This is a genomic window from Kitasatospora sp. NE20-6 (assembly GCF_045862635.1).
Map to the genome: position 1 here is coordinate 1 of NZ_BPRL01000015.1, position 57,671 is coordinate 57,671.

The 57,671-nt window shown below is 70.5% G+C and carries 47 protein-coding genes (1 of these 47 running past the window's edge); 40 read left to right on the top strand and 7 right to left on the bottom strand.

Annotated elements, in window-relative coordinates; translation table 11 throughout:
* Positions 1 to 184: 184 nt before the first annotated feature.
* From SNE206_RS14785 to SNE206_RS14840, 12 genes are all read left to right on the top strand, one after another.
* Positions 185 to 2,143 carry a hypothetical protein gene (locus tag SNE206_RS14785; protein ID WP_407913792.1) on the top strand — a complete coding sequence of 653 codons (1,959 nt, stop codon included), beginning with the start codon at positions 185 to 187 and terminating at the stop codon, positions 2,141 to 2,143.
* Positions 2,144 to 2,646: 503 nt separating this feature from the next.
* A complete protein-coding gene (locus tag SNE206_RS14790) occupies positions 2,647 to 3,018 on the top strand; it encodes a hypothetical protein (protein ID WP_407913793.1) in 372 nt (123 codons plus the stop codon).
* Positions 3,019 to 3,175: 157 nt separating this feature from the next.
* Positions 3,176 to 4,831, top strand: coding sequence for an IS1182 family transposase (locus SNE206_RS14795; RefSeq protein ID WP_407913794.1), 1,656 nt, complete (start codon positions 3,176 to 3,178; stop codon positions 4,829 to 4,831).
* A gap of 838 nt (positions 4,832 to 5,669) precedes the next feature.
* The gene (locus tag SNE206_RS14800; RefSeq protein WP_407913795.1) at positions 5,670 to 6,569 is read left to right on the top strand and encodes a hypothetical protein; all 900 of its coding nucleotides are present in this window, start codon (positions 5,670 to 5,672) and stop codon (positions 6,567 to 6,569) included.
* Positions 6,570 to 6,639: 70 nt separating this feature from the next.
* Entirely contained in the window at positions 6,640 to 6,915 is a 276-nt protein-coding gene (locus tag SNE206_RS14805; RefSeq protein WP_407913796.1) for a hypothetical protein, read from the top strand.
* Positions 6,912 to 8,051 carry a conjugal transfer protein gene (locus SNE206_RS14810; RefSeq protein WP_407913797.1) on the top strand — a complete coding sequence of 380 codons (1,140 nt, stop codon included), beginning with the start codon at positions 6,912 to 6,914 and terminating at the stop codon, positions 8,049 to 8,051. The genes SNE206_RS14805 and SNE206_RS14810 overlap by 4 nt, the downstream gene beginning before the upstream one ends.
* 14 nt (positions 8,052 to 8,065) lie before the next feature.
* Positions 8,066 to 8,398 (top strand): hypothetical protein, encoded by a 333-nt coding sequence (locus tag SNE206_RS14815; RefSeq protein ID WP_407913798.1) that lies wholly within the window; start codon positions 8,066 to 8,068, stop codon positions 8,396 to 8,398.
* A complete protein-coding gene (locus SNE206_RS14820; RefSeq protein ID WP_407913799.1) occupies positions 8,395 to 9,063 on the top strand; it encodes a hypothetical protein in 669 nt (222 codons plus the stop codon). The genes SNE206_RS14815 and SNE206_RS14820 overlap by 4 nt, the downstream gene beginning before the upstream one ends.
* A gap of 35 nt (positions 9,064 to 9,098) precedes the next feature.
* The gene (locus SNE206_RS14825; RefSeq protein WP_407913800.1) at positions 9,099 to 11,666 is read left to right on the top strand and encodes an ATP-binding protein; all 2,568 of its coding nucleotides are present in this window, start codon (positions 9,099 to 9,101) and stop codon (positions 11,664 to 11,666) included.
* Complete coding sequence (locus SNE206_RS14830) at positions 11,663 to 14,185, top strand: hypothetical protein (RefSeq protein ID WP_407913801.1); 2,523 nt, start codon at positions 11,663 to 11,665, stop codon at positions 14,183 to 14,185. The genes SNE206_RS14825 and SNE206_RS14830 overlap by 4 nt, the downstream gene beginning before the upstream one ends.
* Positions 14,182 to 15,357 (top strand): NlpC/P60 family protein, encoded by a 1,176-nt coding sequence (locus tag SNE206_RS14835; protein ID WP_407913802.1) that lies wholly within the window; start codon positions 14,182 to 14,184, stop codon positions 15,355 to 15,357. The genes SNE206_RS14830 and SNE206_RS14835 overlap by 4 nt, the downstream gene beginning before the upstream one ends.
* Positions 15,358 to 15,404: 47 nt before the next feature.
* A complete protein-coding gene (locus tag SNE206_RS14840; protein WP_407913803.1) occupies positions 15,405 to 16,040 on the top strand; it encodes a hypothetical protein in 636 nt (211 codons plus the stop codon).
* 180 nt (positions 16,041 to 16,220) lie between these two features.
* On the opposite strand, the gene SNE206_RS14845 is transcribed toward SNE206_RS14840, so the two are convergent.
* Positions 16,221 to 16,952, bottom strand: coding sequence for a hypothetical protein (locus SNE206_RS14845; RefSeq protein ID WP_407913804.1), 732 nt, complete (start codon positions 16,950 to 16,952; stop codon positions 16,221 to 16,223).
* Positions 16,949 to 17,089 (bottom strand): hypothetical protein, encoded by a 141-nt coding sequence (locus SNE206_RS14850; RefSeq protein WP_407913805.1) that lies wholly within the window; start codon positions 17,087 to 17,089, stop codon positions 16,949 to 16,951. Before SNE206_RS14850 ends, SNE206_RS14845 begins: the two co-directional genes overlap by 4 nt.
* A gap of 229 nt (positions 17,090 to 17,318) precedes the next feature.
* Here SNE206_RS14850 and SNE206_RS14855 point away from each other — a divergent pair, with 229 nt between their 5' ends.
* From SNE206_RS14855 to SNE206_RS14910, 12 genes are all read left to right on the top strand, one after another.
* Positions 17,319 to 17,834 (top strand): hypothetical protein, encoded by a 516-nt coding sequence (locus tag SNE206_RS14855; RefSeq protein ID WP_407913806.1) that lies wholly within the window; start codon positions 17,319 to 17,321, stop codon positions 17,832 to 17,834.
* Positions 17,834 to 20,299 (top strand): ATP/GTP-binding protein, encoded by a 2,466-nt coding sequence (locus SNE206_RS14860; RefSeq protein WP_407913807.1) that lies wholly within the window; start codon positions 17,834 to 17,836, stop codon positions 20,297 to 20,299. Before SNE206_RS14855 ends, SNE206_RS14860 begins: the two co-directional genes overlap by 1 nt.
* Positions 20,296 to 21,237 carry a replication-relaxation family protein gene (locus SNE206_RS14865; protein ID WP_407913808.1) on the top strand — a complete coding sequence of 314 codons (942 nt, stop codon included), beginning with the start codon at positions 20,296 to 20,298 and terminating at the stop codon, positions 21,235 to 21,237. The genes SNE206_RS14860 and SNE206_RS14865 overlap by 4 nt, the downstream gene beginning before the upstream one ends.
* Positions 21,238 to 21,271: 34 nt before the next feature.
* Positions 21,272 to 22,615, top strand: coding sequence for a ParB/RepB/Spo0J family partition protein (locus SNE206_RS14870; RefSeq protein ID WP_407913809.1), 1,344 nt, complete (start codon positions 21,272 to 21,274; stop codon positions 22,613 to 22,615).
* Positions 22,615 to 23,721, top strand: coding sequence for a hypothetical protein (locus SNE206_RS14875; protein WP_407913810.1), 1,107 nt, complete (start codon positions 22,615 to 22,617; stop codon positions 23,719 to 23,721). The genes SNE206_RS14870 and SNE206_RS14875 overlap by 1 nt, the downstream gene beginning before the upstream one ends.
* 79 nt (positions 23,722 to 23,800) lie before the next feature.
* Positions 23,801 to 24,202, top strand: coding sequence for a hypothetical protein (locus SNE206_RS14880; RefSeq protein WP_407913811.1), 402 nt, complete (start codon positions 23,801 to 23,803; stop codon positions 24,200 to 24,202).
* A complete protein-coding gene (locus SNE206_RS14885; RefSeq protein WP_407913812.1) occupies positions 24,202 to 26,814 on the top strand; it encodes a hypothetical protein in 2,613 nt (870 codons plus the stop codon). Before SNE206_RS14880 ends, SNE206_RS14885 begins: the two co-directional genes overlap by 1 nt.
* Before the next feature lie 5 nt (positions 26,815 to 26,819).
* Positions 26,820 to 29,063: a hypothetical protein gene (locus SNE206_RS14890; protein ID WP_407913813.1), complete on the top strand. Its 2,244-nt coding sequence runs from the start codon at positions 26,820 to 26,822 to the stop codon at positions 29,061 to 29,063.
* Positions 29,064 to 29,086: 23 nt separating this feature from the next.
* A complete protein-coding gene (locus SNE206_RS14895) occupies positions 29,087 to 29,569 on the top strand; it encodes a hypothetical protein (RefSeq protein WP_407913814.1) in 483 nt (160 codons plus the stop codon).
* Positions 29,570 to 29,636: 67 nt separating this feature from the next.
* The gene (locus tag SNE206_RS14900) at positions 29,637 to 30,179 is read left to right on the top strand and encodes a helix-turn-helix domain-containing protein (protein WP_407913815.1); all 543 of its coding nucleotides are present in this window, start codon (positions 29,637 to 29,639) and stop codon (positions 30,177 to 30,179) included.
* Positions 30,180 to 30,181: 2 nt separating this feature from the next.
* Positions 30,182 to 30,610, top strand: a complete 429-nt coding sequence (locus SNE206_RS14905) for a hypothetical protein (protein ID WP_407913816.1) — start codon at positions 30,182 to 30,184, stop codon at positions 30,608 to 30,610.
* Between the two features lie 55 nt (positions 30,611 to 30,665).
* On the top strand, positions 30,666 to 31,022 hold the full coding sequence (locus SNE206_RS14910; RefSeq protein ID WP_407913817.1) for a hypothetical protein: 357 nt from the start codon (positions 30,666 to 30,668) through the stop codon (positions 31,020 to 31,022).
* Positions 31,023 to 31,110: 88 nt separating this feature from the next.
* On the opposite strand, the gene SNE206_RS14915 is transcribed toward SNE206_RS14910, so the two are convergent.
* The 3 genes from SNE206_RS14915 to SNE206_RS14925 form a co-directional block, all read right to left on the bottom strand.
* Positions 31,111 to 35,157, bottom strand: a complete 4,047-nt coding sequence (locus tag SNE206_RS14915) for an AAA family ATPase (protein WP_407913818.1) — start codon at positions 35,155 to 35,157, stop codon at positions 31,111 to 31,113.
* Between the two features lie 7 nt (positions 35,158 to 35,164).
* Positions 35,165 to 36,679, bottom strand: coding sequence for a lipase/acyltransferase domain-containing protein (locus tag SNE206_RS14920; protein ID WP_407913819.1), 1,515 nt, complete (start codon positions 36,677 to 36,679; stop codon positions 35,165 to 35,167).
* A 177-nt stretch (positions 36,680 to 36,856) separates the two neighbouring features.
* A complete protein-coding gene (locus tag SNE206_RS14925; RefSeq protein ID WP_407913820.1) occupies positions 36,857 to 37,864 on the bottom strand; it encodes an ADP-ribosylglycohydrolase family protein in 1,008 nt (335 codons plus the stop codon).
* A 57-nt stretch (positions 37,865 to 37,921) separates the two neighbouring features.
* Here SNE206_RS14925 and SNE206_RS14930 point away from each other — a divergent pair, with 57 nt between their 5' ends.
* Together SNE206_RS14930 and SNE206_RS14935 are read left to right on the top strand one after the other, a co-directional pair.
* Positions 37,922 to 39,913 (top strand): hypothetical protein, encoded by a 1,992-nt coding sequence (locus tag SNE206_RS14930; RefSeq protein WP_407913821.1) that lies wholly within the window; start codon positions 37,922 to 37,924, stop codon positions 39,911 to 39,913.
* Positions 39,910 to 40,338 carry a hypothetical protein gene (locus SNE206_RS14935; RefSeq protein ID WP_407913822.1) on the top strand — a complete coding sequence of 143 codons (429 nt, stop codon included), beginning with the start codon at positions 39,910 to 39,912 and terminating at the stop codon, positions 40,336 to 40,338. Before SNE206_RS14930 ends, SNE206_RS14935 begins: the two co-directional genes overlap by 4 nt.
* Before the next feature lie 21 nt (positions 40,339 to 40,359).
* Here SNE206_RS14935 and SNE206_RS14940 read toward each other — a convergent pair whose 3' ends face one another.
* Positions 40,360 to 41,751 (bottom strand): sporulation protein, encoded by a 1,392-nt coding sequence (locus SNE206_RS14940; RefSeq protein WP_407913823.1) that lies wholly within the window; start codon positions 41,749 to 41,751, stop codon positions 40,360 to 40,362.
* A gap of 272 nt (positions 41,752 to 42,023) precedes the next feature.
* Between SNE206_RS14940 and SNE206_RS14945 the strand changes: the two genes are divergently transcribed.
* The 6 genes from SNE206_RS14945 (at position 42,024) to SNE206_RS14970 (ending at position 50,196) form a co-directional block, all read left to right on the top strand.
* Complete coding sequence (locus tag SNE206_RS14945; protein WP_407913824.1) at positions 42,024 to 43,790, top strand: asparagine synthetase B family protein; 1,767 nt, start codon at positions 42,024 to 42,026, stop codon at positions 43,788 to 43,790.
* Between the two features lie 28 nt (positions 43,791 to 43,818).
* Positions 43,819 to 44,259: an NUDIX domain-containing protein gene (locus SNE206_RS14950; protein ID WP_407913825.1), complete on the top strand. Its 441-nt coding sequence runs from the start codon at positions 43,819 to 43,821 to the stop codon at positions 44,257 to 44,259.
* Between the two features lie 70 nt (positions 44,260 to 44,329).
* Entirely contained in the window at positions 44,330 to 45,649 is a 1,320-nt protein-coding gene (locus tag SNE206_RS14955) for a UDP-glucose dehydrogenase family protein (RefSeq protein WP_407913826.1), read from the top strand.
* Between the two features lie 201 nt (positions 45,650 to 45,850).
* Positions 45,851 to 47,062, top strand: a complete 1,212-nt coding sequence (locus SNE206_RS14960; RefSeq protein WP_407913827.1) for a PIN domain-containing protein — start codon at positions 45,851 to 45,853, stop codon at positions 47,060 to 47,062.
* A 157-nt stretch (positions 47,063 to 47,219) separates the two neighbouring features.
* Entirely contained in the window at positions 47,220 to 48,890 is a 1,671-nt protein-coding gene (locus SNE206_RS14965; RefSeq protein ID WP_407913828.1) for a hypothetical protein, read from the top strand.
* Between the two features lie 412 nt (positions 48,891 to 49,302).
* The gene (locus tag SNE206_RS14970; protein ID WP_407913829.1) at positions 49,303 to 50,196 is read left to right on the top strand and encodes a DNA-processing protein DprA; all 894 of its coding nucleotides are present in this window, start codon (positions 49,303 to 49,305) and stop codon (positions 50,194 to 50,196) included.
* Between the two features lie 108 nt (positions 50,197 to 50,304).
* On the opposite strand, the gene SNE206_RS14975 is transcribed toward SNE206_RS14970, so the two are convergent.
* Complete coding sequence (locus tag SNE206_RS14975; protein ID WP_407913830.1) at positions 50,305 to 51,939, bottom strand: hypothetical protein; 1,635 nt, start codon at positions 51,937 to 51,939, stop codon at positions 50,305 to 50,307.
* Positions 51,940 to 52,509: 570 nt separating this feature from the next.
* Here SNE206_RS14975 and SNE206_RS14980 point away from each other — a divergent pair.
* The 8 genes from SNE206_RS14980 to SNE206_RS15015 all read left to right on the top strand — a co-directional run.
* Positions 52,510 to 54,474: a hypothetical protein gene (locus tag SNE206_RS14980; RefSeq protein WP_407913831.1), complete on the top strand. Its 1,965-nt coding sequence runs from the start codon at positions 52,510 to 52,512 to the stop codon at positions 54,472 to 54,474.
* Entirely contained in the window at positions 54,474 to 54,887 is a 414-nt protein-coding gene (locus tag SNE206_RS14985) for a hypothetical protein (RefSeq protein WP_407913832.1), read from the top strand. Before SNE206_RS14980 ends, SNE206_RS14985 begins: the two co-directional genes overlap by 1 nt.
* 342 nt (positions 54,888 to 55,229) lie before the next feature.
* Positions 55,230 to 55,493, top strand: coding sequence for a hypothetical protein (locus tag SNE206_RS14990; RefSeq protein ID WP_407913833.1), 264 nt, complete (start codon positions 55,230 to 55,232; stop codon positions 55,491 to 55,493).
* A 107-nt stretch (positions 55,494 to 55,600) separates the two neighbouring features.
* Positions 55,601 to 55,906, top strand: coding sequence for a hypothetical protein (locus SNE206_RS14995; RefSeq protein WP_407913834.1), 306 nt, complete (start codon positions 55,601 to 55,603; stop codon positions 55,904 to 55,906).
* Between the two features lie 143 nt (positions 55,907 to 56,049).
* Positions 56,050 to 56,574, top strand: a complete 525-nt coding sequence (locus SNE206_RS15000; RefSeq protein WP_407913835.1) for a hypothetical protein — start codon at positions 56,050 to 56,052, stop codon at positions 56,572 to 56,574.
* A complete protein-coding gene (locus SNE206_RS15005; protein WP_407913836.1) occupies positions 56,574 to 57,119 on the top strand; it encodes a hypothetical protein in 546 nt (181 codons plus the stop codon). The genes SNE206_RS15000 and SNE206_RS15005 overlap by 1 nt, the downstream gene beginning before the upstream one ends.
* Positions 57,120 to 57,186: 67 nt before the next feature.
* Entirely contained in the window at positions 57,187 to 57,384 is a 198-nt protein-coding gene (locus SNE206_RS15010; RefSeq protein ID WP_407913837.1) for a type II toxin-antitoxin system HicA family toxin, read from the top strand.
* A 72-nt stretch (positions 57,385 to 57,456) separates the two neighbouring features.
* A protein-coding gene (locus tag SNE206_RS15015; RefSeq protein WP_407913838.1) for a hypothetical protein crosses the window boundary here: on the top strand, positions 57,457 to 57,671 show its 5' portion. It continues 85 nt past the right edge of the window; 215 of the gene's 300 nt are visible here — the first part of the coding sequence; its start codon is at positions 57,457 to 57,459; its stop codon lies beyond the right edge, outside the window.

The following is a 57,671-nucleotide window of genomic DNA, read 5'->3' on the forward strand; positions in this document are numbered from 1 at the left end:
CCCCGCCTACACCCCCCCCGGGGGGGGCGGGGCGGGGGGGGTGGGGGGGGGGGGGGGGGGGGGGCGGGGCCCCCCCCCCCGCTCTGCGACTTCGCACGCCCTGAGGCGGACCGGACTCGTCGCTCTGCCCGGCGGTGTCCCGCAGGGGGACACCCCGGCCGAGCCACTGCAGCTGGGGCGCGCCATGCGCCGCCGGCTGTCGGCGGCCGTGCAGGCCCTGGTCGAAGCCGGCGCCGGACTCTCGGACGCGGCGCAGCTGCTGCGGATCGTCGTCGCCGCCAAGGCCCATCACCGCGCTGGCTGTGCCGCGCGGGTCCGCGTGCCCGAACTGGCGCGGTGGATGGGGGTGGGGAACTCCACCGTCGACAAAGCGCTGGCCGAGCTGCGGCGTGTGAGCGCGCTGAACACCGTGGAGCGGCGCGCGGCTTCCGGCGCGGTGACCGGGCTGGACTGCACGGTGCCGGGTCTGCGCGCGGCCACCGCCGCAGGTACGGACGCCCTGGCCCTGACCCGCGCGGAGCTGGCCACGCTGCTGCGCCTGGTGGAGAGGCTGTTCGGCCCGGGCTGGGAGCACCAGGACGGTACGCGGACCGCACCGGGGCTGCTCGCCTCGCGGACCGGCCGCGGCGCTGCGACCGACCGGCTCGCGCTTCTTCTGCTCGTGTTGGAGTCGCGCGCGGACGGCCGGGTCCGGCTGTGCGGCGGGGCAGTGGACACGCGTGTCGGCCGTCCCGCGGCAACGGTCGCGCGCCTGATCGGCGGAGGTGTCCACGCGGGCGCGCGCGTCCTGGCGCGTCTTCAGCGCGCGGGGGTGCTGGAGCTGGTCCGCAAGCTCACCGCGTCCGGGCTGGCCGCGCGCGGGGAGATCCGGATCCCGGCGGTGGCTGCGGCGCACCGCGCGAGTGGTGGTTCGGGAGCGCGCCGGCCCGCGATTGCAGACCCCGCGCTTGCGGCAGTCAGGGACCAGGCTCCCGCTGCCGCGGAGGAGTCCCAGGTCATGGCGGCCCCCGAAGTTCGCGTCCTGGAAATGGCAGACCCGGACGGTGCGGCAGACCTGCACACCTGGCACGCCCCGGTGGTTACTGCAGGAGTAGAGGGTGAAGGTTCAGGGGTGGTCTCCGGCGAAGCCGCGTTGGGGCAGGCCGCCGTTGCCGGTGGTGCGCGCGAGCGCGCGAGGGCGGGCTCCGAAGTCGCGCGCCTGGCTCCCCGGAGCGAGGCCAGGGCAGGCGCGCTTCGCGCGGAGGGACAAACCCCTTCCAGCTCAGCCGACACCGAGGAGGAGCAGCGCGCCGCCAACGCGCGGCCGGGTGCCTGGCGGCAGGAGTCCGCGCGGAGCCGGGTACGCGCGGCGCTGGCACCGGTGGCGTTCGTGCTGGACGCGATGACGCCGGGCCAGCGCGCGGTCGCGGTGCGGGCCGCCGAGGTCGTGCTGCGCACCGTTGTGCCGGACTCTCTCGCGGCGCAGCTTGCCGCGCGGGTCGGCCCGATGAGCATGAGCGGGCCGCTGGAGGACCGCGGAGTGATCCGCGATCCCCTGGCCTGGCTGCTGTCGCAGCTCCCGTCGGTCACGCTGTGTGGCCGTTGCGGGATCCGCATGACCACGGGGGCCCCGTCGGCGCGCAGCGCCGTGTGCGACCAGTGCGCGCACGCGGCGTCCGTCCCGGACCGTGGGGCACGGATCTGCCCGGTCTGCGGACGCCTGGGGCATGGGTTCGATGACGGCGGGCAGTGCGGCCGGTGCGAGCATCGCCAGGTGCTGGAGCGGGCGGGCGACCTGGCGGCTGAGGCAGCCGAAGCTGTCCCGGTTCACCAGCCGGGTGCTGGCGCGGTAGCCCGCCGAGCCGTCCTGGATGCTGCCCGGGCGGCGGCCGCCGAGGCTGAGCGCCGGGGCGCTGACCCGCTGCTGCAGGAGCTCGCCGCTCGCCTGGCCGCGCAGAACATCGCCGCGGAGTGGGCCGCCGACTATGGCGATCGGGGCCACACGGGTCGGGACGCGTCGCGCGCGGAGGGCCCGAGAGGCTGGCACTGTGCCGACGCGCGGTGCGCGCGCCGCAGTACCGCGCGCCGTCCGGACTCGGGGCTGTGTTCATCCTGCGACCGCGCGCGCGAGCACCGTGAGGCCCGCGCCGCGCGAGCACCGTGAGGCCCGCGCCGCGCGCGCCGCGCGCGTGGCCGCCGTCGCCGGCTGAGCCTTCGGCGCCGCGCCTTCAAACCGGGAAGGCCGCGCCACGCGGGGCCGCGCAGGGAGGGATGGACAGCCCGCGCAGCCGCATGGTTTGCCCGGACGGAGGCGGCGCGGGATTGACGAGCTCGAGGGACGCAGGCACGCCCGACCGGGGTGTGCGCGGCCCTTGGTCCGGGCCCGGGTGCAGGGCGAGCGTCGACCGAACGAACCGGCCGCGGCCGGGTGTGGACAGGCCTTGCGGCCGGGCCTGCACCTATGGACAGCCCTGTCGCCTGGTCGCGTTTCCCCTGGACAAACGCGTTTGACGCTGTTGGCGAATCTATCGGGGAGGATCGCGCGGGCGTGAGCTTGTCGCCGTTTGCGTCCGGCCTCGATCAGTCGGGTCGATGGCCGGTCACCTGGATCTGCTGTTCCGTCGGCCAGCCCACGGCGGGGGTCGGCTCTTCCGGCATCATCAGTACATGGAACGAGTTATCGATCTTGATATGGCTGTCCTTGAGGTCGAACGGCGGAGGGGGCGTTGGGAGGATGCCGGGCTCACAGTGGAACCGGTTACGTGGCGAGATGAGGCACAGGAGTGGCCACAGCAGCTGGAGCTGGACCGGGCCGCAGTCGTGGATCCCGACTCCTTCGGAGTCGTACTGACCGGCCTGGGCGGCGAGCTGTCCGTGGTGCTGTTCCGAGGCGGCTGGGCCGATGTGGACTACTTCGCCGGGATCGACGATTCAGGCACCCTGCCCACGTCCGCCATCGGCTCGGCAGCGGCCTTCGGCGACCAGCTCGACTCCTACGTGGCCAGGGTCTTCGGATCTCTCGCTGATGTAGCTGGGTGAACATCTGATGGGCTGACAGGTGACGTTCAGTTCGGCGTCACAGTGACGGTGAAGCGAACGGCTGCCGGTCCTCGTCCCCGCGGTTCGTGGCAGGATCGTGGTTCTGGATCTTCGAGGGTTTCTCGGAGCGGGGTGGTGATGCCTGGGGAGGGTGTCGATGTCGCTGCGGACGCGCGCGTCGCAGGGGGTTCCGGAGGAGACCGCGCGGGTGGCGCGCGCGGCGTTCCCGAAGGGCAGCATGCCGATCCGGATCCGGGAAGCGCTGGGGCCGCTCTTCACCGACGAGAGCTTCGTGGCGCTGTTCCCCCGTCGGGGGCGGCCGGCCCTGTCGCCTGCTGTGCTGGCGCTGGCCTGCGTCTTCCAGTTCGCTGAGGGACTGTCGGACCGCGAGGCCGCCCAGGCGGTGCGCGCGCGGATCGACTGGAAGTTCGGGCTGGGTCTGGAGCTGACCGATCCTGGCTTCGACCACTCGGTCCTCAGCGAGTTTCGCGACCGGCTGATCGCCGGCGGCGCCGAGACCCAGATCCTGGACACCGTGCTCGAGGCCGCGGCCAAGGCCGGCCTGCTGCGTGCACGCGGCCGCCAGCGCACCGACTCCACGCACATCCTGTCGGCCGCGCGGGACCTGAAGCGGCTGGAGATGGTCGGCGAGACCCTGCGCGCGGCCCTGAACGCCCTGGCCGCGGCCGCGCCGGACTGGCTCGCGCAGCACGCGGACGAGGAGCTATTCGAGCGCTACCGGCGCCGTATCGAGGACTACTGGCTGCCCAAGGCGACCAAGGACCGCATCACCGTCGGGCACCAGACCGGCCAGGACGGCATGCGCCTGCTGGAAGCCGTGTTCGCCGCCGACGCCGAGCCGTGGCTGCGGCTGATACCCGCTGTCGAGGTGCTGCGCCGGGTCTGGGTCCAGGAGTTCCAGGTCGAAGAGGGCGAGGTGCGCTGGCGCGCGCCGGGCAACCTGCCCCCGGGCGCGAAGCGGCTGGCCACCCCGTACGACGTCGAGGCCCGCAGCGCGTCCAAGCGGGAGACGGAGTGGCAGGGCTGGAAGGTGCACCTGACCGAGACCTGCGATCCGGACCGGCCCAACCTGATCACCCACGTGCTGACCACGGACGCCACCGTCCCCGACGTCCACGCCACCGCGAAGGTCCACCAGGACCTGGCCGCCAAGGAATGCCTGCCCGGCGAGCACTTCGTCGACTCCGGCTACACCGGGGCCCAGAACCTGTTTGCCGCCAAGCGCGACCATGAGGTCGACCTGGTCGGGCCGGTGCAGAAGACCGCGGCCTGGCAGGGCAAGGACGGTGGCGGCTTCGCCCAGGAGGACTTCGCCATCGACTGGGACAACAAGCAGGTCGCCTGCCCGGTGGGGAAGACCAGCCGGAGCTGGAACGAGTCGTCTCCGACGCCCACCGGCGTCCCGACGGTTCGGGTCTGGTTCTCCATCACCGACTGCGAACCCTGCCCGTCCCGCTCGCAGTGCACCCGCGGCACCGGGCGGATCGGACGGCGCATGACCTTCCACCACCGCGGCGAGTTCGAGGCCCTGCGCAAGGCCCGAGCCGACCAGCAGACCGACGAATGGCGTCAGCGCTACCACGCGCGCGCCGGTGTCGAGGGGACCATCGCCCAGGCGGTCCACGGGCGGGACATGCGCCGCGCGCGCTACCACGGTCTCGCCAAGACGCACCTGCAGCACCAGCTGACCGCCGCCGCGATCAACCTCGCGCGCGTCGACGCCTGGCTGACCGAGATCCCGCGCGCGAAGACGCGCGCCTCGCACCTGCGGCGGCTCGAGCTCGCCGCCTGACGCGCGCGCCGCGCGCCTATGGACACGCGCGGCAGGACCCCCCGCGCCCATCGCGCGCGCCTATGGACAGGCCCAGCAGACCGTCCCGCGCGCGATGGACACCGCGCGCCGCGCGGCACTCGGTCCTGCGCGGAACCGGCCCGGCGTGGCCGTCCGGCACAGGGCTGATGGACAACATCCCCGGCCTCCGCCGGCACCCACGCAAACTCCCTGGACAGAGCCGCGTTTCCCCTGGACAGAAACCAGCGCGTGCGGTCGCGCCGGTGGATTGGCCAACAGCGTCAAACGCGTTTGTCCAGGGGAAACGCTGCGGTCTTCCCGATGGACAGGCGTAGCGGCGGCGCCGCCCGCGGATCGGGTTCTCCAGACCGCTGCCTCGTCGAAGTCCAGCGCCCGGTGACACCGGTTCGGGCGGCGATCCCGCAATCCGCCGCTCTGCTCCCGTAGTCCAGCCCCAGGCCCTGAGCCCGGCGCAGGGGCACCTGCTGGACGCCGGGCGCTGCTCCGCACAGCTGCCCGCGCTCAGCGCGGCGCGGCACCGCAGGGCTTTCGCGCGCGGGGTCCGCGCGGACGCCTCTTGCCTTTCGCATGGAGCGCGGCGCGCGCCGCTGCGGCTGTCCATGTCCGCGCGCCGCGCGCTGTCGATACCTCGTCGCGTGGCGCGCGGCGATGGACAAGGACGTGACCGCGCGGCGCGCGGGCGCGGCCGGGCGAGTGGATCTCGCGCGCGAATCCCCTGGACAAGGCCCCGCCCGCGCGGCTGTCCAGACGGCTGGCAAGGGGGGTCTCGGCACCTTGGCGTCATTACCCCGATCGACGCGAAGGGACGGACCCGGACGTGGCGCACCACCCGACCTCCGCCGGCACTGAGTCCGGCCCCTACGACTCCACCGACATGCGGATGCACCGCGCTTGGCTGCAGATGTGCGAGGACCCCCGGGCCGAGGCGGTCGTCGGCGGCTGGGCCGCCGAGGACGAGCTCTTCTCCGACTGCACCGGCACCGGCGACGTCCTGGCGCTGCTGAACGAGCTCTATCGGGTCGGCAACTGGGCGGGCCACGACGTGCTCCTCACCGCGCTGCTCGAGCGCGTGCCCTGCGGCGGCTACGACGGCGAGGTCGCCTGGCTCGTCACCGTCCGTGCTCTGCTGCCGAAGGCGGCGCGGATGGCCCGCAGCCAGACGCGGCCGGGAATCGACTTCGAGGAGGCGTTCTCCGTCGTCGTCGGCGCCCTCTTCGAGGTCGTGCGCATCTACCCGCTGGAGCGGTGCCCGAGGAACATCTACGCCGGCCTCGCCCTGCGCACCCTCACCCTGACCCGCCAGGCCCTCGGCCATCTCCTCGACGACGCGCCCCTTCCCCCGGACGAGGTCGCCGAGATCGTCGACCGCCGACCGGCCGGCCACGAGCTGGAGCCCGAGGAGCGCTTCGAGCGCCTCAGCCTGCTCATGGACGCCACCGAGCTACAGCTGCTTGGCGAGGACGACCACGAGCACATCCACAGCGGCACCGCGCGGGCCGAACTGCTGCACCTGGTCGTCTGGGCCGTGCGCACCGGCGTCCTGCGGCCCGACGAGGCGCAGATGCTCGCCGGCTACTACGTCGACACCGACAGCCGCGCCGGCCGGACCCCGCGCTCCATGGGCTCCGACGGCGACCGCGTCCGTAAGGCCCGCTCCCGCGCCGTGAGCCGGCTGCGCGCCGCGGACCACAACGCCTACTGGCAGCTGGCCGCATAACGCCCGCCGCACCCATCGTCCTTCGCCTGCCCAGACCCGCTCCGCGAACCCGTCCACCGAAAGGCACCACGTGATCCCCCATCAGACCGAACAGGCGCAGGCCGAGGCCGTCGACACGGACGCGCGTACCGTCGTCGAGGCCAAGCGTCTGGTTCGCCGGCTTGCCACCGCGATGGTCACCAGCCCTTTCGACGAGCGCGCACACGCCGAGCTCCTGGACTTCCTCACCAGCGGGGCCGCAGAAGCCCGAGCCGCGTGGGAACGCCTCAACGCGCTCTCCGACCAGGAGCTCACCGCCAAGGCCCGCGGCGCGGTCCTCGGCGCAGCCGCCCGAGGTCGGAAGTGAAGCGCGGCCGCAGCCGCGCGCGCCGCAAGGACATCAAGCGCGCCGCCCTGCGGGAGCTCGAGCTCCCCGACCAGGTCGACGAGGACGCGGACGGGGCGCAGCCGGACGACGAGCCGATCGGGTGGCAGACCAGCGCAGCCACGATGGCCGGCGCGGCCCGCCTGGCCCGGATCGGCGTGTGGGCGGCGCTGCTCGCCGGCCCGTTGCTCGGCGGGGCCGCGCTGCTCGGCGGCTCCGCCCCCGGCGCCGCCGCACGGCCCACCCCCAGTACCTCAAGCATGGCGGCGTCGGGCACCGGGCCGGCCGGTTTCGCGCAGCTGTACGTCCAGGCCTACCTCGCCGCGGGCAACGGCACCGAGAACAACGTGGCGCCCTACTACTCCGGCACCCTCTCGCTGAACAACCCGCCCGCGGCCCGCACCGCCGCCACCACGGTGGTCATGGCGAGCACCCAGGTCTCGCCCGGCTACTGGTCGGTGACGGTCGCCGCCGACGTCGTCGCCCACCCGCAGGGCGGATCCGCGACCGACACCGGACTGCACTACTTCCAGGTCGGCATCGAGGCGACCGGCCCGGAGGCGGCCGGCGGTGCGCAGCAAGGCACCGGCCCGGTCGGCTACACCGCAACCTCGCTGCCCGCGGAGATCTCCGCCCCTAGCTCCCTGCGGCCTGGCGTCCTGGTCTACGGGGCGTCCACTCTCAGCAGCACCGACCCGGCGCAGGCCACCGTCAGCGGCTTCCTGTCCGCCTACCTGACCGGCACCGGGCAGCTCGGCCCGTACACCACGCCGGGCGTGGTCATGAACCCGGTCAGCCCGGCGCCGTACTCCTCCATCACCATCGCCGGGATCAGCGACGACAACCCGGCCGGTGCCGGCGGCAGCACCACGGTGCCCGCCGACGGCACGCTGCGCCGCGTTCTGGCCCAGGTCAACGCCACCTCCGACGCCGGGACCTTCTCGCTGAACTACGCACTCACCCTGCGCGCCCGCGCCGGCCGCTGGGAGGTCCACGCCCTCGATCTGGCCCCGCACCTGGCCCCCGGCAGCGCCGGCTCGATGCCGAGCCCGGCTGCCGGCACCACCCAGCCCCCCGTCGCCGTGCCCGCGGCCACGGCCTCCACCGCAACCCCGTAGAGGAGTTCTGCACTATGCCCGCACCCACGCACCCGGCGACCGGCCAGGTCTACCTGGCCGGCGACATCATCACCTGGGCCAACACCAAGGTCACCCAGCTGAACACGCTCGCGCTGGCCGCCGCCGTCCTGATGGCGATCATCGCCGTGCTCATGGCCTGGTGGAAGACCCGTTCCTTCGTCGCCACCCTGGTCGCCCTCGTGCTGGCCGGCCTGGTCATCTGGGCCGTCAACAACATGACCACCATCCAGAACAAGGTCGGCACCGAGGTCAACGCCTCCCGCGCCCCCGCGGCAGTGGCGCCAGTGATGCCCGGTCCTGAGCACCACGGGCGGGCCGCGGCGTGAGCAGCATCGGCGACGACGTCCTGATCGGCCGCTCCTACACCCGGGCGCGGCGCAGCCCGCTCGTGATCGGGAAGCTGCCCGGCGCGGGCCGGCTGCCGGGCGGACCGTACACGATCACACAGATCGTGACGATGGTCCTGGTCTTCGTGGTGCTGATCATCACGAAAGCCGTCTGGGCGCACTTCGGTCCCGGCAACGTCCTGATCATGATCGCCGTTCCGTGGAGCCTGGCGTTCGCGCTGCGGTACGCGCGCATGGACGGCCGGGATCCGGCGCGGGCGCTGCTGGGGGTCTTCACCTACGCCTCGACCCCGCGGGCCGGGCGGCTGGCCGGCCGCCCGGTGCGGCGCCGGCGCCCGCAGCTGCTGGGCGTCCGGATCACGGTCGGCCTGCAGGTTCCGGCGGCGGCTCCCGAGCCGCCGCTGGCCTGTCGGCCGGCGGTGCGCCCCGCCGCGCAGTCCGCGCCCGCACCCCGCGCTCTTCAGAGCGCCCGGCCACGCCGGACCTCCCCGGCCGGCCGCCGGCCTGCCCCCACGGCGCCCGGACCTGCGGTCCCGGCGACTGCGCCGCTCCCCACGAGCGTCACCGTTCCGCGCTCCGGCGCCCGCACCCCTGCGGCGCGCACCGCGCTGCAGAGCCTCCTCGCCGAACTGGGCGAGGACTGACCTTCCATCACTCGGATCGATCCTCGGGGGACGACATGCGCCTGCCCATCCGCCACATCAGCGGCAATCTCATCTGGACCACGAGCGCGACGGTGTGGGGCGTGTGGCGCGTCGAGTCCGACAACTACGCCCACGCCTCCCGCCAGACCAAGCGCGAACGGCTCGACCAGCTGGAGGCACTCTTCAAGGCGTTGCGTGGCGAGGTCATGCTGCTCAGCCTGTGCCCGCAGGTCGACGCCGCGTCCGTGGTGGAGCGGATGACCTCGGGCGTGGACCTGGACAAGTCCCCCGAGCTGGTCGAGCTGTCCTGGAAGGTGCTCCGCCAGCTGGAGGAGCTCAAGCTGACCGGCCGGGTCGACTTCCTCGCCCTGCCGTTGTCCCATGCCGACTTCAAGGAGAGCCTGCGCGCCGTCACCGCCTCGGCCGCCTCGGAGATGATGGGCTCGCTGGGGCTGCTTGCGCCGGCCGTCCCGGCGGGCGAGGTCGCCCACCGCATGACCCAGGCCCGGCGGCTGGCGGCGACCTGGCCCTCGGGGGTTCGGCTGCGTCCGGCCAGCGAGGCCGAGATCCTGTGGGTCTACGCCCACAGCGCCCGGCGCGGGCTGGAGGAGCCGCTGCTGCCGGAGGACGGCGCACCGCGCGGCATCCGCGGCCGCGGCCGGACGGTGGCCGCGCACACCCAGGTGCTCCTGGACGAGGGCGGCCGCGGGCAGCTGTCCTCGAAGGCGCCCACGAACCCGCTCAAGCACAAGTACCTGCGGGCCGAGACCGAGTACGGCAGCAGCTACCAGGCCTTCTGCGTGATGTCGGAGATGCCAGACTCCTTCGTCTTCCCCGGCAGCGAGTACCTGTCCGCGCTGGACGAGTTCTCCTTCCCCGTCGACTGGTGCGTGCGGCTGAACATCGAGTCCGGTTCCAGGGCGGAGCCGCGCTCCCGGCGCCGCGCCAACGAACTGGCCCACCAGTACACCGAGTACGACGGCGACGTCGCCGGCGTGCCTGCACACCTGGACAAGGACACCGCGTCCCTGGACGAGTACCGCTCCCGTCTCACGTCCTCCTCGACGGAGGTGGAGATCCGGGCGTCGGTGGCGATGTGCGTGTGGGGTGACTCCCCCGCCGACCTGAACGAGCAGATGGCAGCCCTGCGCAATCACTTCGGCGGCTCCGACTACACCCTGGAGCGGCCGGCCGGCGACCAGGTGAACCTGTTCCACGCGATGCTGCCGGGCGCCCGCGCGCCCCGCGTGATGAACGACTACGCGCAGATCCTGCTCGCCCGCGACTTCGCGATGGGCATGCCGTTCTCCGGGCAGGGCCTGGGCGACGATGCCGGCTCGCTGTTCGCCCTGCAGCTGTCCGGCGGCGGCGTGTGGCCCGTCCTGATCGACTTCAGCCACGGCCCCCGGGTCAACGTCGCCGCGAACACCGCGTTCATCGGCGAGCTCGGCTCGGGCAAGTCGGTGGGCCTGAAGTCCGCCCTGTACTCGATCCTGTCGACCGGTCACCGCCTCGCCCACGCCACCAGCCGCGGCCGCGGCCTGGTCATCGACCGCACCCCGCAACGCGAGTGGGTCCGCTTCGTCGAGGCCTGCCCCGGCACCACCCAGGTCATCGACGTCGACGAGACCGCCGGCCTGTCCCTGGACCCCCTGCGCGTCTTCACCGGCCCCCGCGCCGCCCGGTACGCCGAGAGTTTCCTGACTCCGCTGCTCGACATCGCCTCCATGTCGGTCGAAGGCGTCACCCTCGCCGAGGCCATCGAGGCGACCAACACCGGCAGCAACCGCAGCATGCAGGGCCTGATCGACACTCTCGTCGAGCGCGCCCGCATCGTGGACCCCGACGAGCCCAACGACGACGCCGTGCGCGCCGCCGCCAGCGAGCTGGTCCGCAAGCTGCGCTCCCTGGCGAAGAAGGACCTCGGGAGGGTCGTCTTCGATCCGGATCTGCCCGTGGTCCGGGTCTCCGACGCCGACTCGATCGTCTTCGCGGTCTCCAGCCTCAAGCTGCCCAGCAAGGAGGAGCTCGACGAGCACCGCCTGAGCCGGCTGGAGGTCGAGAAGAAGTTCGGCTGGCGGCTGATGTACCTGGTCGCCGCGCTGTGCCGGGAGATCGCGTTCCTGTCCGAGGAGGAGTTCACCGGCGTCTTCTTCGACGAGTGCTGGTGGCTCTCCTCCAGCCCCGAGGGCCTGGACCTGATGCTGGAGATCGTCCGCGACGGCCGCAAGCACAACGCCGGCCTGTTCGCCGCCTCGCACGACCCCTACGACATCGGCCCCGACAACGAGCAGGGCGAGAAGATCCGCGGCCTGATCACCCATGTCCTCGTCTTCCGCCAGCGGTCGCGCCAGCTCGCCGTCCGGGCGCTGGAGTTCCTCGGCCTGGACGGCACCGACGCCACCATGCTGAAGATCGTCACCGAGAACCTGTCCCCGGTGAACGTCTCCGACCACGAGCGGGCGATCCGCGCCGGCGAGTGCCTCTACCGGGACCTCAAGCGCCGCATCGGCGGCATGAAGGTCCTCATCCCGGCCGACGAGCAGGCCGCCGACGCGATCCACACCACCCCCGGTGAGACCACCGCAGGAATCCGCTCATGAACAGGCCCACAGCCGGCCGCATCGCCGCGCCACGCACCGCCGGGCGCAGCGGAGGCAGCGTGCGGCGGGTCCTGATGGTCGCCGCCCTCCTCGCTCTCCTCGCCGCCCTGGTCACCTCGGTCGCTTGGGCCGACACCCCGGCGCCCAGTCCGACGCCGGGTCCGGGCCCGTCTGCGCCCGGCTCCGGGCCGACCGCCACGCCCACACCCGGTCCTGAGCCCACTGCGACCGCCGCGGACCCCAGTGCCGTCCCTCCCATCAATCCGGCGCCTTCACCCGGGGCCACAGGGGCGGCCGACGACCCGGGCCCCGAGAAGAACCTGGCGGCGGCGCCGGCCGACGGCAGCGGGATCCTGGCTCCGTTCAACGTCAAGGACGAGTACGGCACCCCTCTGCAGATCTACGACGTCAGCGTCGACACCGGTTCCTGGGACGACTTCGACCTGAAGATCTGGGGATTCCTCACTTCGCTGTTCTTCACGATCTCGAAGTGGCTGATCGGCTTCGTGTGCTGGCTGGTGGGATGGGCCCTGAGCTTCGGCCTGGCAAAGATCATGGTGACGCCGGTGGCCGACATCTCCGGAACCATCCGCGACCAGGTCATCAACCGCCTCGGGCTGTCGGGTCTCTTCCTGACCTTCGCAGCCCTGTTCGCGGGCTGGCACATCCTGTTCCGGCAGCGAAGCCGCGGCTTCGCCGAGGCGGGCGTGTCCCTGGTCGTCGCCGCGATCGCCACGACGGTGCTGCTCTCCCCCGCTCAGGTCCTGCTGGGCACCGCCGGCGCTCCGGTCGCCCAGGGCTCCGACATGCTCCTCAGCAGCGATGGCGTCGTGGGCAAGTCGAAGGACCTGTCCCTGCAGGTGTCGAACCTCATCCTGTCCCAGGACCCGAACAACTCCTCCGCCGACCCGGACTCCGTCGTCTCTCCGATCACGGCCGGCCTGGTCAACGCGTTCGTGGTCATGCCCACCGAGCTGATGACCTACGGGAAGATCTTCACCGGAGAGTGCGCCAAGGCCTACGCGGTCAACAGCATCGTCCAGTACAACGCCGCCAACCTGCCCTCCGGCCAGGCACTGGAGACGCGCTACCAGAACCAGATCAGCGACGCGGCGAACAGGTTCAAGGACACCTGCAAGACCAAGGACTTCAGCCCCCGAGCGCAGAAGGCCTCGGCCGACAGCGCCTTCAGCGCCCTGTTCGTGGCCGTCGCGGCAAGCATCTGCGTCATCCTGATCACCCTCGTCACCGGCGGGTTCCTGGTCGCCCAGGGCTGGGTCGCCTTCGAAGCCATCCGTGCTCCCTGGGCCCTGACGGTCGGCATCCTGCCCGGCGGGGGCCGCGCCACCCTGTGGCGCTGGTTCGGCGCCATCATCAAGGCGGTCCTCGCCGTCGTCCTCAGCGTCCTGTTCCTGGCGATCTTCATCCTGATGATCCTCGCGCTGCTGAAGTCCAACACCGGCAGCGTCCTGGCCGTGAAGTTCCTGTCCATCGACCTGGTCGCGGTCGCAGGTCTGGCCGGCCACAAGAAGATCAAGGAGACCGCCCGGCAGGTTGCCGTCAACATCAACCGCCGGCTCGCCAACGCCAAGGTCGGCGGCGCACGGCGCTCCGCGTTCGCAACGCCCGGCCGCTACGCCGAGACCGCCCCGTCCCTGCGGCAGATCTGGGGCGAGGGCCGCGCGGAGGCCCGCAAGGTCACCCAGCCGCTCGCCAGAGTCGGCCGCACCGCCAAGGACCTGTGGGTCGGCCCGCAGGCCGGACGCGGCCGCACGGCGAAGCGCGGACGCCTGGCCAGGGCCGCGCGCGCCGCCACCACCGTGGCCGCCGCGGTGGGCACCGGCGGAACGAGCGCGGCAGCCAAGGCCGCCACCCAGCAGGCAGCGAAGACAGCACTCACCAAGCGCCTCGCCGCACGCATGTCGAACACCCGCGGCGGCCGCGCCACCCTCGCAGCCGGCAAGGCAGCTGCCGGCACCACGAAGTTCGCCGCCAAGTACGGCTTCCTCGCCTCCCCTGCGGGCTGGCCGGTCGGCATCCCGCGCAGCGCAGCAGCCACCAAGCGCGGAGCGAGCGCCGCCACCCAGAAGGCCAGCGCAGCGATGACGCGCGTCGAGGAGCGACTCGCCGGCGCCGCCAAGAAGCAGTGGAACGAGACCGCGACCTTCGGCAAGGAGTGGTGGGGCAACTCCAAGACCGCGGGGCGCGCGGTGCGCCGCGGTGCGACGTTCGTGGCGAACTCCGTGTGGGACACCACCGACAGCGCGGCCTCGACACCGACATCGCCCCGGCGCCCGGCACCCCGACCGACCCAGCCCACTTCCACCCCCACGACCACGGGCCCGCCGCCGCCAGCGGCCAGGCGGCCGACACCGGGACCGACCCGGCCCACCCCCACCGGCACCGCTTCCGCCACCGGCCCGGCCCCGTCCCCTCCCGGCACACCACCTGAGGCTGTGCCCCCGCCGCGGCGCCGGGCCACCCGGCCAGCCGGCCCGCCGACCGGGGGCAGGCCGTGACGGGCAACCAGAAGGCGCTCCTCGCCGGGGGCCTGCTCGCTCCGTTCATCGGATTCGTCCTGCTACTGGTGATGATCGCCGCGGTCCTGAACGGCAGCATGTCGGCCCAGGCCGGCCAGGCCGGACAGCCGGGCACCGTAGCCAGCGTGGCCGGGATCCCGCCGGTGATGCTGAACGCCTACAACAACGCGGTCGCCACCCTTCCGAAGGTCCGGCCGAACTGCACCGGCATGACCTGGTCACTGCTCGCGGCCATCGGGGAAGTCGAGTCCACCCAGGCCTCCGGCAGCTCGATCGCCGCGAACGGAGACATCACCCCGCCGATCTGGGGCCCGCTGCTCGACGGCTCCGGCATCGGCGGCAACACCACCCCGATGTACAACACGACCGACGAGGAAAGGCAGCTCGACGGCGGCAGCACCTACGCCCGGGCCATAGGCCCGATGCAGTTCATGCCCGCCACCTGGATCAGCAACGGGCAGGACGGCAACAGCGACGGCACGAGCAACCCGCAGAACGCCTTCGACGCGGCCCTGACCACCGCGACGTACCTGTGCGGCACCAAAGCCGCCGACCTGAGCCGACCGGACCAGCTCAGGTCGGCCATCCTGCGCTACAACCACAGCCAGGCCTACGTGGACGAGGTCCTGAAATGGAAGACCACCTACGACCAGATAGGCCAGAGCACCGGCGCTCTTCCGGCGACAGGCGGTAGCGCGCGCGGTCAGGCCGTCGTCGCGGCCGCCCGCAGGGAGATGGCGCTCAACATCCCCTACTCCTGGGGCGGCGGCGGGACGGGAGGCCCGAGCCTGGGCTTCTGCGACGGGAAGAACGGCCGCCTCAACGGAGTCTGCCTCGCATCCCACACCGTGGGATTCGACTGCTCCGGCCTTTCCCAGTACGCCTACGGCCAGGCCGGCGTCACCATCGCGCGCACCGCCCAGGCCCAGTACGACGGCGCTCCGACCAGGATCCCGCCGTCGGCCGGACTCGCCGGTCTGCAACCCGGCGACCTCGTCTTCTTCAGCCTCAACCCGGGCAGCGGCCGGGGCATCCACCACGTCGGCATCTACGTCGGCGGCGGTCAGATGATCAACGCCGCCCACACCGGGACGAACGTCCGCCAGGAGCCGGTCTGGATGAAGAGCTACGCCGGCGGCGGCCGCTACTGACGCCGCCCCGCACCCAGCCTCCCCCTGTTGACCGAGGAGCGAGAACCATGACCAACCGCCCGGCCCCCCGCAGCGCCCGCCTTCCGTTCATCGCCTCGGCCTCGCTGCTCGCCCTCGCAGCCACTCTGCTGCTCCTTCCCAACGGGCAGCCCCGGGGCCAGGCTGCGCTGCCCGTCGCACTGTCCGCGCAGCCCACCGCCAGCACGAGCGTCCAGACCGTCCCAGCTCCGGCTGCGCAGGCATCCCGCGCGACCTCGCCCACACCCGCGGCACGCAGCGCATCGCCGAACGCTCCCCGGACCACGCCTGCCGACCTGCTCGCCGGCGACATGCCCGACAGCTACCTGCAGCAAGTCCTCGAGCAGACCCAGCCGGCCGATCTCCCGGCCGCGCAGGAGAAGCAGCTCGTCGCCCTGGCCAACCAGGTCCTCCTCGCCGACCTCACCGGCCAGGGCCGCCCCGCTTTCCCCTCCTACTTCGGCGGCCAGGCCGCCACGACCGCCTGGTCGCACGTCCGCGTCCAGGCCGGCATCGCACGCCGTCACGCCAGCAGCAGCCAGGTCGACGCCCACCTGGTGTACGCCGGCACCGACCCGGGCGGCCGGGCACAGGAGCGCCAAACCATGACCATCGTGCTTGCCCAAGCCTCCGACGGCAGCTGGCAGCCGGTCAACGCGTCGTAGGAGCGGCTGGCCAGCATCGAGGACGGCCAAGCGGCCATCCAGCGTGAAGAACCTGGACGTCGTCACCGGCGGGTACTGAGCCCTTCCGTTGTAGGGCACTCAGTGTCCCTGCCACGGGGTCCGACCGCGGCGGGCGTCCACCACCCGCCGCGGTCGGCAGACGGCACGCGCCGGCCACCGTCAGTAGTAGTCCTCGTACGGGGCGTCGACGAACACCGGGTTCAGCGGCACGTCCAGGGCTATGCGCGCCTGCCTGACCTGCTCCTCCGGGTCCTGACTAACCAGCAGGTAGGCGTTACGGAGCAGCGGCACCGGGCAGTCGACGATCCGCATCATTCTGTCCTCGATCACACCGGCCGTGGCCGCCGCCCATTCCCTGAGACCGCGCAGCGCGGCGTCCGCTGCGGCGGCGGTCATGTTCGCGGTGCACACCTGCCATCCGCTGGCGGCGAGTTCCTCTCCGTCGGCGCATTCAGGGCTCTGCATGGACGGCCCGCGTGGCTCGTCCGTCCCGACGACTATGAAGCGGAAGTCGGCGTGGTCCTTGTGGGCGAGGAACAGCACGACGCGGGACAGGTCCGTCTGGTCCTGCAGATCGTCGACTGCCGCGACCACCAGCTGCCACAGGTCCGCCGCTGGTATTTCGTCGAGGTTCACGGTCTCGCTATGGCCGCCTTGCGGCATGCGGTCTGCGGGCATGCGTGCACCCAGACCATGGGCTCGCAGTGCCCGGAGGACGTCCCGTTCCACCTGCTCTGCGGCTTCCCGGGTAGGGAGCAGCACGGCGCGGTAGAGGTGCCAGCCCTCGTTCCGGTGCTGGTCGATCCGTCGGGAGTCCAGGGCGGCGATCCCGACCTTTCCGACGTAAGCGGCGCTGTGCGTCACGATGTAGACGTGGGTGGGCGCGGTCACGCGTCGATCCCCGTCCGGGCCGAGTCGCGCGGCACGGCGAGGTCTGTCTGGGCGTGCCCGGCACTGAGCTTGGTGGCCGCAGCGATCAGCCACGCGTGGCGCCTGTGCCTGAAATGTGTCTCTATCAGTGCACTCATCTGACCCGCCCCTCCTGCACAGTCCCCGGGCGACCCGGCCGGACCGTAGGTCCATGACTACCAGCCACCGCGGCCCGCAGTCCGGCACTCCGCTGATCCGGTATGACCACCTCCGGAACTTCTTCGCCTTCACGGTCACACCAGCCTCCCCGCCGCCATCTATGGAGAGGCGACAGGCCAGTTCCGCCCCGCGCACCGGCGCCGGGGCCTTCAGAAAAAGGACATCCGCATGACCGTCGTCGAAGTGATCGACTCCATTCTCGGTGCCGCCTCGCACGCCCCCCAGCTCGCGCAGACCGCCGGCACAGCGGTGGCGGCCAATCTCCCCGGCATCGTCCTGGTCGCCGTGCCGGTGCTGCTCCTGCTCGCTGCCGGGCAGATGCTGCTGGCCCGCCGCGCACTCGCCGACCGGGCCGGCGTGGAGTTCCTGCCCCGGCCCGGCTTCGACCCAGGAGAAGAGGACATACTGCGCTTCGTCCATCAGCTCGCCCGCGCGCAGGCGAGCGCCTCCCGCTGGCACCTGACACCCCGCAGGGCCACCGCGGTGCGGATCCGCCTGACCTCGAGCGGCGGCCCGCCCGCCTACAGGGTGGAAGCCCGAAGCCGCACCCTGGCCCTGATCAGCCGTCACGCCTACGTCGGCTGCGAGCTGCGCGACCCCGAGCGGGAGCTGGCCGCCGCCTCGGGCGTCACCATCACCTTCGAGGGCCCGGCGGACCTCGAGACCACCGGGGTGGCCGCCTGATGAGCAGCAGCCTGTCCAACGTCATCTCACTGGCCAAGCGCCGCAGCCCCGAGGACGAGTCCCCCACCGGGCTCGACGCGATACTCGCTGACGCGCCGGAGCAGGACGAAGACGGTCCTCACCGGGAGTTCGTCGCCCGCGCCGAGCTCACCCTGGCCATGCCCGACCACCTCGCGCTGCGACGGGTTCCCCTGCGACCCGATCCCCTGCAGGGCATCACCGCGGCGCTGAGCTCGGTGAACCAGGAGGACGGAGAGCAGGCGGATGTCGTGCTCGACCTGATCCCCGTCACCGCGGAGCAGCTCAACCGCCGTCGCAAGCAGCTGCTGCGTTCCGGGCGCCGTGGCCGCGGAGCCGAGCCGATCCTGCCCGGCATGCCGCACGGCGGCCGCGGGTCGATCGACATCGGCGGCGTGATGGCGCAGGTGGCACGGGAGGTGAAGCAGTCCGGCTCCTCCGGCGGCGGGCGCGGCGGCTCCGGCGTCTACAGCGAGGGCCTGTCGGTGCGTGCCGACATGACCGCGGTGTTGGGCAAGTACATGCCGCATGAGCCGAAGGAGCCGGTCTTCGCGTTCCAGCTGCTGGTGCGGGCCTCGTCCCGGGCCGAGGGCCGGGAGCTGATGCTGCTGGACGAGATCATCACGGCGCTGGAGGTCTGGAGCGGCGACAACCAGTGGAAAGAGGTCGGCCTCAACCTCCTCGTGCACCGGGTGGGGGCTGACTCGGTGCTGTACCGGCACCAGTTCGACCGGCGGTTCGCCACCGGGGAGTTCTCCCCCCGCGGCCGTCGGCGCTGGGTCAACGGCTCGGAGATCGCCGGGCTGCTCAAGCCGCCCACGGTCCACAACGCGCACGCCAAGCTGCCGGACGCGAGCGTGCCGCTGCCGCCAGGGGACCTGGTCGAGTACACCGGCCAGCGGGACCTGCTGCCGCTGGGCTTCACGACCGGGGCCGACGGCCGGGAGTTCCTGGTCGGCGTGCCGCTGCAGTGGGTGCTGTTCGGCCTGTTCCTGGGCAAGTCCGGCTACGGCAAGACGGAGATGTCCCTGATCCAGGCGATCGCGCTCGCGCACAGCGGCCAGGGGGTGATGTTCCTCGACCCGCACGGCGACGGCTGGGGCAAGGCGCAGCGGTTCCTGTCGCACGAGGGGCTGTACGAGCGGCTGTGGGAGATCGACCTGTCGATCACCGACCCGGACGCGATGGTCGCGTCCTGGAACCCGCTGTCGATGCAGGGCCGGCGGGCGAAGGACATCCCGAAGGTGGTCGGAGCGATCGTCGACTCCTTCTCCTCCGCCCTGAACTGGGGCGACAGCAGCGGCCGCGCAAAGACGATCCTGACCCGGTCGGTGCAGTCCCTGGCGTACCTGTCCTACAGGTTCGCCGAGGCCGGCCACCCGGAACTCGCGCCGACGGTTTTCCAGATCCAGACGATCCTGATGGACGAGGACTGGCGCAAGCTCGTCGTCTCCTATCTGCCGGCCCGCCTCCAGGCCTTCTGGCGCAACAGCTTCCCCAAATACCCCGGCGAGGCCGCGCCAGTGGTCACGAACATCATCGAGCGTCTGGACAGCAGCGATGCGCTGAAGGCGTTCCTCGGCTCTCCGGAGTCGACCTACGACATCCGACGGGCGATGGACGAGGGGAAGATCGTGTTCATCTGCCCGGAGGGCAGCAGCGACACCGACCGGATCATCTCGTGCTTGTTGATCTACGACCTGTTCCGGGCCGGCCTGTCGCGCCGCAACATCCACCCCTCGCAGCGCCGGGCGTTCTGGACGTTCATCGACGAGCTCACCGCGGTGGACGGCGCGTCGAAGGGCCACCTGGCCGCGATCACCGAGCAGTTGCGCAAGTACATGGTCAAGCTGCTGGCGATGACGCAGATGATGCAGCGTCTGACCCCGACCACCCGGGCCGGGCTGCTGCAGAATCTGTCGATCCTGTCGACCACCGCGGCCGACGTCGAGGAGGCCGCGCTGGTCACCAAGCGGTGGGGCGGGGCGGTCGACCCGAACACCGTGGTCAAGCTGCAGCCCTACCACTACGTGATGTCCGTCAACCGGGGCAGCGGCATGTCCGACCCGTTCCGGGTGCGGGGCGCCAGCGTCGAGGAGGCGTACGCCCTCTACGACAACCCCGACGGCGCCGAGCGTCTGCAGGAGGCGCTGAACAGCAACCTGAAGCGGCGCCCCGTCGGACAGATCCTCGCCGAGCTGGAGACCCTCGACGAGCGGATCTTCGACGGCGTCACCCAGTACCTGACCCCGGTCAGGGTCTCCGCGCGGGTGGCCGCAGCCGACGACATCGAGTCCGAACCCACCGACCGGCCGCGCCGGAAGCCTCCCGGCCGGACCGGGGGCGCGCCCGGCAGCGCGATCGCGACCGCGGCCGTCGACCCCGAGCAGGCGCAGTACGACCGCCCCGACGACGCCGACGAGGCATGGAGCACTGATCTGGGATGAACGCCGCCACCCTTCACCGCCCCGCAACGATGGCCCGCCTGGCCCAGCAGGCCATGACCGTGCTGTACCAGCACCGGCTGATGACCACCCAGCAGCTGCACCGGCTGCTCCAGCCCCAGGCGCAGCGGCCCGTCTATCTGCTGGGCCAGCTCAAGCGTCTGGAGGACGCCGGGCTGGTCGAGCGTGTCCGTGCGCTGCACCGCAACCCCCGCCACGCCCAGTTCCTGTGGTTCCTGACCGAGGACGGCTACCTGCACATGGACGGCTCGCAGGAGAGCGTCACCCGCCAGCACCGCACCACCACTGCCACCGCGACCGGGCCCCGCCAGGCGCACACCCTGGCGGTGAACGAGGTCGGCATCGCGATGGTGGAGCACGCGCGCAACGCCGGCCACGAGTGCGGGCCGCTGGACTGGATGCCGGAGGTCGCCCACCGCATGCGGGACGGCCAGCGGCGCTTCGAGGACGACCACGTCATCTCCGACGCCGTCCTGGACTACACGCACGTCGTCGGCGATGGCCGCCGCACGCTGCTTCGGGCCTTCGTCGAGCTGGACCGCTGCACCATGACCGTCGCCCGGCTCGCGGACAAGGTCGCCGCGTACGGGCGGTACTACGACTACATCCCGCAGGAGCACGACCGTGCCCGCCGCTCGACCAGGAGCCGGCCAGCCTGGCAGAGCACCTACTCCCGCTTCCCGCGGCTGCTGATCGTGCTGGACCATCCGTCCCAGCGCGTCCTGGGCTCCCGCACCAACGACCTCGGCGCACTGACCGGCGCCAACCCCAGCCTGTCGGCGCTGGCGGCGCAGCTGTCCGTCGGCGTCACCACACTGGCCAAGCTCCGCGAGCAGGGTCCGTTCGCCCCGATCTTCAAGCCGCTGCTGCGCAACCAGCCGCCCACCGACATGTTCCTGCGTCCGCAGGCCGAGAGCTGAGCACCAGCACCACCCGTACAAGGAGGGCAGCATTGTGACGACGACCAGCGACCTCGGCCCAGACCTCGCGCCCGGCTCCGCCGGTGTCAGCATGATCCACCTGGCGGAGATCCTCCAGCGCCACACCCGCCTGGCGCAGCGGCGGTTCGTGATGCTGCCGTTGCGCGGGCCGGGCAGCGCCTACACCGAGCCCCAGGGCCGGCAGCCCGGCGACGCGACCGCCCCGGTCGAGCTCGCCGACCTGATCTCCTCCATCAGCGAGGTCGGGCTCCTGGAGCCGGTGCTCGTCGAGGAGACGCCGAACCCCGGCGGCGGCGCGCCGGCCATGCGGCTGGTCTCCGGGGAGCGTCGGCTGCGCGCCATGCGCTGGGGCGCCCTGCACCTCGACGACAACCCGCACTTCGCGGCCATCCCCGCCATCGTGTGCCCCGGCCCGCTGTCGGACGAGGAGCGCTCGACCTGGCGGTTCGTGGAGAACTTCGCCCGGGAGGACCTCAAGCCCGCCGAGCAGGCTGTCGCGCTGATGTACCAGCGCTGCGCGGTCCTGGTCGGCAAATTGCTGCGCGCCGGGAAGCCCGTGCCGCGCGAGGTCTACGAGATCACCGACGCCGTCGAGCGATTCCAGGCCCTGGAGAAGATCCGCGGCGGGGACCGAAGCTGCGCCGCGCCGTGGAGCGAGGTCCTCACCCGACTCGGCCTGCAGCTGAGCGAGCGCAAGGCGATGGAGCTCGTGCGCGCCTTCAAGGAGCTGCCGCGTGACCTGAGCGAGGAGATGGACGAAGCAGGCGTCCGGCTCAACACGCGGATCCGCTACGCCCGGCTGCAGCGCGGCCGCGCCGACGCCGCAGCCGGGATCTGGGCCTCCCTCAAGAACACCGGTCGGCTCCACCTGCTGCCCAGCGCCGTCGATATCGGCCTGGCCCAGCTCGGCCTCGACAACGCCGGCGCCATCGTCGACGCCGCCAGCGAGCGGTTCGACAACGCCAACGCCGGCCGGCGGGCGAAACTCAGCCGTGTCCCCGCCGGCGAGGAAGCGAACGGGCAACACAGCGACAACCCGGAAGACCGCGAGCTGGCGGGCAGCGAAGCCCCGCAGTCCTTGTCGTACGTCGTCGAAGCGTCGGCCGCTAGGCCGGGGCCGGACGGCGAACTGCCAGAAGGCCAGACCCTGGACACGCCAACGGAGCAGCGCTCGCTGGTCGACCAGGCCGTCGTCCGCGCCACGCTCGACTCCCTGCGGGCGCTGCTCGCCGACCTGCGCACCGGTCACGATCTCGGCCGCTACGACCAGGGGTCGCTGCGCCTGGCGCTTCGCGAACTCGAACCGTTCCTGGCCGCCGACGCCACCGTACCCGCTTCCCAGGAGGTAGCAGCCTGATGACCAGCATCTCCCTGCCCATGCCCACCGTCGGAGTTCCGCTACCCGGCCGCGGCTGCGACTGCACCCGCTGCGCGTTCTGGATGGGCCTGGACGGCCGCGGCGGGCCGGCCACCGTCGAGCCGCTGTGCTCGGGCAGCAACGCCGACTGCAGCTACTGCGGCTGCGCGGCCACCGAGGCCGGCTCCCCTGCGGGTGCCTGTGGCAGCTGCCCGATCCGCTGCGGCTCCCGGACCGACATCGCCGCCTGGATGCACGATGTCGGCGGCACCCTCGCCTTCGACGACCTGAGCGTCGAGGGCGAGCTCCCGCAGCTGCCCTCGTTCATCCCCATGACCGACGGCAGCTCCGTCACCGCGCTGGACGCCAGCCTGCGCTGGCCCGCGTACGGCGTCGGCCTGCGCCGGGTCTTCAGCCCCGATACCCACACCATCTACCCGCGCTTCGTCGGCAAGGACGCGCGCCAGGTCCTCGGACTTGGCGAGCAGCAGAAGGCGGTGCTGGTCGGCTACGGAGAGGATCCGCTGGTGGAGGCGTTCTGGTCCTATCGGCGCCGTGACGGGCTGGTCGAGGAGCTCGCCTCGCAGAACTGGGACGTGATCCTGTCGCCGAACTACTCGATCTACGGCAACTGGCCGCGGGCCGAGCACCTGCTGAACATGCGCCGCTGCCTCATGATCGCGCAGGAGTTCCACGAGGCCGGGGCCGTGGCGGTGCCGAACGTGTACTGGTACCGGCTGGAGGACCTGGAGCGCTACCGCTCCTGGTTCGACGACGTCCCCGCACCGGGCATCGCCGTGAACCTGCAGACCGTTCGCGAGAACAACAACTGGGACTCCTGGGCGCTGCCGGGCCTGTACTGGCTGGCGGAGAACCTCCCCGAGGACCTGCCGGTCCTGCTCACGGGCCTGTCCCGAGCTGACCGGATCGCCCAGGCCGTCGCTCTGTTCGGCGACAGGCTGACGCTGATCAGCCAGAACCCCCACCAGTACGCGCTGCACGGCGCGGTGATGACGGCGAACGGCCGTGAGGACATCCATGCCCGGCCTGGCGACGCCTTCGCCGCCACCGTCCGCTACATGTCCTCGCTCCTGCCGCGGAGGTGATCCGGGAAACTTCCCGGCCGCGGTCACACCGCGTCCCTGGCCGCCATCTATGGAGGGGCGAAAGAGGAAAGGAGTCCCGATGTCACAGCCCCACCCTGCACCAGCGGCCACAGCCCCTGGCCCCGACGGGGCCACCGACCACTGGCGCCTGGCCGTTCTGTCGGTCTGGCTCCCGGCCCTCGGCGCGCCCCTGGACCCGGTGGCGGTCGTCGGCCTCGATCAGCGCCCCGGAACCAACGCCCCGGTGCACCTCGTGTGGGTGCCAATGGCCTTCGAGTCCGCCGACCCGTGGCGCGAGCTGCTGGCCGACGGCGTCACCGCGGAACTGCTGGATCGCTGGGCCGAACAGAGCTCCACGGTGGCCGTCGACTTCGTCGACGCGCCCGAGGGCGCCGTCGACCTCGCTCACGCCGCCGGGCTCGTCCTCGACGAGCTCCTCGCCGAGGTGCTGCCGGACCTCCCCGACCGCGGGGAGGGTTGATGGGCACCAACTCCAAGGCCAGCCACCAGAGCTACACCGTCGCCCCGTCCGGCGCGGACAGTGGCGACAACGACGTCCAGCCCGGGGACAGCGGCGCGATCAGCGAGGAGTACGCGCAAGCGGCCGCGAACTTCGTCCTGGCCACGGAACTCGCGTCGCTGATCGGCGCCGGCGGCGTGGACTGGGAGACAGACCCGAATTACCCGCTACTCGATGTGCCGGAGGACCCGGTCGAGAAGTTCGACCAGTTCGCCGAACAGATCAAAGCGGCTCGCGAAGCCGTAGAGGCCATGAAGGCCGCCAGCGCGTCGGAGGAGGAGATCGCCGAGAAGCTCAAGGAAATCAAGGCCGCCTCCCTGGCGTACCTGACCGCGCTCCCGGCCGAGGAGCTCCAGCAGATCGCCGCAGCTAAGGGCTTCGAACACCCGGTGCTCGTCGGTCTGTCCGGCAAGGGGCAGCACCCTCTGGTGCACTGGCTCGACCCGGCCTACGAGCAGGACATCAAGTCCAAGGCCGCGATCCAGGCCGCCGCCCACAAGCGCTACCAGCAGCTGCTGGCCGGCGAGACCTACGGCGGCCTGACGCTGGCGGACGTCCACCAGCTCGAAGGCACACCGATGCCGCACACGGGCGGCACCTGGCAGGCCACGCCCGAGCAGGTCCAGCAGGCCCAGGCCTCGCTCGCTACGGCCATGGACGGGCTGCCGGACAAGCCCCAGCTGGTGAACGGCGAGCAGCTGGCGGCGCTGCTGAAGGCGGAGCGGCACCTCGCCGGCGCCGAGTGCCCCGAGATGGGCGACGACCTGCAGGCGGCGAAGGCGAAGGCCCACCAGGATGTCGACGCCTACCTGGACAAGGCCTGGGTGAAGGCCTACAACACGCAGCTGGCGGCCAAGGAGGCGATCGACGCCGGCCTGATCACCAAGCAGCAGGCCGGCCTCGTGAGCGGACATCAGCTGGTGAAGCTGATCCGGCCGAACACCGACGACGCCACGCTCAACATGGTCAAAGACGGCATCGCGAAGCGGCAGGCACAGCTCGATGCTCTCGACGCCGCAATGAGCGGCTACCTCCCGGTCGGCAAGGACACCAACGGCGCGCTCACACTCGGCCCCCTCGGGAAGGGGACAGCTGAACAGCACAGCGAGGCGGTCAAGACCGCCGCCGCGTGGGCCGCCAGCACCGGAAAACTGTACGACGCCCAGGCGGCGGTGAAGTCCTGGGCTGGGCAGGTGGTGCTGCCGCCGGCCGATCTGACGACGCAGCATCCCGGCCTGGACAAAGACAACTTCGTCGATCCGTACAAGGAGACGGAGGCGTTCAACGCGTGGGCGAAGCAGCAGAAGCTCGCCCACCTGCGTGAAGTGGCCGAGGAGCTCGGCATGACCGCGGCCGGCAAGGCCTCGCGGGCGCACGTGCAGAAGTTCATCACCGGCCACCTCCACCCCGGCTTCAACCCGTCGCAGGTCAACTTCGCCGCCGAGCAGGCGGAGAAGAAGAAGGCTGCCAAGGCGACGCAGGCCGCGGCGGCTCCGCCCGCGCCGACAGCGCCCATCTCCGCAGCACCGGCAGCCGCGGCGACGGGCGCGGGAGCCACCCTCACGGGGGCGCCGGTCACCCCTGCCGCGAAGCCCGCCAACCTCAAGCAGGCGTCGGCCGGCGCGGCAGGTGGGGCGTTCGCGGCCAAGAACAAGGCGCTGGTCGCGGCGCTGCAGATGGCCGGCGCCAACGCCTCCGATCTACCCAAGCGCGTGGAGTCCGCGCAGGTCGCGGCGATGTCGTTCGGGCCGGCGCAGTCCGCGGCGCTCGGCGGTGCGCACAGCAAGACCCTGCACCAGGGCCCGGACGGGGGGATGTGGCTGTTCAAGCCGGACAAGCAGGCCAGCGGCGCCCGTGCGGCCGCGGAGGCAGCGGCCTCCCACGCTCTGGATCTGGGCGGTGTCCCCTCGGTGCCGGTCTACCAGAAGGCGATCGGCGGCCAGCCGGGCTGCATCCAGCCGATGGTCAAGGGCGCCAAGACACTCGGCGGGAGTCCGTTGTCCTGGACGCAGGGCCAGGTGGACTCGATCGTGCGCTACCACGTCGGCGCGTGGCTGGTGGGTGACCACGACGGCCATGCCCAGAACATGCTCGAGACGCCGTCGGGCGGCCTGGTCAACATCGACCGGGGGCAGGCCTTCAAGTTCTTCGGGCAGGACAAGCTCGATCTCGGCTACGCCCCGAACAGCGGGTACGGCTCCGTGCCGGTCCAGCAGCAGCTGTACTCGGCGTTCATGGGCGGCAGCCTGGCCGCGGGGGTGAAGGTGAACCCCGCGGTCGCCCACCCGGTCATCAAGTCCTTCGAGGCGATCCCGGACGCTCAGTGGCGGGCCGTGCTCCACGACACCGCGCACCAGGGCGCGAAGGCGGGTCTGCACTGGGTGCCGAAGATGCGGGCCCGGGCCGCCAAGCAGCACGGCATCGCCGCAGCTGAGGTGACGCACACGCAGATCGCCGAGGCGTTCCTGGACCACGCCTGCGAGCGCAAGGCGACCCTGCGTGCCGACTTCGCCGACTTCTTCACCAAGCAGCTGAAGCTGTCCTCCGCCGCCGCCCTCAAGCACGGGAGCTGACCTCGATGGGAACGAACTCCAAGTCCACGCACCAGTCGTACACGGTCGCCCCGTCCACCGCGGCGACCCTGGACCCGCCGGCACCTGCGGCAGTTGCCGAGCAGCCCAGCCCGGCCGAGGCGGCCCAGCTGATCGCGGACCTGTTCAACGCGCCTTTCGGCGACGGGGCTGGCGTCGCAACGCCGCAGCCAATGGCCGGCTTGGGGATGCCCCCTGAGATCGCCGAGCCACCGGCATCTGCCGGCGGGGGGAAGGACCGGACCACGGACGAGCCGCCCGCGCCCGGCGAGGACGCGTGGGATCCGGTCGAGCCGCCCCCGGCTGCCGTGCCGGATGGGCTGGAAGGAGCCGAGGGGCCGGCCGCCACCGGCGATGGGATGCCCGCTCCTCGGGAGCCCAGGGAAGAGGAGGAGGATCCGGCCGAACAGCCGCTGACGCCGGTGCCGGAGGCCCCGACCAAGGGGATGGCGATCGGTGAGCCGATCCTGGTCGGCGGGGCCGACTTCCTCAACTCCGCGGCCACGCTGATCTCCTACGACTCCGCCGACGGCACCCCCCGCGAGGTACTGCTGGCCCATGTGAACGAGGAAGCCGAGGAGAAGCTCCTGGACGCGCTCGCGCTGTCCGAGGAGAAGTTGGTTCCGGTGGAGGTCACCAAGGAGGTCACCGGCCAGCTGGACCTCGACAAGCAGGCCAACCTGCACGAGCTCGTCGCCCAGGCGGCGAAGTCGGTGAACCACAAGCTGAAGAACGGCATGGACGTCCCACAGTCCACCCACGACAAGATCAAGGCCGCTACCGACGCCGTCGCCACCGCCGCCCAGGGCGCCACCGCCGACGAGACGGCCATGACCGGCTACTACCAGCAGCAGCTGGAGATGATCGCCGAGAAGGCGAAGTCCGGACTGGGAGATCAGACCTACGCCGACGGCGGGAAGATCCCCATGGTGACGCCCTACCTGCACACCGGCATGGCCACTGTGACCGAGATGGTGCCCGCGCCAGCCGCCGACCCCGAGCCGGGCCAGCTCTCGGCGAAGCTACGCGACGCCAGCCGGATCAACGCCTCTCTGGACCCGGCCACTGGCGAGGCTTCCTGGAACGGCGAGTCCCGTACCCAGGCGACGGGCAAGGAGTACCTCATCGACATGGGGGACGGCTGGAGCGCGGTCTACCGGCCCTACGGCCTCAACCAGCCAGGAAAGGCCGAGTTCAGCATGCGCGGCCAGCTTGAGGTCCACGCCCCCGCCGGGGCCGGCCACGGGCCCGAGCTCGTCTCCCGGCTCGAGCAGCTCCACCTCGCGAACAAGCCGATGACGGCCAGCGAAGGCGAATGGACGTACCTCGCCAACAACATCAAGGCACAAGGCCTGGCCTCGAACCCGCAGGTCAAGGAGGCAATGGAGGTCGCGAGAGGGCTGGAGGAGCTTCAGGTCCAGGAGCTCTTCCACGCCCACGCCCACGAGGCCGTCGGAATGGACGAGGCCGGCCTTTCGGCGTTCGCGAAGAAGCTCCAGCTGCAGGCCGCCCACGACGTCCTGCCCAAGCGCGTCGCGGTGGTCCGCGACGCTGTAGGCCAGGCTGCAGGCTTCGCCGATGGAGCCGCGCTGAGCGGGAGTCACGGCTACCAGCCGACCCCGACCAAGTCGGGCGGGTGGCTGACGTGGAGCCGCTTCGACGTCACCGGCAACCCCGAGGCCTTCGCCAGCGCCTGGCAGGGGCGCAGCCTCGTGCACGGTATGGGCGGCGGAGACGTCACCACCCTGTTCGCGACGGGGGTGCTCGCCTCCACCGAGCGCCGCGCCGTCATGGGCACGAGCAAGGGCGTCGGCATGAGCGAGGGCCCGGACAAGTTCTCCGGCGGTGCCAACAGCGTCTTCCTGCGGGTGAAGGACAAGCCGGCGGGCGGCAGCAGTGGCCACGGTGTCCGTCTGGTCTGGGACGACCCGGCGGTGCTGATGAAGCGCAGCGACTACTACGCCTACGACGGCGATCACTTCGGTGCGCTGCACACCGCCAGCGGGAAGAGCACCTACGGGCAGACCAGCGACCCGATGAAGATCGCGAAGTTCAGCGCGGGCAACAACGAGGTGATGTTCAGGGACGGCATCGACCTGCTCGGCTCGGAGGCGCCCAGTCGTGTCCTGTGCGGCAGCGCGGACAACCGCGACAAGCTCCTGAAGTTCTTCGCCGACAAGAAGATCACCCACCTCGGCGGCAAGCCCGTCACCGACGTCGTCGGCATCTGACCCACACCCACGGAGGGGACGCCATGAATGCCTGGACTGACCAACTCACCGACCTGCTCGCAGGCGGCCACACCGGCACCGGCGATCCGCTCGACGCCGGCGCCCAGATCGTCGTCACCGACCCGGACGGGACCGAGGCCTTCCGGGCCGCGCTCGCCCGCCACTGGCGCGAGGACGAGGACGACGCGAACCTGCTGTGGATCCGGCCGGTCGTGGGCGGGGGGCTGTCCCCCGAACCGGAGTTCGGCTACGTCTTCAACCTGAGCCTGGCCCGGCGGCGCGCCCTGCACTGGCACACCGCCGGAGTCGACGACCGCGGCGGCGTCGTCCTGCGTCTGGCCGCCTCCGAGGGCGGCGAAGGCCAGAGGGCCCGAATTGAGCCGGCCGGCGGAGCGGAACTGGAGGAGCTAGCGCGCTGGGACACCTTCGTCGACATGCTTTCCCCGGAGGAGGAGCAAGCCTTGGAGGAGCTGGCCGAGGACAGCTGGGGCGGACGCTTCGCGTGACGGACATAATGTCGTAGTGACATAATGTACACACCGATACGAGGAGGACCGCACGATGCGCCGCTCGGTGAGCAGCTTCAGAGCGGACCGCCTGGCCGCCGAACGGACGAAGGCCGGCCTGAGCCGCCAGGAGCTGGCCCAGAGGGTCGGCATCCGCCCCGCCGTGCTCGACGACTACGAGGCCGGCCTGCGCACGCCGAACGCCAAGATGCTGGCTGGCCTCGCGGAAGCAGCCGGATGCCAGACGAAGGAGCTCCTCGATCCCGCCGAGGAGCCGGACCTGCGGACCCTGCGCGAGCAGGCCGGCGGCCTGGGGCCGGGCGCGGCAGCCACAGCTGCGCAGATGTCCCGTGGGGCATTGGCCATGCTGGAGGCCGGCCGAACAACCGAGTTGAAGGACAGCGTCGCCGCGGCCCTGGCCGCGGCGTACGCCACCAGCGAGGAGGAAGTTCGCCAGGCGCACCAGCGCAGCGTGGCGTCCGCGCGGTCGACGGCGCCGATCTGGCTGACCGAGCGGACGCTGCAGCGCCTGGCCGACCACCTGGGTCGGACGCCCGACGAGCTGAGAGAGCTGATCGAGACCATCCAGGACGAAGAGCGGAGGGGATGAGAGTGAGCACCGAGCGCGGGAGCGCCATCACGATCGCGCGAACCCGGGCGCTGCGCAGCCCGCTGCCGGCATGCGAGGCGGACCTGCCGGCCGACGTGCCGTGGCTGCGCGCGCGGGCGCCGCACTTCGCCCGGGCAGCCGGGCTGCGGTTCCTGCTGATCCTGGACGCCGCGAAGTACACGCGGCTGACGGGGCAGCAGATCGGTGTCGAGGTGGTGGGCAGGGCCTACCGGGGACCGGAAAGTGCCCGTCTCGCCGTGCCGTTGCTGTACCTGCAGCAGGCCGCCCTCGCGACCCGCACCGAGGCCGACCAGGTCCTGGCGCACGAGGTCACCCACCTGAAGTGGCCGAGCTACGGACACAAGGTCAAGGCGTTCGACCGCGCCCAGTGGCTGCTCGCCCAAGTCGGGCAATGGGGCACTCTGGCATGATCGCGAGCGAACCGACGGCCGGCCGCACCACGACCACCAACGAGAGGACCAACCCATGGACTTGAGCGCCACCGGCGATCCCGTCGTCGTGCAGGAGGACACCCAGGTCAAGGTCGGAATCGACCTGCGGCCCGGCACGCTCGCCCTCACCTACGGCGGCAGGGCCTACGAGCCGTACCACGCCTCGGTGACGTTCGCCGGCGTCCAGCAGGACCCCTGGGCGGCGCAGCAGGTCACGTTCTCGGCCAAGGGGACGGATGGCAAGGCCACGGCCGTGACCGTGGACCTGCTCACCGAGGCATGCGACGGCCCCCGGGAGAACGTCCCCGCCGCTATCTGGAAGGTCGTGGCCCTGGCCGCTGCCTCCGCCGGAGACCTCGGCATCACCTACACCGCCCCAGACTGCGCCTAGGCAATCCTGGCGATCAATCCCGAACTCCGGTGGCGGTGACGGTGTTGAGGCGGCCACAGAACCAGCGTTGGGGGTTCTGGGTGGTCGCTTATAGCGCTCGCGGAGCTGAGGTGGGGGAACCCGGGCCAACGGCATTCGTCAGGTCGGACTGTACGGATGAGATGTCGACCGCGAGGAACCCGGCTCGGGTGCCTGCGGCGAGCAGGCCGTGGCCTGCTGCCAGTGCGTGAACTGGGTCCGCCAGAGGCAGCGTGTGCCCTTCGGGTGCTCGCGGGTTCCAGAGCCGCACCGTCCCGTCGTAACCGCTGGTGGCCAGGCGCGGGCTGCCATCCTCGGCCGTGAACACCGCCACCGCCCCCACCCAGCCGGTGTGGCCGGTGAAGAGCAGGTCATCGTTGGTGCCGGTGGCGGGGTTCCAGATCCGCACGATCCCGTCGTAACCGCCGATGGCCAGGCGCGGGCTGCCATCCTCCGCTGTGAACACCGCCATTGACCGAACCCAGTCGTCGTCCTCTGTGAGGGGCGCGCCGTCCTGGGTGCCGGTGGCGGGGTTCCAGATCCGCACCGTCCCGTCGCTGCTGGTGGCCAAGCGTTGCCTGCCGTCCTCGGCCGTGAACACCGCTACCGCCCCCACCCCGTCGGTGTGGCCGGTGAGGGGCTCGCTGTCCTGGGCACCGGTGGCCGGATTCCAGATCCGCACCGTCCCGTCGCTGCCGCCGGTGGCCAGGCGCGGGCTGCCATCCTCGGCCATGAACACCGTCACCACCCCCACCCCGCCGGTGTGGCCGGTGAGGGGCTCGACGTCCTGGGCACCGGTGACCGGATTCCAGATCCGCACCGTCCCGTCGCTGCCGCCGGTGGCCAGGCGCGGGCTGCCATCCTCGGCCATGAACACTGCCACCGCCCCCACCCCGCCGGTGTGGGGCTCACCGTCGTGGGTGCTGGTAGCGGGGTTCCAGATCCGCACTGTCCAGTCACCGCCGGTGGCCAGGCGTGGGCTGCCATCCTCCGCCGTGAACACCGCCACCGCCCCCACCCCTCCGGTGTGGCCGGTGAGGGGCTCGCCGTCCTGGGCGCCGGTGACCGGATTCCAGAGCAGCACCGTCTTGTCCTCACTCCCGGTGGCCAGGCGTGGGCTGCCGTCCTCGGCCGTGAACACCGCCACCGTCCGTACCCAGCCGGTGTGGCCGGTGAGGGGCTCGCCGTCCTGGGCGCCGGTGGCCGGATTCCAGAGCAGCACGTTCGTGTCGTCGCCGCCGGTGGCCAGGCGTGGGCTGCCGTCCTCGGCCGTGAACACCGCCACCGTCCGTACCCAGCCGGTGTGGCCGGTGAGGGGCTCGCCGTCCTGGGCGCCGGTGGCCGGATTCCAGATCCGCACCATGCCGTCGCTGTCGCCGGTGGCCAGGCGCGGGCTGCCATCCTCCGCCGTGAACACCGCCACGGTCCGTACCCCTCCGGTGTGGCCGGTGAGGGGCTCGCCGTCCTGGGCACCGGTGGCCGGATTCCAGATCCGCACCGTCTTGTCCACACTGCCGGTGGCCAGGCGTGGGCTGCCGTCCTCGGCCGTGAACACCGCCACCGCCGTCACCCAGTCGGTGTGGCCGGTCAGTTGCAGGTGGAGTTGGCGTCGCTGCACGGAGCCGACGATCAGCGCGGGGGGCCATTCGCCGGGGTTGTGGGTGTGGGTCTCGGTGGAGGGCGGGGTCCCGTCGATGTAGGTGGTGCCAAGTCGGCGCCACCACCGGCGCCACCCGGTGGCACTGCCGCCCGATTGGTCAGGGACTGTGCTGCCTTGGGCCTCGTGCTGGAGGAGGACCGTTCCGGCGATGGCGGGCGGCAGCGCGTTCGAGGGGAGGCCGTAGTTGAGGGCGGCGGCAGTGATGCTGGCGAGGTCGAGGGTGTCGAGCACGTCGGGGTGGTCGGCAAGGAGGTCGAGGGCTCCGGCGGTGTGGCCGAGGCGGGCGTGGGCGGCGAGGTGGTGGCGGATGTAGGGACTGACTGCCGGAGGCGGCGGGGTGATGGTGCCGCTGTCGTGGGTTTCCGGGGTCTCCAGGGTGTGGCGGGCGTGGTGGGTGAGGGCAGTGGTGAGGAGGGCATGGGCCTGGGGGGTGTCGGGGGCGGTGGTGAAGTGTTCGGTGAAGGTGCGGTGGGCGAGGCGGTAAACGCTGCGGTCGTACTCCTGGTCGAGGACGAGGTAGGGGGCGGCGTCGCGGAGCAGGCCGGGGATGCTGCTGCCGGTGTCGGCAGGGGTGTTGGTGGGGGTGAGGGCGTCGGCGGCGCGGGCCCAGATGCCGTCCTGGTCGGGCAGGCCGCGGCCCTGGGCAAGGCCGAGGGCGCGGAGCAGGGGGGTGTAGGCGGGGTCGGTGCGGTGGAGGCGCTCGAGGGCGCGGGTGAAGAGCTGACGGTGGGTGCGGCCGATCAGTGGGCCGGGGTCGGTGATGAGCCGGGGGTCGTTGAGAAGTTCGTGGGCAGCGAGGCGGACGTAGAGGAACTGCTGCGGTTCGGCGCCGTCGTGGTGGTGGTCGGTGACGAGGCGGCGGACGGCGTCCGCGATGTGGGTGTCGTCGGCGTCCAGGGCGCCGCGGCGTTTGGCGGCGTCGAGTTTGGCGCGCAAATATCCGGCCAGGGCCTCCGGGTCCCGGGTCACCTCGACGCACTGGACGTGTCCTTCCGGCCAGGCTTCGTGGCCACCCACCGGGCCGGCTCCGTGGGAGGTGGGCCTGGGCCGCAGGGCGTCGAGGATGTCGGTGTCGGCGGGGGCGGGCTGGTCGGGGCCCTCGTGGGTGGAGCGGCGGGTGCCGATGACGACGCGGACCGTGGGCAGCGCGGCGAGGGGGCGCAGGAGGGTGTCGGCGATGGTGAGGGGCTGTTCGGCTTCATCGAGGGCGTCGAACAGGAGAGTCAGCGGGACTTGCCGTGTACGCAGCTGGGTGATGAGTCGGGCGGCGAGGTCGGCGGGGGGCCTGCCGTCGGTGGCCTGCTGGGCGAGGTCGGGCAGGTCGGCGGCCTGGGCGATGAGTTGGATTGTGCGGGTGAGGGTGAGGCCGGAGAGGTGGGTGACGAGGTCGAAGGGGTGGTCGGGGCAGGGGGTCCCGGCGGGCAGGGGTTGCAGGTGGCCGTGGCGGACGAGGACCTCGCGCAGGTGGGTGCGGGAGTGAAGGAGGATGTGGCCGAGGAGAGCGGATTTGCCGGCGCCAGCGGGGCCGGTGACCACCAGGGCGCCGTGGGCGGCGGTGGTAAGCCAGTGGAGGATGCGGTCGCGTTCCAGGGTGCGGCCGTGGAAGTACCAGGCGAGTTCGCCGATTTCGGCGCCGGCTGCCTTGGGGAGGAAGTGGCGTTGCTCGTCGACGGGGAGCCGGTCGATGACGGCCTGGATTTCTGCGAGCTGATCCAGGGGCGCGGAGACGGCGGTGGCGGCGTCGGGGAGCAGGCGCACGAGTTTGTCGTAGTGGTCGTCGACGGTGTCGCCGCGGTAGCCGCCGAGATCGTGGGCGAGCTGACCGCCGAGGGTGGCCAGGCCGATGGCCGGCTGTCCGCGGAAGGTAACGGTCAGGGCCCTGTCGAGGGCGGGGGTGAAGTCGCCGAGTTCGGCGTAGCCCTCGGCGGCGGTGGACAGCAGCAGGTAGCGTCCCGCGCTGGGGTACCGGGTGAGGAGCTCGGCGTGAACGGTCCGGGCAAAGCGCCGGGAGAAGCAGGCGTCGAGGACGACGATCGCCCAACTGTCGGCGGCATCGGGGTGGACCTGGCGGCTGCCGATGGCGTCGGCGATGTCGTGCGCGCTGACGCCGCCGCCGATCGGGGCCGGGGTGCGGTGGTGGGCGAGGCTGTCTGCGCTTCCGTGACCGACCCAGTAGAGCACCGTGTTACCTCTGCTGGAAGAGGCGGTTGTGCCTGTCCAGCTGCTGAGCCGGTCCTCGGCTGCCTGCCGGTCCCGCTCGTGGGGCGGGGTGTCCCACGGAGTGAGGTGCAGTCCGTATGGGGCGAGCAGGTCGGCGATGGCCTGCACGTGCTGCTCGGTCTTCAGATGCGGGTGGTGGCGGTAGGCGGTGAAGTTCACCGGAAACAGCTCGACCGTGCTGGCACCGGCCGGGGCAGGGTGGGAGTCGGAGGCGTGCGGGGTGCCGGGTGCGCTCATAGGTGGGTTACCGGGTTCGGGTGTCGGGTGGGCTGACGAGGACGAGCTGGGAGATGGGCACGTGGCTTCCCGTGTCCAGGATTACGCGGTACAGGTCGGGAGCGTCGGGGATGAACCGGGCGCACATGGTCCGGTCGGGGTCGTCGGGCCGGCGGGTGAGGGTGAGTGGGTGGCCGGGACGGCCGGTGGTGGCGCTGCGGACACTCAGGCTGACGCCCGCGGGGGTGTCCAGGCCGGTGACTTTGAGGGTGAGGGGCTCGCCGGAGGTCCCGCCGAGGTGAGGGGTCTGCAACCCGGGTCCGTCGCCGCTGCCGTCGCTTCCGAGACGGGTGCCCCGCGGGCGCTCCAGGGCGATGCGGCGCACTTGGCGCAGTACTTCGTCGTGGCAGGTCAGGGTGCCGTGCTGGCCGAACATGTAGGTGATGGCCTCGGTGCCCGTCTGGGCGGACGGGATGTGGACGGTGCCGTCGCCGGAGGTGTTGCGCCGGGCGGGGATGCCGGTGGCCGGGTCGCGTACGAGTTCGCCGTCGTCGCCGACGTCGAAGGCGTGGTGGCGGCCCACCGCGACCGCAAGACCTGCGCGCTTCTGCTCGTCCAAGGTCTGCACGGTGGCCTGGGCCTCACCGACGATCGCCCGGTGCCCGGGCATCGCGAACCCGTTCTCGCGGTGGCGTGCGTGCTCGGCCAGCGAGCGAGCGGCCAGGTTTTCGTGGCCGCCGAACCGGGCGACGTCCCCCGGGGTGAGCCGCGCCACGTCCAGGCCGCGGTCCAGGCATCGGTAGCCGGGCAGCAGGTCGTGGACGCCTGGCAGCGTCGTCGCCATCTTCTGGACGTGCCGCTGCAGCCACGTCGGCCTCGCCTCGGCGTTCAGGAGGTTGAGCGCAAGGACAGTGCTCGCCGAGCCGAGGAACGGCGTTCCGATGGTGATCACCGCGCGGGTGTCAGCGGCGAGTTCCGGGTCCTGTTCGAGAGCGGCCCGCACCACGAGTCCGCCCATGGAATGGGCGGCGAACAGCAGCCGCGGCTGCCGCTCGCCGGCCGCGCGCCACTCAGGTCGGCCGGCCACCTGCTCCCGCCACCGGGTGAGGTGGGCGCGGGCCGCACGGGCCAGCAGGGCGCCGTTGTAGGAGACGGCCAGGCGCCAGTCGTAGGGGAACGGCGCCACCGCGTCGGGCGCCAGAGTGGCTTTCTGCAGAGTCTTACGCAGGTCGGTGTAGGGGTCGAGGCCCTCGAAGACGGGCAGCCACCACGGCTTGGCCAACAACTCGGCGGCGCGGATGCGGGTCAGCGGGCCGTGCCACCGGACGGTCTCGGCGTCGGCGGCCTGCTCCTGAGCATCGGCGTGCAGCGCGCCGAGGAAGCCCTCGCCGACCGCCCGGTCGGTGAGCATCGCGAGGTCCACGCCCCACAACAGGCGGCCCGTCGCGGTGTCCTCCAAGACGCTGCCCATGATGCCCGGCACCACGATGCAGGCATCCCGGGTCCGGTCATCGAACACCGGCGGCGCACTCGTGTATGGCATGACGTGGCTGTACCCGTCAGCCCCCGGAGGTCCCATGCCACCCGACGATAAAGTAAGCACACCCACCACCTTCGTGGGCCGCGCCGAGAACGGCTGCAGCCGCCCAGGAGCCAGCCGCGACGCCCGGTGTCGGAGTCCCTTGGTCCTCACGCCCGAGCCAGGGTGTTGCGTCGGCTGCTACCAGTCCAGGAGCGTGTGCTGGTCGAAGCTGCTGGGGCGCGACCGACCGATGGGAGTGGGGTCCGGGGGATGGTGCCCGGCGAGGCGGTAAACCGCTTCGAACATGTCGCGGTTGTGGTCCAGCCGCCACCACTCCAGGGCCGTGTGGACATCGGCGAGCGCGTCGGCGGGGCTCTTGCCGGTGAGCAGGCAGCTGTAGCGGGCGGCGACGGCGGGGGTGCGGCTGCGACCCGCCACGCAGTGGAGGTACACCCGCTTCCCCTCCTGGCGCAGCTGCTGGACGGTGCGCGCGGCCTGGTCGACGACGAATGCGGTATCGGTGTTGGCTCCGGCGCGGTCGACCAGCCAGACCTGGATGTGCTCGACCCCGGTCCGGCGCAGGATGGGGCCGGATCCGACGCGGCAGAGGCTGACGACTGCGTCGATCGGCGCGTCGCCGACGGCGGTCTGGGCGAGGTTGCCGATGATCAGGCCGGGGTCGTCCGGGTGGACGACGGCGAACGGCTGTCCGCCGGTCTGCGGGTGCGGCATCCGCTCGATCCTCGGCCAGCCGCTGGAGTCGTCGCGGCCCTTGTTCACGGTCAGGACCGCGAGGCTGACCAGGTCGGAGGCGTCCTGGCTGGGCCATCCGTGGATCTGGCGCTGCCAGTTGAGCGGCACTGCCGAGCCGCCCCAGCGTGCGCCGAGGAGTGCTCCGGCGATGGCGGCGACGGTGTCGGTGTCGTGGCCGATGCGCACGGCGTTCTCCAGGGCGAGCCGGAGGTGCTGGCTGGCGAAGGAGCCGTTGGCGGGGTCGGCTGCGGGCACGGGAGTCTGGGTGATGGCGGCCCAGGCGGCCTGGAGCGCCACGACGACGAAGCCGTTCTTGCTGGCGAAGGTGTGCGGGGGCCGGTTCTCGGCCTCGTCGAGCCAGGCGGACCACTGGGCGCGGCGGTTCGCGGGGAGCAGGGCCAGTCCGGCGCGGACCCCATCGAGGGTGCCGTCGAGCCCGTACTGCAGTCGCACCCTCTGATCGACGGGGTCGAGGTCCCCGTCTTCGGCCGGACGGACATGTGGTCGTTCGTGGCCACCCGCAAGCCGGCCAACGTGAGTACCTCCGCCTGGCGGGCGCATTTCGCCGACCTGGAGGGTGTGTGGAACCTGAGGGCTCGCGAAGTCGCCATGGTGATGCTGAATCCCCGTCACCCTGCTGTCCTGGCGGCCGGGATCAATCGCAAGGCCAGGCCGGCCTCGGTCAGCTCGGTCTTCCACACGATGTTCCTGCTGAGGCATCTGGCGGCCTGGGCAGCACAGCGCGGCCTACCGGCCGACCTGACCCAATGGCAGGACGACGACATACGGGCATGGGTTGATCACCGCCGCGGTGAGGCGAGCGCGAGCCGGGTGGTGAGCTACGTGTCCGTCGCTCGACTCCTGCACCAACTGGGCCCGTTGCTGACCGGCGGCGGCCTCGCCCGCGACCCCTGGCCCGGTCAGTCGGCCCGGCAGGTCGCCGACCTTCCCGTCGACAAGGCCGTTCGGACCCCGAACATCGACCCTCAGGTCTGGCAAGCGTTGGTGAAGGCAGCTTGGACCTACGTCCATACCTTCGGTCCGGACATCCTGCGGGCGCGGGCGCGAGCCATCCAGGTCGAGCAGGCAGCCGCCAAGACTGCTGCAGGGCTCGAAGGTCTTGTCGACGAGTATCTCGCCGATCCGGACAACATCATCCCGCTCCACCCTCCGCGTTACCTCGCCTACTGTGATCGACATCAACCTGGGGACCTCGGACCGGAGTTGGAGGTGAACTGGTCATTCCTCGGGGTCCTCATCGGCATCCGGCGAGAGCAACGGGCTCTGACCACACTCACCGGTTACCGAAGCCACGTCGGACGGGCTCGGGCCAAGATCCTCCAGGCGGTGCGCGAGGGCCGGGGGCGTCCAGGAGGGCTGCTCGATTCCTACGCGACGGTCACCCGCCCGGACGGCAGCACCGGCCCATGGCATCCCGGGCTGTCACCCAGGGGCGTCCGGGACGAGTGCGTCACTCTACGTGGCGCCTGCTATGTGATGGTTGCGGCGCTGTCGATGATGCGCGACAGCGAGATCCGCGAGATCACCCGCGGCTCGGTCGTCCAGCACTACGGGGCGCCAGCGGTGACGTCGATGAAGCGCAAGCACGATCCGAACCAGCCGCGCGAGCACTGGTGGATCATCGAGCCGGTCGCCGAGGCCATCGCAGTCGCCGAGGCCATCTCCCGACACGCCGACCTGGTCTTCTCCAGCGACGTTGGAGGCGGTGTCAACGGTGAGAGCGTTGACACCGAGGCCGGCTTCAAGAGCGGCCAGGTGGTGAGCAAATTCATCGAACGGATCAACAGCCGCAGCGACTTCACCGGCCTGAGCATCCCCGAGGGACACGTGGCGCCCCACATGTTCCGAAAGACGATGGCCATGCTGACCGCAACCGAACCCAGCGCGGAGATCGCACTCGGCCTTCAGCTCAAACACGCGGCGACACGAGCGCTGGCCAACCGCTCCACCCAGGGATACATGGCCACGGACACGGCCTGGGCGAAGCTGCTGGACTCGGCCGTCGACGACATCCGCTTCACCAGGCTGCGGGAGTTCTACGACGACTACCACTCCGGCAAGACCATCGGCTTCGGCCCGGGTGCCGAACGGATGACGGCAGCCTTCGACACCGTCCGGCGGACCGCCCAGGCCCGGCAGGGTGACGCCCGGGTCGAGTACGACATCCTCCGCAAGACGCGGATCTCGATCCGGCTGGGCAAGCTCAACCACTGCATGTTCGACGAGAACAGCCCCACCGGCGCGAAGTGCCTCGAGAATGCCATTGCTCCGGAGGGGCACCGAGGGCCCCTGATCGACCGATGCCAGCCCGGCCGATGCGCGAACAGCGTCATCGGACGAGAACACCTCCCCATCTGGGAGGCCGAGCAGAACAGCCTTCTGGCCCTGCTGGATCAGCCGAAGATCGCCCCGTGTCGGAGGACGGCTCTGCAGCAACAGTTGGACGATGTGAAGGCCGTGATCCGGAAGGCGGAGTCATGAGTGTTTCAGCGGCGACGGAGAAGGCCTTGCGCGAAGCCATGGCGCGGCTGGTCGAGGGTCGCCCGCGCTACACGGACGGGGCGCTCACGAAGGAGAATCTCTACCGCGAGGCCCGAGTCAGCCGGGCGACCATGAACCGGGCCACGGCGGTGCTTGAGGGCTGGGACGCCTACGTGTCCGAACACGGCCGTCGGACCCGAGGTGAGTCCCAGCGCGACGCCGAGATCGCCGAACTGATGAGGAAACTCAAGGCGAAGACCGCAGAGTGCACTCAGTTGCAGCAGAAGCTCGATGCCGCAGCGACCGTGATCGCCGCCCTCCACCTTGACAACGAAGCCCTCCGCGAGCACATCCGCAGCCGCTCCGCCGGAACGGTTGTTGCGTTCCCCGGCCGGCGGCGGGGTGAAGACCATGAACCGGGGTGACATAACGCGCACGGGATCCAGTCACGCGGCGATGCCGAGCTCCTTGCGGGTGCGGTGGACGAACTCTCGGACGGTCGGCTCTCGCCGCCAAGGCGTGAGGGCCGCGTTGAACTCGCGGACGTAGTCCAGGGCCCGGGAGGACTGGACGCGGGCGAGGATGTCCACGGCCTGGTGGCCGAGTTGCAGTCCGTGGTCGAGGTCCCGGTCCTGGAGGTGGGCGGTCCCGACGATGGCCAGACGCATCCCGACCGAGCGGGTGAACACGCCCGGTGCCATGGCGGTTGCCCGCGCGTTCCAGGCGAGGGCCTCCTTGGGCCTCTTCAGGTCACGGAAGATCTCCGCCGCGTCCGCCGACAGGCGGGGGTGGCCATAGAAGTCGATCCACGCCGGTTCGTCGTCGCCGTCCCCGGCCTGGCCGAGGAGGCCCTCGGAGGAGGCGAGGGCAGCCGCAGCCGCCCTCGCGTCACCCGCACGGGCATGGGCCCGGGCCTCGATCAGCTTGGTGAACGCCAGCACCCTGGGCGCCGCCTCGTGCTTGGCCCGCTGGAAGGCACCCTGGGTCATGTCGATGGCCTCGCTGGCGAAGCCCCGCAGCAGGGTCTGCATCGCCATGGTGGTCAGCACATAGCAGCCGAGCTGCACGTCGCCGCCGGCCCGGGCGAGGCGGAGGGCCTGGATGAAGTGCCGTTGGGCGGCGTCGTGCTGACCGACGTCGAAGGCCGTCCAGCCGGCCAGGCGGGACAGCTCGGCAGTCACCGAGAACAGCTCGCGGCCCACCCCGTCGCTGAACGAGCCGTTCAGCAGCGGGACGGCACGCTCCTGCAGGCAAGCCGTGACCGAGTTGGCCTTCCAGTTCCCGCCGCCATACTTCGAGTCCCAGCGGCGGGCGTCGTCGGCGGCCTCCCGCAACTCGGCGAGGTCAGCGGCACCCACGCGCACGCTGCCACGGTGGGCCGCTGTCTCGTCGGCGGGTGTCACCGGCCAGCGGGTCACCGGCGTGGTGAACGCGGCGACGGCGAAACTGGATCCGGTGAGGAAGTCGCGGCGGTTCACGGAACTCCAGAACGAAGTGGCGACGCGGACGGCGTCGGCGGGGTCTCGCGGGAAATCCAACCCCACCGCGGCGTCCGGTGTCTGCGTGTCCGCCATACCGATCTCCGCCAACTGCACTGGTCGTCCGAGGCGTTCGCCGATCGCCTGGGCCAGCAGCTTGGGCACGGGCCAGTCGGGAACCATGCCGCGGCGGCACCAGTTCGCGACCGAGGTATGCGTATATGTCGTGGTCAGCCCGGCTTCGTGGGCCAGCTGGTTCACGCGAAGGGCCAGCGATTTGTGGCTGGCCCCGTCACACTTTTCGATCATCCGGGCCAGCGCGTCGTTCGGCGGCTTGGCCCGGCGGGTGGCCGACGCCACAGCGTCCCCCTCCATCGGTCCCGCGCGGCTCTGCGCGGAAGTCGTACGCGACTGGGCACGAGAAGTCGTACATCCGGCACCTGACGCCGGATCACCGAGGGTATTGCCTTCGCCGCTCGTGATGAACCGCTTTCGCGAGTTGTGAGCCCCCTTGCGAGCCCTGCCCCGGGTCGGCGGGACGCGGTTGTCTGATGCCCCGGGCCTCCGCCGGACCGGACCACAGACCTTCCGGCGGGGGCCTTCACCGATTCACGCTCGGGGGTGACAACCAGATGTGCGGAATCGCAGGACTGGCCGGCGCGGACGCCGCCCGCCACGAGACCACGGTCGCGGCGATGGGCCTGGCCCAGCACCACCGCGGCCCGGACGGCACCCGGCACCTGATCTCGGCCGACGGCCGGGCGGTGCTGTCCATGAACACCCTGCTGATCGTCGACCGCGCCGCCCAGCCCGGCCCCTACCAGGACCCGGCCAGCGGCATCGTCCTCACCTTCAACGGCGAGATCTACAACTACCGGCAGGTCGCCGCAGCTTGGGGCATCGACCTGGAGCCCGGTGACACCGACGCCCACCTGGTCGTGCGGGCCTGGGCCAAGCTCGGGCCGGCCTGCCTGGCTGGGCTGGACGGCATGTTCGCCCTGGCCGCCTATGACCCGCGCGAGGGCCGGCTGTTCCTCGCCCGGGACCGGCTCGGCGAGAAGCCCCTCTACTGGCGCCTGGACGGTGGGCGCCTCGCGTTCGCCTCCGAGGTCACCACCCTGACCGGCTACGGCACCGCCCCGCTGGTCGTCCGACCGGAGATGCTGTCCATCGAGACGCCGACCGGCGCCGACACCCCGTTCCAGGGGATCCAGCTGCTGCCACCGGCCGGGCTGCTGGCCTTCGACGTCGCCACCGGATCGCTGGTCCAGCGGACCTGGTGGCAACTGGAGGGCCTGGAGCCCTGGCAGGGCGACTACAAGACCGCGCTGGCCCGGTTCTCGACCCTGCTGGCAGACCGGATCCCGATGCGGGCGCCCGGCTCGGACTTCGCGCTGCTGCTGTCGGGCGGGCTGGACTCGTCGGTGCTGGCCTACCTGATGCGCCCGCCGGTCTGCGTCACGGTCCGCTACCCCGGCCAGGACCGCCTTGACGAGTCCGAGACCGCCGCGCTCGTCGCCCGGGACATCGGCGCCGAACTGGTCGTCATCGAGCCGACCGTCCAGGACTTCACCCGCGCGCTCCCGGAGATCATGCACGCACTGGACTACCCCATGGGCAACGCCAGCACGTTCAGCGAGCACATGGCCTACCGGGCGGTCGCCGAACGTGGCATCCGGGTCGTGGTCGGCGGGCTCGGCCCGGACGAGTTCCTGATGGGCTACGTCCGCCACGCGCTCGTCCTGTTCGGCCCGCAGGCGGTGCTGGACGCCGGGCTGGAGGCCTACCGGCCGCTGGCCTCCAAGCTCCTCGGTTCCACCGGGGAGCCGCTGGAGCCAGCCGAGGCGATCGTGAAGCTGGTCCTGCGCGGCCAGGACCCGGACGGGCGGCTCCACGAGCTGGTCACCGACTCCCTCCGCCGGGCCGGCGGAGACCTGGCGCGGGGGCTGACTCTGGCGGACCTGGCCACGGCCTGGCGCCCGCTGGTGATGACCTCGGACAAGCTCGCCTCGGCATTCGCGCTGGAGCGGCGCTCGCCTTACCTGGCCCGGGACCTGGTCGAGTTCTCCTACCGGCTGCCCATCGAGCACAAGATCGCCGACCCGGCGGCGGGCAAGCGGATCCTGCGGGACGCCGCGAAGACCCTCGGCCTGCCCCGGGAGGTCTGGGGCAGCCGGGACAAGCTCGGGTTCGCCTCCCCGGTCCCGAGCTGGCTGTCCGGCCCGCTGGAGCCCTGGGCGACCGCCCAGATCAGCTCCGCGCTCGACCAGGCCCCGCGCGGGCTGCAGCCGCTCCTGGCGGGCGGCCTGCGGCCGGGCGGGCGGTTCGACCGCACCCGGATGCAGGCCCTGATGGCCGCGGCCTGGTTCTCCGACCAGACGCTGGCGGCTGCGGCATGACGGTCCGTCGGCTCACTACGGTGAGCACATGGAGATCCTTCCCCAGAACCCGTCCGCCGCCGAACCGCGCGGAGCGGTCGCGATCATCACCAACCGCCGCGGCGAGCTCCTGCTGCACCTGCGCGACGACCTCGAACACGTGGCCTGGCCCGGCCACTGGAGCCTACTTGGAGGCGGCTGCGATCCCGGCGAGACCCCGGTCGGCGCGATCGTCCGTGAGCTCGACGAGGAAGCCGGCCTGGCCGTCGACGGCGGCCTGACCGAGCTGTTCGAGATCCGGGACGTCCACGGCTCCGGGCAGATCATCACCTTCTTCGCCGGCTCCTGGGACGGCGACGAGACCGCGCTGCCACTGGCCGAGGGCGTCAAGCTCCAGTTCTTCGCCCCTGAGCACCTGCCCGTTCTGACCATCCCGCCGTTCATCCGCGACGGCATCCACCGCTTCCTCGCCGCCCAGCCGGGCGCCTGACCGCCCCGTCCTCGAGGGGGACCGGGGCGCCCGGCCAGGCGGCACCCCGCCCCCTTGGAAGGACACGTTCGTGAAGCTCACCGTGATCGGCTGCGGCTACCTCGGCGCGACCCACGCCGCCGCGATGGCCGAGCTCGGCCACCAGGTCCTCGGCATGGACACCGACACGTTCAAGGTCGAGGCGCTGAACAAGGGCCAGGCCCCGTTCGTCGAGCGCGGCCTGGACGACCTGCTCGCCAAGCACACCGCCGTAGGCAACCTGCGATTCACCGCCTCCTACTCGGAGGCCGCTGAGTTCGCCGACATCCAGTTCTTGGGCGTCGGCACCCCCCAGCAGGACGGCAGCGGCGCCTACGACCTCACCCACCTCCACTCCGCGGTCCGCCGCCTGGCCCCCAGGCTCCGGGACGGCGCGCTCATCATCGGCAAGTCCACCGTCCCGGTCGGCACCGTCGCCCAGCTGCGGCAGACCCTGGACGAGCACACGCCCGCCGGGGTGAGCGTCCGGCTGGCCTGGTCGCCGGAGTTCCTGCGCGAGTCCTTCGCCGTCCAGGACACCCTGGAGCCGGACCGCATCGTGCTCGGCATCGAGGACGGCGACACCAGCAGCGAGGCCGCCTTCCGAGCTGTCTATGCCGACATCCTGACCAAGGGCTCCCCGCTCATCGTCACCGATATGCCCACCGCCGAGCTGATCAAGGGCGCCGCGAACGCCTTCCTCGCCACCAAGATCTCCTTCATCAACGCGATGGCCGAACTCTGCGAACTGACCGGCGCCGACGTCCAGCAGCTCGCCCTCGCCCTGGGTTACGACCAGCGGATCGGCGCCAAGGGCATGCGACCCGGCCTCGGGTTCGGCGGCGGCTGCCTGCCCAAGGACCTGGCCGGATTCACCCACCGCGCCGAGGAGATCGGCGCTAACCAGGCCGCCACCTTGCTCCGCCAGGTCGACGTGATCAACCAGCGCCGGCGCGAGCACACCGTCGCCCTCGCCCGCCAGGCACTCGGCGGCACCCTGGCCGGCAAGCGGATCGCAGTCTGGGGCGCCGCGTTCAAGGCCAACACCGACGACATCCGCGACTCCCCGGCCCTCGCGGTCGCCGATGCGCTGCACCGGGCTGGCGCGGAGGTCACCGTCCACGACCCGGCCGCGATGGAGAACGCCCGCCGGGCCTACCCCCAGCTCGAGTACGCCGACGACCCCGCCTCGGCCGTCATCGGCGCCGCCCTGCTGCTGCACCTGACCGACTGGCCCCAGTACTCCGACACCGACCCGGCCACCCTCCTCCAGCACATCGCCGTCCCCAGGGCCATCGACGCCCGCGGCACCCTCAACCCCGAGCGCTGGCGCACGGCCGGCTGGACCTTCCACGCTCTCGGCCGCCCCTGACCCCCACCGGCCGCACGCCTTCGCGGACTCCTGCCGCAACATCGCTCCCACGCTGAACCTGATCGCCTGATCGAGCGCGCCGCTGTCCCGAGCCGTCCAGACGACTCGGGACAGCGGCGCATCAAGGCCCGTTTCGGAAACCCCGGTGATCGACGGCCAGTGCTCTGGAATGCTGGGACCACCCATGTTGAGGAGCTCCGCGTGATCGTTTTCGACACCTCCACGCTGTTCGGCCTGAGCCCGGATGATCCCAAGTTCGACCTGCTTCGCGCTCTGAAGAAGTCCGGCCAGCAGAAGGTGGGCATCCCCTGGATGGTCCGAGAGGAACTGGTCGCCCAGAAGGTTCTCCGGCACGCTGACGCTCACAAGGCCGCCGACTCCGCGATCACGGCGTTGAACCGGACCGCGCCGTGGTTGAGGGAACGGAACCCGAGCGCCTTTGACGCCGATGCCGCCAAGCGCTACTGGCGGCAGAAGTACGGAACACTGTTCGAGATCATCGAGACCTCTGGCGACGTCGCCCTCCAAGCACTCGCCCGCGAGGCCAACTGCGAGAAGCCGGCCAAGGGCTCGGATGCGAAGGCGAAGGCTGGTGCCCGGGACGCAGCCATCTGGCTGTCGGTGATCGACTACCTGAAGAACAACCCCACCGAGACGGTTCACTTCGCCAGCGCGAACACGAGCGACTTCGGTAAGGGCGGCACATTCCCCTCGCCGATGGCCGAGGACCTTGAGGGCCTTGAGGAACGACTCGTGCTCCTGACGTCCTTCGACGAAGTCGTCGAACAGTTCAGCACACCGCTGGACATCGACGAGGATTTCATCCAGAAGGCGCTGAGCGAGCTGCTGGCCAGCGAGGAGACGCTGAGCCCACTGGAGTCCGCAGTCAAGGATCTGCTGGCGGCACCGGCACGCACCTGGGTCGGAAACTCGGTGAACGGCTTCCTGACCGGGCTGGCCACCGACTACACCCCCGTTCGTTGGAACACATGGATCAGCGCCCCGAACGCAATCGTGCGGCGCGTTCAGGACGTCTCGGGCCACAAGATCGGCGACGAAGAGTGGTACACCGCGACAGTCGACTGGATCTTGGTCGGCTTCGCGACACTGCCGACCACGATTACAACCGCCGCACCGACCGCGGCCGGGTCAGCAGCGCAGATCGCCTGTCAGTGGCGGACCAAGCTCCTCTTCAGCTCGAGGCCGGGCGAGGTTCCCACCATCCTGCAGTCCTGGGCACCCACCGCCCTTGATCCGGCAGAGAAGGACGAGTGGGAACCCATCGTCCTCGACGCGACGGCCTCGACCACCAGCACTGCGGCGGCCCTCGGGCTACTCATCGCAGGTCTAACCGCGGCATTCGTCAAATACAAGTCCGGCGGCTTCACTATCGGAGAAACCGCAGCTGGCTAATGAAGAAACGGCGACGGCCTGTCAGATGAGACTGGCCGGCCGTCGCTTCTGTGATAAGTGATGCCCATCGGGGATCTCTTGCGTGATAGACGAATCTGCCATGAGCTGCCGGTTGTGCGCTGGGTAACAGAGAGTCAAAGTCGGAGGGTTGGCGCAGGTGAGTATCGAGCAAATCAAGGAATTTGAACTGGCCCTCGATAGGGAAATGCAAAGCAGGGACATCTTCAAGATGTCTGCACCGTCGGTCCTTCGCGACGCGTTCGGTATTCTCTCGATCGCCGATTCTCGGGGCTCGGGGATGAGCGACTTGGCCAGCACAATCCGGAGAGGCCTTGACGTCGCACTCCCACTCATCATTGAGGGTGGCACATCCAGCATCGAAAGCGATGTCGAAAAAGTAGTCGAAGATCTGACATTCCTGTCGCACTACTACCTTATAAGGGAGTATCTCTACTACAGCTACACCTCTGAGGGATCATTCTCGTGGAAGTTCGATCGAAACCGCGTCGCCATTGAATTTTCTGACCCCTCCATACCTCGACAGTTCTCCCAGGGGTGGAATACGATGCTCCTGGACAATATTGAGATGCACCGGCGGGGCGTGGAGGACCCTGGCATTGAACTCTCACTGCGCGGCAAAGAGGAGTTCGGCGACGGCGAGCATATCGGGAAAGCATTCGAGTTGACACTCGCCGAGGCTCGCGTGCGTGCCCGCCTGAAGTTCGATCTGCTGGATTCCGCATCCACTGAGGTCTCGCTGGATAAATACAGCTACGAGAACTTCCGTCGCGTGTACGAGTACCTTCTCGCCAAGGCCCTCTATCACCGATACTTCGCTAGGGCTAATTCCACATGGCCCACATTTCAGTTTCCAAAGGACCAGCTCGTGCAGGAGCTCGTGGTCGGCACCGGATTGACCGACGCGGAAGTTCGCCTCATTGTGGGTGATCTCACATACTCTCGAGGCAAGAAGCTCCAGCCAATGTACTTCAACATCGTCGACCACCCGGCGCTCCCAGAGTACCTAATGGCGGCCGAGAGCATCATCGACGATGACATACCTGCGCACCTCTTGCGCGTTCAAGCCAGCCAAAATCCGAACTGGTTCCTTTCTCACATTAGCAACCCGCTCGGGGACACGTTCGTTGATCGTCTGGCGTCAGTATTTAAGGCGGGTGGCTTCTATGCCCGAAAGAATGTTTCCCTTGCGGCGATCGACCCAACTGCACCCGATATTGATTTGCTGGTCGTTTCGCGCGAGGAGACGCTCGGGTATTACGTATTCGCCATCGAGGCGAAGGCCACCCTCCCCGCCTACTGGGCAAAAGATTACCTTCGTTCTTTGAATAAGGGTGGCCTGGCGAAGGCTTTTTCCCAAGTTGGCGGCGTGGTCGAGACGCTAAGATCAGAAGGCGGGGCGGCACTGCTCGCCGAGCGAGTTCTTTCCGCGGATCCAAACCCTCTCCATGATGGCCATATGGTGCTCAGGAGTCTTATCGTGACCTCCCAAAACTCGGGCATGTTCTTCGAGGAAGAAACCTCCAGGACTACAATCATCGACTATCGCACCCTCGGGCAGATGGTGAAAGCCAGTGATGGCGACGTTGTCTACATCAATGAAATGCTTAAGGCTGTCCGAGAGGCCCCGCTCCCGAATGTAGCCAAGGTGAATGTAGAGGTGGAGGGAATTTTGGTGACTTACGATTGCGTCACCGACTTGAAGCCTGTCTTCTTCCCGCCTCATGAGTGGAAGTCCACTGGCCTTGATAGTCGGGTTGCAAAAGACTTCTTCGAAAGCGGTGGCTCGCGTCAAAATCCATGGGGCTAGGGGTCTAGGAACGGCATGATTCCCCATAAACAGCGGTCACCTCTCTGCAGGGACCGAGGTCAGCCGTTGGTGCCGTCCGAGGTTCTGCCACAGAGCCCGGCAGACCGCCGCCCTTTTCTCGCTGCCCAGCTGAGACCGAGCCCTCGTCTGGCTGGCCGCTCACTGCGCATGCGCCGCGACCGGCCAGGTCGGTCGGTGCGCTGGCTGGAGCCTTGTGGGCGGCGTACGCCATGATGGCAGCAGGCCCAAGGTAGTACCGCACCGCCCTTCGAACAGCTTCGGGCCGCGAGTAGAAGGAACGATCATGCCATCCCCTCCTGCCTCCGTCCGACAGGGCAGACTGCCCGGCGAGCTTTCTGAGACGCATCGGGACCTACTGGCGCTGTGCGCGCTTCGCGTCAACGACAAGTCCGTGGACTGGAGCCTGCTGGCCCGCACCTGCGAAAGCGCAGCAGACATCGAGGCAACGCTCGAGGGGAACATCCGGGAGCAGTCCAGTACGGCCCGAGAGAGCCTGCCGATTCTGCGCACTGCCCTCGCCCATCTCCCGGAGGCCCGCGACCGCGTCGTCATCGAGCTGGAGGCCGCGGAGCTGGCCGGCGCGCGGATCGTCACCGTGCTGGACGACGCCTACCCGGCGAACCTGCGGCTGGTGCCCGACAGGCCCCCCTTCCTCTTCTATCTGGGCGACCTGTCGGACGCCGACCGCCGCTCCTTGGCCGTCGTCGGCACGCGCGGCGCGACCGAGGACGGAATCAGCCGGGCGAAGAGGATGTCGAAGGGCCTGGTCGAGGCGGACGTCGCCGTGTACTCCGGCTTGGCGCTGGGCATCGACTCGGCCGCGCACGTAGCGGCGCTGAATGCAGGAGGCCGGACGGTGGCGGTCCTGGGCCACGGCATCGCCTCGAAGGTCTACCCCGCAGCGAACGAGGGACTGGCCAAGCAGATCGTCCGCGAGGGCGGAGCGCTGTTCTCCCAGTTCTGGCCCCTGTCGAACCCGGCGAGGTGGACCTTTCCCAGGCGCAACGTCGTCACGTCCGGGAGCGCCCTGGGCAGCATCGTGATCGAGGCGTCCAGGACCTCCGGCGCCAAGATGCAGGCGAGGATCGCGTACGAGCACGGCAAGCGCGTCTTCCTTCTGCGGTCGCTGGTCGCGCAGGAACCCTGGGCCGCAAAGATGGTCTCCGCCGGCCGGGCGGTCATGGTAGCGACGCTTGACGACGTCCTGGGGCAGCTGGACTCGGCACCCGTCGCGTCAGCTCAGGCAGAAGAGCCATACCACCAGCTCACGATCGCCGGCCTATAGCGGAAGCTCCGTCCCACCGCCTGCAAGCCGCAGCTGCCCCCGGCCCCCAGGCCCGGTTCGCGCCCATCTCGCGGCACCCTGTGGGGAACGGAGGCACCGGGCAGCCGGTCAGCTGTCCGCCGCCCGGCGGCGGCGCTCGATCCGCTGTACTGCCTCGAGCCGCTCGGTTTCGCCGTAGGGAGGCAGGACAGGCTCCCAGATGATGCCGTGTTCCTCGCACATCGAGCTGATCAGCGTCTCGGCTTCCCGGGTGCTCCACCAGGTTTTGACGGGACCGCCGAAGGGGGCGAACCACCACAGCGCCCTGCTGGAGAGCTTCCCGGGGGGATAGAGATACTCCCCGTGCCAAGGGACGAGCTGGTTCAGGATGTCGCCGATGTGACGTTGGCGTCCGTTCTTGTAGGTGCGCATCGGTTCGCGACGGCCGGCCGGCGCGGGCCGGATAGCGGCAGTGGAGTTCGCGGGTACCACCGTCGGTGCTGCGATCCGCGGCCGGATGGCGGGGCGGGGTTCAACGTCGGGCAGGCCAGTGTCTCCAACGATGAGCTTGCTCATAGTCTCGCGGACCAAGTCGCCGGGGCCGGTGCCGAAGCCTGGGGAGAGGTACTCGGTGGTGAAGTCGGCCGGCGTGAGGGCGTTGGGGGTGAAGGCGTTGATCGTGACGCCGGGCCGCGGGGTGAACACGGTGTAAGGCTTGCGGTACTTGCCGATGGTCACGCCGATGATCTGCCGGGCGCCGGCCTCGGTTAGCAGGTTCCTGGCCCAATCCAGGCTCATACCCTCGGTAGTGAAGTCGTCGAAGACGACAACTGTCTTTCCCCTGACAGTGCTTTGGTACTTCGGGTTGAGGTGGACGGTGGTCGCCTGGGTGGCGATCGAGACGGTGTCATGACGCCCGGTAGCGCGGGCCATGCTGGTGTCCGTCGCCTGGGTTGCCCGGACGAGTAGGTCTCCCTTGTAGTACGAGCCCACCATGACCTTGGCGGGCTCAAGGAACTCGGCGAGCTGGTCGTTGACCCGGCCAGGGGTACTGCTTGGGTAGACGCAGAACCAGGCCCGGTGGGGCAGTGATCCGTCCAAATAGGCCGAGAGAAGCAGGTGCATCATGAGGATGTCGCGTGCGCTCCCGTCCCCGACAGTCACCGTGCGGTCGTAGGTGAAGACGGTCTTCAGATTGAAGGAGGTGGGGCTGGTCCCGGGGAAGGTCTCGTCGGGCTGAAAGAGTGAGCGCACCCGAAGCGAGCGCTTCTCGTCGTCAAGGGCGAAGAGCCACTGCGGCTCGTGGAGAAGGTGTCGGTCGAGCAGCCAGTAGAGGTCTGCAGGGTCGTCCACCCCCAGGGCGGTGATCGGCTTGCCGAGCGCGCTCGCCCAGCGGGCGTGGAGGTAGAGCACGCCGGCGTTGATGCCGGTCAACCAGTCCCATTCCGTGGTGCCGACGATCACTAGCTGGTTCTTGCGGAGGTGGAGCCGTTCGGCTGCCTGGTCGAGCCAGAGTCCGCTGCCCCGGCCCTTTCGGTCGGGGATGTCCTCCTGCGAGAGGTGGAGCGCGGGCTGCGGCAATCCGGCCAAGGAACAGAGTGCGGCAGCGTCGATCGACTGCATTGTCAGCAGGACCCAGGCCACTCCTTGCTGATCGAGAGCGTGGAGTAGCTGGGCTATGTCAGGGCGGGGTGTTATGCCGGCTTGCCCGGCTTGGAACACGGCCTTGTAGTCGAAGACAACTGCCTGCACCTTGTTCGCCATCGCACCCGCCCATCCAGCCCTGGCGCTGCAGGGCGATACATCCGGTTGGTGCTCACATGATCCCGTATCAGCTGAACGTTGGGGACGAGAATGAGCCGTTCCGACTTGGCGGGGCACGCCCAGCCGCACGGCGACCGGGCCGCGTTCGCGGCCCGGTCCGGCACCGAGGTGGCGCGCGCCGCACGCTCCCGCCTCATCCCCTGATGGTCTGTCATGCGAGTTCGGCCAGGTAGAGCCCGGTCTGACCTGAAGGGTCATCAATGCGCGTGCGGTGTCAGCGCGGATGGGTGTACGGTCTTGCCGTCGCCGCCGCCGAGGGCGGCCTGTTGTGCAGCCGGTGGACACCGCGGTATCCATCGGCAAGACCCGAGTACGCCGCCTGCACGTCACGGGGCGGGCACCCGGATTCGCCTGCAGGTCACCGAAGCGACGCCGGGTCAGCCCAGAGACGGACCGCGGTCCTCCCAGAGGCGGGCACGGGTGCGTTGCGCTCCGATGGCGCTCTGCTCGCGTACGCCGATCACCGGCCGCGAGCCCCGTCTCGCGCTGCCCATCCGGATGGGACCATCGTTGAGCACCATCGACCTCCTCGCCGAACACGACGACGCCGGCGACATCCCCGTCATCGACATCCGCTCCGGCGACCGCTCCACGCCGTTCGAGCACTACGTCGAGCCGGTCAGCAAGACCACCAGGGCGATCAAGTTCCTCGAACTGCACCCCGACGCCCAGCTTTCCCCCACCGCCGTCCGCCGGATCGCGTTCGGCGCGGTCGAGCCGGGACTGCTCGACGGCGCCCGCCTGGACCGCCACCGCGTCGAGACCGGCTGGCTGACCGTCATCACCTACCGCGCGTACACGCTGATGCTGTCCCCCGCGATCGAGAACGACCGTCTCCTCGACGAGGCGCACTACGCCGCCGACCCGAACACCGCCAGCACCCGCCGGGTCCTGGCCATGCCCACCGCGCACGACACCCACGCAGCCCTCGTCTACGCCGATGCCATGGACGACCTCCTCACCGCCATCGACCGGGCGTCCACGCGCGTTCGGAAGGACAACCCGCAGGAAGTTGGCCGGCGCATCGTCGAGCGTCCCCTGACCGCCGTTCCCGCCACCTTCGTCAACCCCGGCCACCACCCCGACGACGACCTCGACATCGTCGACGGCAACAGCCGCTGGGCGTCGTGCACCAGGGACATCGAGGTCCCCGGCAGCTGGATCGACAACACCACCTCCCCGGAGCCCCGCCCGCTGCTCCCGTCCCACCTCATGCGGCTCGACCTCGCCGAGCGGCGCGACCTCGTCCGCAAGGTCATCAAGGCCGCCTACCAGCAGATCAACGCCAACCCGGGCGAGAGCAAGGCCGCCCGCGGCAAGCGCGACCAGGCCACCAAGATCCTCAACGCCATGACGGTCCCGGTGCAGGTCATCGTCGGCTACACCGACGACGACCCCACCATGGGCATGCGCCGCTTCCCGGTCGCCGTCCGCTCGCTGCTGATGCGCATGAACATCGGCGTGAAGCCCTTCGAGACGGCCTCCCAGAACGCCGTCACCGCCGAGGAGATCGTCACCGCCCTGTCCGACACCGGCGAACTCGGCGACAACTCCAAGGACATGAAGGGCGTCCTCCTCGGACGCGCCGACGTCACCGACGCCATGAAGACGCTCGGCCTCAACCCCACCTGCCGCGAACTGCGCTTCGCCCTCGTCGTTCAGCAGCTCACCCGCAAGGAACGCCGCCTGAACGCGATCATGGCCGCGAAGCTCGACAAGCGCAGCCTCCAGCTCAGCCACCGCAACGGACCGATCATCGAGCTCGGCCTGCGCTCCTACTCCAGCCTCCCCAAGGAGACCATGGCCTCGGTGCGCACTGCCCTCGACACCGGCTGCCTCTGGCAGGCCCTCGTCAACCATGAGTGGACCGTCGAGAACATCGACACCGACCAGGCCGTCGACGACCTCCACATCCGCGCCGAGAACGGTGACATGCCCGCCCGGCTGCTCCTCGGCGTGATCGCCATGACCACCCTGGTCACCAGCGGCAACCTCCTCGCCCCCGGTGGCTCCGCCGAGCAGCTCGTCGGTGGCCTCAAGATCATGCGCAGCAGCGTCGGAGCGGTTATCAACACCGTCCTCGACACGAAGGAGGGCCGGCTGGTCCTCGCCGACGCGATCAAGCGGATCCGGGCCGGCCTCCGTCCCCGGTGGTGGTCCGACGGCCAGCTCGTCGAGCGCGACGACTGGAAGGGCAGCGACTTCAACGCGCACCTGCGCCTCGCTGCCAATCACGGCTTCAACCCCGACAACTACCTCGACGACCCCACTGACACCGAGCGCGAGGAGCAGGCCCTCACCGTCTTCCAGAAGTCCCTCACCGGGGCCGCGGGCGACCTCGCCTACCTGATCGACATGCGCAAGGAGAACCGCACCGACGACAAGATCCCGTGGGTCGAGGTCCAGGCGTCGTTCACGCACCTGCGCAACATGGACGACGATCTGCGCGACATCTCCGAGCGGGCGCCGCGCTGATGACCAACACGACCTGGATCGGCGTCGTCCCCATCACCGACGACCGGTACGCCATGCTCACCCGGCTCGCCGGCCCGTGGCTCGCCGAACCACTGCCCGAGCCGATCCCCATCGGCCAGAACTCCGGGCACGAGAACAAGGCGATCTACATCGCGGTCAACCGCAACGGCAACGCCTGCTACTGCGGCCAGACCGCCCCCACCCGGGGCCTGAACCGGGGAGCGGCCGCGACCAGGATCAACCAGCACATCAACAGCAACGTCTCGAAGCGGGACGAGTGGGTCGAGTACTGGGTCATCCCGCTGCGCGACGTGACCCCCAGCCACGTCGTCTCCGTCCTGGAAAAGACCGTGGCCGCGCGCCTCGGCATCCCGCTCGTGCATCGGACGCGAATGCCAGGCCAGCGCACCTGACCCCCGGACGGCCGAAACCGCGGCCGGCACCGGAAGCACATGTGGCCCCCGGCATCGGAAGGACGGTGCTGGGGGTCCACGTGCTGCGACGGGCAAGGCAGGGACTCAGGGACTCCGAGGATCCCAACGGCTAGCCAGGTCTGACGCCCGACCAGCCTCGGAGCTGCTGGACCTGCTGTGATCTCAGTCACGTGTCGTGCAAGTCGGAGTTGTCTCAGAGTCGCTGCGAGCGCTGGGCGGTCGCGCCGGACTGAACCCATGGAACGCTGCCGAGCCGAGCGGTCACGATGTCTCACGAGACATACGCATCATGGAGAACACTTCTCGTGTGCCTACTGCATTTTGGCGCCGGACGCCGCGCTCGTACTGGCCACCCGGGTGTGCTTCGCCCTCGGCCTGCCCATCCCCGCGGTGTACGTCGACCTGGAGCGCCGGATCGGCCACACCTTCAAGCCCGGCCAGACCCTCGCCGGGGTGGTCGCCGCCGCTCGGATGCTCGACGCACTGGACGGCCCGCTCACCTGGCGCCGCGGCGACGCCGTACGGCGCCACCTGGGCGAGGAAGCCTGCCAGCGCTGGGAGCAGCGCCTGGCCTTCGCGGCCTGACCCCGCACCTGCCCCCGACGATCGGCCGCGAGCGCAGCGCTCCGAAGTTTGCGCGGGTGGTGCGCCCGCGGCCCTCCCGCCCAGCCACCCTCGACCGAAGGATCACCATGTCCCCCGATCCCCTGACCAGCAAGCAGATTGCCTCCATCGCGGCCGAGTTCGCGCTCGATGAGGAACTCCTCGACGAACTCGTGATCAGCTTGCTCGACGAGTCGGCCGCCGTCGGCTTCAACAACGGCGCCCACTCGGACCTGTCGTTCTGGGACGCCCACGATCTGGCCCACGACGACGCAGGCCGGCGCGCCAGCGACATCAACAACGCTGGCCTGACCAGCCAGCTTGCGTTCATCGCCAGCTGCTGCACCAACCGTCGGCAGCTGCGCGACGTCCTTCGCGACGCCGCCGGCGGGTAGGGCGGGCGGCGTCGCGCCACCGGCCCCGGCACCACGCCAGGCATTGCAGAAAGGCATTTTTGACTGTAAGGTTCGTGGCGCGCCCGCCCCTGCGGGATTCCCCTTCCGGCCGGCATACGGCCGGCCGAACCTGGAGACGTCGAATGACTGAGCAGGAGCACGCTCCGCTACCGATGCCGGTACGGGCGATCGCGGCGCGGTACGACGTCGCGGAGCAGGCCGCCCGGCGCTGGACGAAGGACGAGACGTTCCCGGAGGCCGTGAAGAAGGGTCGCTGGGACCCGATCCTGATCGACCGGTGGATGCGAGTGAACAACCCCGGCGCCTGGGCGTACGCCCGGCGCCGCGAGGGGAACGAGAACCCGCTCGGCCTGCCCGAGCTCCCGGAGAAGGAGCTGCTCGACGCCAGGCGCTTCGGCGAGATGATGGCCTACCTGCGGCCGAACCTGCCGGAGGGCGAGCGGGCAGTGCCGCCGACGACCATCCGCACCTACGAGGCGCGCGGATTCGTCCCTGCGGCGGACCGCCGGCCAGAGGACGGCGTGGAGCCGGCCGTCGACTTCGTGGGCTGGTACTGGTCCACCGTCCGCGAGCGCATCTACGCGAGCCGGCAGCTGTCGGCCACGCGCGTTGCGGTGACTGCGGTCGCCGGACGGGAGGAGTCCTGATGGCCGGCGGGCGCAGCTTCGTCACCCGCCAGGACATCCGGGCGAAGTACGGCGTCGGAGCCAACGTCGTCACGGGCTGGATCGCCCGGCCCGACTTTCCGGCCGCAGAGGCTCCGCAGGCCGCAGGGGCCAGCCGCGGGCGCGAAGCGGAGCAGTTCGACGAGGCGGCGGTGGACAACTGGGTGCTCAGCCACGAGAACCAGCTGTGGCTGGCCACCCACGAGGGAGAGGAGGCCGCCCGGGAGGCGGCGCTGCGCCAGCTCCCGCAGGGCAATCCCGGGGACCTGCTCGACCTGGACGACTTCCGCACCCTCCTGGGGGACTTCAACCGCGGCAAGCCGATCGCCCGCGGGACCATGCAGTCCTACCGCAGCCGGGGACAGATTCCGGTGGCGGACCGCCGCGAGGGCGACGGCCTCAGGCCGGAGGTCTACGAGGACATGTGGCTCCGCAGGACGGTGTACAACTTCATCGTCGACCAGCCCGGCATGGGCGGGCGCGGCGTGGGACGAGCGACAAAGAAAGATCCAGACATTGCAAGATGAACATTAGCGCTGTAAAGTAGTTCCTGTGAGGGCGGCGGACGCCCACGGGGAACTGCGGAGGCAGCAAGTGAAGAAGGAAGTGCGGGAACTGACGAAGGCCCTGGAGAAGCAAGGGTTCGAGGTCACTCCCTCCAAGAGCGGTCACCTGATCGTTCGCCTGGACGGGCGACGGATCGCCACCCTGGCGGGCACGCCTTCCGATCACCGCTCCTGGCTGAACACCATCGCCGTGCTCCGCAAGGCCGGGTTCATCTGGAAGCGCTGAACCACCCGGGCCCGCCGAGACACCGGCGGGCCTCCACCCCCTGCACCAAACCGCCCGACCAGGAGGACCACGATGACCACTCAGGACTGGAGCGTCCTGGTCGAGCTCGACGCGACCAACGTCTCCGACGACACCCACGACGAAGTGCTCACCACACTGTCCACGCACGCGGCCAACACCACAACCGCCGGCAACGGCAACTTCGCCGCCATCCTCAGCGTGACCGCGGCCGGCCCGATCGAGGCCGCCCAGGCCGCCGTCGACCTGATCCTGTCCGCTGCGCCGGC

Excerpts from the sequence above, each read along its gene's own strand:
- SNE206_RS14785 (WP_407913792.1), top strand. The coding sequence starts at position 185 with ATGCGCCGCCGGCTGTCGGCGGCCGTGCAGGCCCTGGTCGAAGCCGGC.
- SNE206_RS14790 (WP_407913793.1), top strand. The coding sequence starts at position 2,647 with ATGGAACGAGTTATCGATCTTGATATGGCTGTCCTTGAGGTCGAACGG.
- SNE206_RS14795 (WP_407913794.1), top strand. The coding sequence starts at position 3,176 with ATGTCGCTGCGGACGCGCGCGTCGCAGGGGGTTCCGGAGGAGACCGCG.
- SNE206_RS14815 (WP_407913798.1), top strand. The coding sequence starts at position 8,066 with ATGCCCGCACCCACGCACCCGGCGACCGGCCAGGTCTACCTGGCCGGC.
- SNE206_RS14825 (WP_407913800.1), top strand. The coding sequence starts at position 9,099 with ATGCGCCTGCCCATCCGCCACATCAGCGGCAATCTCATCTGGACCACG.
- SNE206_RS14830 (WP_407913801.1), top strand. The coding sequence starts at position 11,663 with ATGAACAGGCCCACAGCCGGCCGCATCGCCGCGCCACGCACCGCCGGG.
- SNE206_RS14840 (WP_407913803.1), top strand. The coding sequence starts at position 15,405 with ATGACCAACCGCCCGGCCCCCCGCAGCGCCCGCCTTCCGTTCATCGCC.
- SNE206_RS14850 (WP_407913805.1), bottom strand. The coding sequence starts at position 17,089 with ATGAGTGCACTGATAGAGACACATTTCAGGCACAGGCGCCACGCGTGG.
- SNE206_RS14855 (WP_407913806.1), top strand. The coding sequence starts at position 17,319 with ATGACCGTCGTCGAAGTGATCGACTCCATTCTCGGTGCCGCCTCGCAC.
- SNE206_RS14860 (WP_407913807.1), top strand. The coding sequence starts at position 17,834 with ATGAGCAGCAGCCTGTCCAACGTCATCTCACTGGCCAAGCGCCGCAGC.
- SNE206_RS14865 (WP_407913808.1), top strand. The coding sequence starts at position 20,296 with ATGAACGCCGCCACCCTTCACCGCCCCGCAACGATGGCCCGCCTGGCC.
- SNE206_RS14875 (WP_407913810.1), top strand. The coding sequence starts at position 22,615 with ATGACCAGCATCTCCCTGCCCATGCCCACCGTCGGAGTTCCGCTACCC.
- SNE206_RS14880 (WP_407913811.1), top strand. The coding sequence starts at position 23,801 with ATGTCACAGCCCCACCCTGCACCAGCGGCCACAGCCCCTGGCCCCGAC.
- SNE206_RS14885 (WP_407913812.1), top strand. The coding sequence starts at position 24,202 with ATGGGCACCAACTCCAAGGCCAGCCACCAGAGCTACACCGTCGCCCCG.
- SNE206_RS14890 (WP_407913813.1), top strand. The coding sequence starts at position 26,820 with ATGGGAACGAACTCCAAGTCCACGCACCAGTCGTACACGGTCGCCCCG.
- SNE206_RS14895 (WP_407913814.1), top strand. The coding sequence starts at position 29,087 with ATGAATGCCTGGACTGACCAACTCACCGACCTGCTCGCAGGCGGCCAC.
- SNE206_RS14910 (WP_407913817.1), top strand. The coding sequence starts at position 30,666 with ATGGACTTGAGCGCCACCGGCGATCCCGTCGTCGTGCAGGAGGACACC.
- SNE206_RS14915 (WP_407913818.1), bottom strand. The coding sequence starts at position 35,157 with ATGAGCGCACCCGGCACCCCGCACGCCTCCGACTCCCACCCTGCCCCG.
- SNE206_RS14920 (WP_407913819.1), bottom strand. The coding sequence starts at position 36,679 with ATGCCATACACGAGTGCGCCGCCGGTGTTCGATGACCGGACCCGGGAT.
- SNE206_RS14935 (WP_407913822.1), top strand. The coding sequence starts at position 39,910 with ATGAGTGTTTCAGCGGCGACGGAGAAGGCCTTGCGCGAAGCCATGGCG.
- SNE206_RS14945 (WP_407913824.1), top strand. The coding sequence starts at position 42,024 with ATGTGCGGAATCGCAGGACTGGCCGGCGCGGACGCCGCCCGCCACGAG.
- SNE206_RS14950 (WP_407913825.1), top strand. The coding sequence starts at position 43,819 with ATGGAGATCCTTCCCCAGAACCCGTCCGCCGCCGAACCGCGCGGAGCG.
- SNE206_RS14975 (WP_407913830.1), bottom strand. The coding sequence starts at position 51,939 with ATGGCGAACAAGGTGCAGGCAGTTGTCTTCGACTACAAGGCCGTGTTC.
- SNE206_RS14985 (WP_407913832.1), top strand. The coding sequence starts at position 54,474 with ATGACCAACACGACCTGGATCGGCGTCGTCCCCATCACCGACGACCGG.
- SNE206_RS14995 (WP_407913834.1), top strand. The coding sequence starts at position 55,601 with ATGTCCCCCGATCCCCTGACCAGCAAGCAGATTGCCTCCATCGCGGCC.
- SNE206_RS15000 (WP_407913835.1), top strand. The coding sequence starts at position 56,050 with ATGACTGAGCAGGAGCACGCTCCGCTACCGATGCCGGTACGGGCGATC.
- SNE206_RS15005 (WP_407913836.1), top strand. The coding sequence starts at position 56,574 with ATGGCCGGCGGGCGCAGCTTCGTCACCCGCCAGGACATCCGGGCGAAG.